Annotated in this window: 56 protein-coding genes and 1 tRNA gene (1 of these 57 cut by a window edge); 32 read left to right on the plus strand and 25 right to left on the minus strand. The window is 64.1% G+C overall.

The window, feature by feature from the left end:
- Positions 1-244 precede the first annotated feature (244 nt).
- The 5 genes from HY019_RS17845 to dut all read left to right on the plus strand — a co-directional run bounded on the left by HY019_RS17845 (position 245) and on the right by dut (position 5,341).
- A complete protein-coding gene (locus HY019_RS17845; protein WP_290694766.1) occupies positions 245-1,129 on the plus strand; it encodes a metal-dependent hydrolase in 885 nt (294 codons plus the stop codon).
- 72 nt (positions 1,130-1,201) lie between these two features.
- Positions 1,202-2,269, plus strand: coding sequence for an AraC family transcriptional regulator (locus HY019_RS17850; protein ID WP_290694768.1), 1,068 nt, complete (start codon positions 1,202-1,204; stop codon positions 2,267-2,269).
- 319 nt (positions 2,270-2,588) lie between these two features.
- A complete protein-coding gene (locus HY019_RS17855; protein ID WP_290694770.1) occupies positions 2,589-3,623 on the plus strand; it encodes an AraC family transcriptional regulator in 1,035 nt (344 codons plus the stop codon).
- Positions 3,624-3,662: 39 nt separating this feature from the next.
- Positions 3,663-4,895 carry a bifunctional phosphopantothenoylcysteine decarboxylase/phosphopantothenate--cysteine ligase CoaBC gene (coaBC, locus tag HY019_RS17860; RefSeq protein ID WP_290694772.1) on the plus strand — a complete coding sequence of 411 codons (1,233 nt, stop codon included), beginning with the start codon at positions 3,663-3,665 and terminating at the stop codon, positions 4,893-4,895.
- A complete protein-coding gene (gene dut, locus HY019_RS17865) occupies positions 4,892-5,341 on the plus strand; it encodes a dUTP diphosphatase (protein WP_290694774.1) in 450 nt (149 codons plus the stop codon). The genes coaBC and dut overlap by 4 nt, the downstream gene beginning before the upstream one ends.
- Before the next feature lie 36 nt (positions 5,342-5,377).
- On the opposite strand, the gene HY019_RS17870 is transcribed toward dut, so the two are convergent.
- Positions 5,378-5,899 carry a peptidylprolyl isomerase gene (locus HY019_RS17870; protein ID WP_290694776.1) on the minus strand — a complete coding sequence of 174 codons (522 nt, stop codon included), beginning with the start codon at positions 5,897-5,899 and terminating at the stop codon, positions 5,378-5,380.
- Between the two features lie 113 nt (positions 5,900-6,012).
- Here HY019_RS17870 and HY019_RS17875 point away from each other — a divergent pair, with 113 nt between their 5' ends.
- The 3 genes from HY019_RS17875 (at position 6,013) to HY019_RS17885 (ending at position 8,084) form a co-directional block, all read left to right on the plus strand.
- Positions 6,013-7,173: a cupin domain-containing protein gene (locus HY019_RS17875; RefSeq protein ID WP_290695069.1), complete on the plus strand. Its 1,161-nt coding sequence runs from the start codon at positions 6,013-6,015 to the stop codon at positions 7,171-7,173.
- A gap of 16 nt (positions 7,174-7,189) precedes the next feature.
- Positions 7,190-7,705, plus strand: coding sequence for a hypothetical protein (locus tag HY019_RS17880; RefSeq protein ID WP_290694778.1), 516 nt, complete (start codon positions 7,190-7,192; stop codon positions 7,703-7,705).
- Positions 7,706-7,862: 157 nt separating this feature from the next.
- A complete protein-coding gene (locus HY019_RS17885) occupies positions 7,863-8,084 on the plus strand; it encodes a hypothetical protein (protein ID WP_290646107.1) in 222 nt (73 codons plus the stop codon).
- A gap of 142 nt (positions 8,085-8,226) precedes the next feature.
- On the opposite strand, the gene bamC is transcribed toward HY019_RS17885, so the two are convergent.
- The 5 genes from bamC to fliE all read right to left on the minus strand — a co-directional run bounded on the left by bamC (position 8,227) and on the right by fliE (position 13,096).
- Entirely contained in the window at positions 8,227-9,375 is a 1,149-nt protein-coding gene (bamC, locus tag HY019_RS17890; protein ID WP_290694780.1) for an outer membrane protein assembly factor BamC, read from the minus strand.
- Between the two features lie 61 nt (positions 9,376-9,436).
- The gene (gene dapA, locus HY019_RS17895) at positions 9,437-10,318 is read right to left on the minus strand and encodes a 4-hydroxy-tetrahydrodipicolinate synthase (RefSeq protein WP_290694782.1); all 882 of its coding nucleotides are present in this window, start codon (positions 10,316-10,318) and stop codon (positions 9,437-9,439) included.
- 83 nt (positions 10,319-10,401) lie between these two features.
- Complete coding sequence (locus tag HY019_RS17900) at positions 10,402-11,214, minus strand: SDR family oxidoreductase (RefSeq protein ID WP_290694784.1); 813 nt, start codon at positions 11,212-11,214, stop codon at positions 10,402-10,404.
- Positions 11,215-11,346: 132 nt separating this feature from the next.
- Positions 11,347-12,606 carry an MFS transporter gene (locus tag HY019_RS17905; protein ID WP_290694786.1) on the minus strand — a complete coding sequence of 420 codons (1,260 nt, stop codon included), beginning with the start codon at positions 12,604-12,606 and terminating at the stop codon, positions 11,347-11,349.
- Positions 12,607-12,745: 139 nt separating this feature from the next.
- A complete protein-coding gene (gene fliE, locus HY019_RS17910; protein WP_290694788.1) occupies positions 12,746-13,096 on the minus strand; it encodes a flagellar hook-basal body complex protein FliE in 351 nt (116 codons plus the stop codon).
- A 303-nt stretch (positions 13,097-13,399) separates the two neighbouring features.
- On the opposite strand from fliE, the gene fliF reads away from it, so the two are divergent.
- The 15 genes from fliF (at position 13,400) to HY019_RS17985 (ending at position 28,542) form a co-directional block, all read left to right on the plus strand.
- The gene (gene fliF / locus HY019_RS17915) at positions 13,400-15,010 is read left to right on the plus strand and encodes a flagellar basal-body MS-ring/collar protein FliF (RefSeq protein ID WP_290694790.1); all 1,611 of its coding nucleotides are present in this window, start codon (positions 13,400-13,402) and stop codon (positions 15,008-15,010) included.
- 16 nt (positions 15,011-15,026) lie between these two features.
- A complete protein-coding gene (fliG, locus tag HY019_RS17920) occupies positions 15,027-16,022 on the plus strand; it encodes a flagellar motor switch protein FliG (protein ID WP_290694792.1) in 996 nt (331 codons plus the stop codon).
- Positions 16,009-17,094 (plus strand): FliH/SctL family protein, encoded by a 1,086-nt coding sequence (locus tag HY019_RS17925; protein ID WP_290694794.1) that lies wholly within the window; start codon positions 16,009-16,011, stop codon positions 17,092-17,094. Before fliG ends, HY019_RS17925 begins: the two co-directional genes overlap by 14 nt.
- A gap of 32 nt (positions 17,095-17,126) precedes the next feature.
- Entirely contained in the window at positions 17,127-18,521 is a 1,395-nt protein-coding gene (gene fliI / locus HY019_RS17930) for a flagellar protein export ATPase FliI (RefSeq protein WP_290695071.1), read from the plus strand.
- A 44-nt stretch (positions 18,522-18,565) separates the two neighbouring features.
- Positions 18,566-19,051, plus strand: a complete 486-nt coding sequence (gene fliJ, locus HY019_RS17935) for a flagellar export protein FliJ (RefSeq protein WP_290694796.1) — start codon at positions 18,566-18,568, stop codon at positions 19,049-19,051.
- A 39-nt stretch (positions 19,052-19,090) separates the two neighbouring features.
- Complete coding sequence (locus tag HY019_RS17940) at positions 19,091-20,497, plus strand: flagellar hook-length control protein FliK (RefSeq protein WP_290694798.1); 1,407 nt, start codon at positions 19,091-19,093, stop codon at positions 20,495-20,497.
- 163 nt (positions 20,498-20,660) lie between these two features.
- Positions 20,661-21,308, plus strand: coding sequence for a flagellar basal body-associated FliL family protein (locus HY019_RS17945; RefSeq protein ID WP_290694800.1), 648 nt, complete (start codon positions 20,661-20,663; stop codon positions 21,306-21,308).
- A 45-nt stretch (positions 21,309-21,353) separates the two neighbouring features.
- Complete coding sequence (gene fliM / locus HY019_RS17950; RefSeq protein ID WP_290694802.1) at positions 21,354-22,355, plus strand: flagellar motor switch protein FliM; 1,002 nt, start codon at positions 21,354-21,356, stop codon at positions 22,353-22,355.
- Positions 22,356-22,398: 43 nt separating this feature from the next.
- Entirely contained in the window at positions 22,399-22,827 is a 429-nt protein-coding gene (gene fliN, locus HY019_RS17955; RefSeq protein WP_290695073.1) for a flagellar motor switch protein FliN, read from the plus strand.
- A 16-nt stretch (positions 22,828-22,843) separates the two neighbouring features.
- Positions 22,844-23,194: a flagellar biosynthetic protein FliO gene (locus tag HY019_RS17960; protein ID WP_290694804.1), complete on the plus strand. Its 351-nt coding sequence runs from the start codon at positions 22,844-22,846 to the stop codon at positions 23,192-23,194.
- A 77-nt stretch (positions 23,195-23,271) separates the two neighbouring features.
- A complete protein-coding gene (gene fliP / locus HY019_RS17965; protein WP_290695075.1) occupies positions 23,272-23,967 on the plus strand; it encodes a flagellar type III secretion system pore protein FliP in 696 nt (231 codons plus the stop codon).
- Positions 23,968-23,994: 27 nt separating this feature from the next.
- Positions 23,995-24,264: a flagellar biosynthesis protein FliQ gene (fliQ, locus tag HY019_RS17970; RefSeq protein WP_290694806.1), complete on the plus strand. Its 270-nt coding sequence runs from the start codon at positions 23,995-23,997 to the stop codon at positions 24,262-24,264.
- A gap of 16 nt (positions 24,265-24,280) precedes the next feature.
- Entirely contained in the window at positions 24,281-25,042 is a 762-nt protein-coding gene (gene fliR / locus HY019_RS17975) for a flagellar biosynthetic protein FliR (protein ID WP_290694808.1), read from the plus strand.
- 59 nt (positions 25,043-25,101) lie between these two features.
- Positions 25,102-26,505, plus strand: coding sequence for an alkaline phosphatase family protein (locus HY019_RS17980; RefSeq protein ID WP_290694810.1), 1,404 nt, complete (start codon positions 25,102-25,104; stop codon positions 26,503-26,505).
- 30 nt (positions 26,506-26,535) lie between these two features.
- Entirely contained in the window at positions 26,536-28,542 is a 2,007-nt protein-coding gene (locus HY019_RS17985) for a DNA topoisomerase IV subunit B (RefSeq protein ID WP_290694812.1), read from the plus strand.
- A 44-nt stretch (positions 28,543-28,586) separates the two neighbouring features.
- On the opposite strand, the gene HY019_RS17990 is transcribed toward HY019_RS17985, so the two are convergent.
- The 4 genes from HY019_RS17990 to HY019_RS18005 all read right to left on the minus strand — a co-directional run bounded on the left by HY019_RS17990 (position 28,587) and on the right by HY019_RS18005 (position 32,863).
- Positions 28,587-29,372 (minus strand): hypothetical protein, encoded by a 786-nt coding sequence (locus HY019_RS17990; RefSeq protein WP_290694814.1) that lies wholly within the window; start codon positions 29,370-29,372, stop codon positions 28,587-28,589.
- A 129-nt stretch (positions 29,373-29,501) separates the two neighbouring features.
- Positions 29,502-31,055, minus strand: coding sequence for a cryptochrome/photolyase family protein (locus HY019_RS17995; protein WP_290694816.1), 1,554 nt, complete (start codon positions 31,053-31,055; stop codon positions 29,502-29,504).
- On the minus strand, positions 31,052-31,216 hold the full coding sequence (locus tag HY019_RS18000) for a DUF2256 domain-containing protein (protein ID WP_290694817.1): 165 nt from the start codon (positions 31,214-31,216) through the stop codon (positions 31,052-31,054). Before HY019_RS18000 ends, HY019_RS17995 begins: the two co-directional genes overlap by 4 nt.
- The gene (locus HY019_RS18005) at positions 31,217-32,863 is read right to left on the minus strand and encodes an FAD-binding domain-containing protein (RefSeq protein WP_290694819.1); all 1,647 of its coding nucleotides are present in this window, start codon (positions 32,861-32,863) and stop codon (positions 31,217-31,219) included.
- 174 nt (positions 32,864-33,037) lie between these two features.
- On the opposite strand from HY019_RS18005, the gene parC reads away from it, so the two are divergent.
- Entirely contained in the window at positions 33,038-35,362 is a 2,325-nt protein-coding gene (parC, locus tag HY019_RS18010) for a DNA topoisomerase IV subunit A (protein ID WP_290694820.1), read from the plus strand.
- A gap of 17 nt (positions 35,363-35,379) precedes the next feature.
- Here parC and HY019_RS18015 read toward each other — a convergent pair whose 3' ends face one another.
- Positions 35,380-36,003 (minus strand): DUF4405 domain-containing protein, encoded by a 624-nt coding sequence (locus HY019_RS18015; RefSeq protein ID WP_363302792.1) that lies wholly within the window; start codon positions 36,001-36,003, stop codon positions 35,380-35,382.
- 146 nt (positions 36,004-36,149) lie between these two features.
- On the opposite strand from HY019_RS18015, the gene HY019_RS18020 reads away from it, so the two are divergent.
- The gene (locus HY019_RS18020; protein WP_290694823.1) at positions 36,150-36,971 is read left to right on the plus strand and encodes an NAD(P)-dependent oxidoreductase; all 822 of its coding nucleotides are present in this window, start codon (positions 36,150-36,152) and stop codon (positions 36,969-36,971) included.
- Positions 36,972-36,996: 25 nt separating this feature from the next.
- Here HY019_RS18020 and HY019_RS18025 read toward each other — a convergent pair whose 3' ends face one another.
- Positions 36,997-38,424, minus strand: a complete 1,428-nt coding sequence (locus HY019_RS18025) for a bifunctional serine/threonine-protein kinase/universal stress protein (RefSeq protein ID WP_290694824.1) — start codon at positions 38,422-38,424, stop codon at positions 36,997-36,999.
- Between the two features lie 60 nt (positions 38,425-38,484).
- Positions 38,485-39,228, minus strand: a complete 744-nt coding sequence (locus HY019_RS18030) for a metallophosphoesterase family protein (RefSeq protein WP_290694825.1) — start codon at positions 39,226-39,228, stop codon at positions 38,485-38,487.
- Positions 39,229-39,423: 195 nt separating this feature from the next.
- Here HY019_RS18030 and HY019_RS18035 point away from each other — a divergent pair, with 195 nt between their 5' ends.
- Positions 39,424-39,699: an H-NS family nucleoid-associated regulatory protein gene (locus HY019_RS18035; protein WP_290694826.1), complete on the plus strand. Its 276-nt coding sequence runs from the start codon at positions 39,424-39,426 to the stop codon at positions 39,697-39,699.
- Here the strand turns inward: HY019_RS18035 and HY019_RS18040 are convergent, their stop codons facing one another.
- The 10 genes from HY019_RS18040 to HY019_RS18085 form a co-directional block, all read right to left on the minus strand.
- On the minus strand, positions 39,700-40,956 hold the full coding sequence (locus tag HY019_RS18040) for a GGDEF domain-containing protein (protein ID WP_290694827.1): 1,257 nt from the start codon (positions 40,954-40,956) through the stop codon (positions 39,700-39,702).
- 52 nt (positions 40,957-41,008) lie between these two features.
- Positions 41,009-41,083: transfer RNA gene (locus tag HY019_RS18045), tRNA-Arg, on the minus strand.
- A 16-nt stretch (positions 41,084-41,099) separates the two neighbouring features.
- Positions 41,100-41,744 (minus strand): urease accessory protein UreG, encoded by a 645-nt coding sequence (ureG, locus tag HY019_RS18050; protein WP_290694828.1) that lies wholly within the window; start codon positions 41,742-41,744, stop codon positions 41,100-41,102.
- Positions 41,741-42,508: an urease accessory UreF family protein gene (locus tag HY019_RS18055; RefSeq protein ID WP_290694829.1), complete on the minus strand. Its 768-nt coding sequence runs from the start codon at positions 42,506-42,508 to the stop codon at positions 41,741-41,743. Before HY019_RS18055 ends, ureG begins: the two co-directional genes overlap by 4 nt.
- Before the next feature lie 8 nt (positions 42,509-42,516).
- On the minus strand, positions 42,517-43,245 hold the full coding sequence (ureE, locus tag HY019_RS18060; protein ID WP_290694830.1) for an urease accessory protein UreE: 729 nt from the start codon (positions 43,243-43,245) through the stop codon (positions 42,517-42,519).
- A gap of 47 nt (positions 43,246-43,292) precedes the next feature.
- Positions 43,293-44,471 carry an acyltransferase gene (locus HY019_RS18065; protein ID WP_290694831.1) on the minus strand — a complete coding sequence of 393 codons (1,179 nt, stop codon included), beginning with the start codon at positions 44,469-44,471 and terminating at the stop codon, positions 43,293-43,295.
- Positions 44,472-44,565: 94 nt separating this feature from the next.
- Positions 44,566-46,293: an urease subunit alpha gene (ureC, locus tag HY019_RS18070; RefSeq protein WP_290694832.1), complete on the minus strand. Its 1,728-nt coding sequence runs from the start codon at positions 46,291-46,293 to the stop codon at positions 44,566-44,568.
- Positions 46,294-46,342: 49 nt separating this feature from the next.
- Positions 46,343-46,648: an urease subunit beta gene (locus HY019_RS18075; RefSeq protein WP_290694833.1), complete on the minus strand. Its 306-nt coding sequence runs from the start codon at positions 46,646-46,648 to the stop codon at positions 46,343-46,345.
- Positions 46,645-46,833 carry a hypothetical protein gene (locus HY019_RS18080; RefSeq protein WP_290694834.1) on the minus strand — a complete coding sequence of 63 codons (189 nt, stop codon included), beginning with the start codon at positions 46,831-46,833 and terminating at the stop codon, positions 46,645-46,647. The genes HY019_RS18075 and HY019_RS18080 overlap by 4 nt, the downstream gene beginning before the upstream one ends.
- A 78-nt stretch (positions 46,834-46,911) precedes the next feature.
- Entirely contained in the window at positions 46,912-47,214 is a 303-nt protein-coding gene (locus HY019_RS18085) for an urease subunit gamma (RefSeq protein WP_035040143.1), read from the minus strand.
- 65 nt (positions 47,215-47,279) lie between these two features.
- Between HY019_RS18085 and HY019_RS18090 the strand changes: the two genes are divergently transcribed.
- From HY019_RS18090 to HY019_RS18100, 3 genes are all read left to right on the plus strand, one after another.
- Complete coding sequence (locus tag HY019_RS18090) at positions 47,280-50,828, plus strand: ATP-binding protein (protein WP_290694838.1); 3,549 nt, start codon at positions 47,280-47,282, stop codon at positions 50,826-50,828.
- A 50-nt stretch (positions 50,829-50,878) separates the two neighbouring features.
- Entirely contained in the window at positions 50,879-51,838 is a 960-nt protein-coding gene (locus tag HY019_RS18095; RefSeq protein ID WP_290694840.1) for a response regulator transcription factor, read from the plus strand.
- Between the two features lie 97 nt (positions 51,839-51,935).
- The gene (locus HY019_RS18100) at positions 51,936-52,754 is read left to right on the plus strand and encodes a PEP-CTERM sorting domain-containing protein (RefSeq protein WP_290694842.1); all 819 of its coding nucleotides are present in this window, start codon (positions 51,936-51,938) and stop codon (positions 52,752-52,754) included.
- 24 nt (positions 52,755-52,778) lie between these two features.
- Here the strand turns inward: HY019_RS18100 and HY019_RS18105 are convergent, their stop codons facing one another.
- Both HY019_RS18105 and HY019_RS18110 read right to left on the minus strand, forming a co-directional pair.
- The gene (locus HY019_RS18105; RefSeq protein ID WP_290694844.1) at positions 52,779-53,300 is read right to left on the minus strand and encodes an NUDIX domain-containing protein; all 522 of its coding nucleotides are present in this window, start codon (positions 53,298-53,300) and stop codon (positions 52,779-52,781) included.
- Between the two features lie 60 nt (positions 53,301-53,360).
- Entirely contained in the window at positions 53,361-54,149 is a 789-nt protein-coding gene (locus HY019_RS18110; protein ID WP_290694846.1) for a fused MFS/spermidine synthase, read from the minus strand.
- A 50-nt stretch (positions 54,150-54,199) separates the two neighbouring features.
- Here HY019_RS18110 and HY019_RS18115 point away from each other — a divergent pair, with 50 nt between their 5' ends.
- The 3 genes from HY019_RS18115 to urtA all read left to right on the plus strand — a co-directional run.
- A complete protein-coding gene (locus HY019_RS18115) occupies positions 54,200-54,922 on the plus strand; it encodes a GntR family transcriptional regulator (RefSeq protein ID WP_290694848.1) in 723 nt (240 codons plus the stop codon).
- A gap of 19 nt (positions 54,923-54,941) precedes the next feature.
- Complete coding sequence (locus HY019_RS18120) at positions 54,942-55,658, plus strand: sterol desaturase family protein (RefSeq protein WP_290694851.1); 717 nt, start codon at positions 54,942-54,944, stop codon at positions 55,656-55,658.
- A 178-nt stretch (positions 55,659-55,836) separates the two neighbouring features.
- Positions 55,837-56,095 carry the 5' portion of an urea ABC transporter substrate-binding protein gene (gene urtA / locus HY019_RS18125; RefSeq protein WP_290694853.1) on the plus strand. Its footprint extends 1,019 nt past the window's final position, so only the first 259 of its 1,278 coding nucleotides appear in the window; the start codon lies at positions 55,837-55,839; its stop codon lies off the right edge, out of view.

Raw genomic sequence — 56,095 nt, forward strand, 5'->3', positions numbered from 1 at the left:
GGCGCATGCGCCAGCGGCCGCCACTCAGTTCCTTATCGACGCTCAAGGTGGGGTGGGAGAGTTCTCACTGCGTCAGTCCGTTCGTGCGGCTGATAGTTAGAAGGTGTCTCTCCACCCCAGCACCCGAAACATACAAGTTAGGGGTGTCGCACAGGAAACCCTGCTGTCACCCCTCATCCTGTTGCCAGCCATAAGCAATTTGTACAGTTGCTCTATCCCGGAGACACGAGGAGAGAGTGACAACATGGCAAAACATCCCGAAGCCCTGCATCCCATCATTCCACGCGAAAAGCTGGATTTTGGTTTTGACAAGAACATCCCCAAGTACTGGTTTGGTGGCGACGCCTTCAAGTCCCGCTTCTTCGACGCGCTGTCGGTGATCTTCCCGCCCGGCGAGAAGTTCTTCATGACCTCGGTGCGTGACTTCCGCGACCGCGTCAACGACCCCAAGCTGCTGCAGGACATCAAGGATTTCAACCGCCAGGAAGGTCAGCACACGCTGGTGCACAACCAGTACAACGAGCACCTCAAGGACCAAGGCATTGACGTTGACTACCTGCTCAACTGGCTGAACAAGCTGCTGTTCGACACCTACCGCAGCCGCTACAGCCGCGAATACACCCTGGGCATCACCTCGGCGCTGGAGCACTTCACCGCCTTGGGCGCGCACGCCTTGTTTGACAAACGCGATGTGCTCAAGGAAGCCGACCCCAAGGTGCGCGCCATGTACGCCTGGCACGCCATCGAGGAAGTCGAGCACAAGGGCGTTGCCTATGACGTGATGGTCGATTACGCCAAGGTGGGCTACGCCCTGCGCATCTGGACGCTGCTGCACACCACCCTGATCTTCCCCCTGGTGATCTTCAAGTTCCTGAACTTCATGCTCAAGCAGGACGGTTTCAGCTGGTGGCAACGCGTGAAGCTCAACGCAGGCGGCATCTGGTGGCTGCTCAAGCCGGGCGGTTTTGTCGGCCCGCTCTACAGCCACTACTTCCTGTACTACAAGCCCGGTTACCACCCCTGGGATGAAACCGAGCAACCCGGCTACGAGGAGTGGCTGCAGGCCTTCGATCTGCACCGCGATCCGGTGGAAGCCAGTGAATTGATGCGAGCTTCCCTGGCTCGGTGATATTTATTGAATTGACTGCCCAGTAGTTGGTTAGACTTCGGCACACTCCATGGGGGTGTGCCGATTTCGTTTATGCGTATTCCACTGCCACCACAAGCCGTCCTAGAGGCGATGGGCATCAAGCCCATTCCCTTGTTCATGTTGTCCGCCTGGATCAAGGCGGCCGCCAAATGCGGTTTCAATGTTCAGCCCCTGTTCAAGGAAGCTGGCATCAAGATCGACCTGATCCGCCTGGAAGACGCCCGCGTCTCGCCCCTGCAGCTGATTTCCCTGCTGGAGCAGTGCGTGGCCATGTCGCCGCCGGACAAGCACTTTCCGCTGGTGCTGGGCGACACCTTCGCCTTCGAGTCCCTGCCCGAGTTCGAAACCCTGCTGACCACCAGCCCGACCCTGCGTGAAGCCTTGCGCGTGGCCGACCTGGCCCGGCGCATGGTCTTGCCCTGGCTGACGCTGGAGGTCAAGGAGGAGGGGGACCTGGCCAAGGTCATCGTCGGTTTCGATGTGCCCATCCCCAATCTGGTCGGCTATGGGCTGCCTTTGAGCCTGGTGTCGCAAGCCATCCTGGCGTGCATCCGCAAGTTCGGCCGCACGCTACAGGGCTCGGAGCAGGGCTTTGTGGGCGTGACCATGCAAGGCCCGCCGCCGCCCAATGCGGCGCAGTTCGCGCCTTTCTTTGGCGTGCCGGTCACCTTCAATGCCACGCAGGACGCCCTGGTGTTCGAGCGCCGCATCCTGGATCAGCCACTGGAAGGCGCTTTCCCGGCCTTGCACGAGCAGGCGCACTTCCTGGCCGAGCAACGCCTGGGCAAGGAGGCGCGTCGCCAGGGCGTGGCGGCCGAGATCGAAGAGTTCATCACCCGCGACCCAAGCCTGCTCGCGCTGGGGGTGGAGGACATGGCCGACCGGCTCAACCTGCACCCACGTACCTTGCAACGCCGCCTGAAGGACGAGGGGGACAGCTACCTGCATGTGCAGGCGCGCATGCGCCACCGCCTGGCCTGCCAGTGGCTGCGTCAAGGCGATGTGTCCATCGACGACATCAGCGCCCGCCTGGGCTTTTCGGATCGCCGCGCGTTCACCGCGGCCTTCAAGCGCTGGGAAGGCGCCACGCCCAGCGCCTGGCGCGAACAGCAAGTCTGAGTACTGTCAGATGTTCTGTTTGACTTTCTAGAAAGTCAAATGGATGAGTCGGCTGACAAGAGGGGCCAAGTATTGACCCCTTTATCCTGCCATTTGCGGGTAAATGCTTGCCACAAAGGGGTTATGCCCTGCATTTTGATCAAGAAAATGTCGTCATTTCGTCCTCCCGGATGACGTGCAATATTGCCTATCCAGACCTCAACACCTAGTCTGAACTGACTCGGATGCATCTCCGAGTTACTGCAACAATCAGGTTCATTTTTTGATCCTGATTGTTGTCAGATATGTTGATGGTGCTGGAAAACAGGCTTGCTTCACTATGCTTCAATCGCTGACCACCTCATCTGTCCCGCTGCCTGCGTTTGGCAGCTGGCGTCAGGCCGCCACCGTGTGCGGCTTCACCATTGAGCCGGTGTTTCGCGACGCCGGGATCATGACGAGTGAGTCCACGGCGCCCATGAAGGTGCCGCCCTTGAACCTGTTCAAGGCCTTTTCCATGTGCGTGGAGCGCGCCAAGGGCCACCACTTCCCGTTTGCCCTGGGCGATTCCTTCGTGTTCGAGCACTTCGCCGAATTCGATGCCTTCATCGCTTCTTGCTCCACCTTGCGCGAGATGCTGGAGCTGGCGAACTGGGCGCGTGAATTGCTGGCGCCCTGGATGATCGTCCACCTGGATGAGTTCGGTTCGGAGGCGCACCTGCGTGTCGAGATGGCTGTGCCAGACCCCGACCCGCGCGCCTTGTGCCATGTGCGTGAGGTGGCCTTGTCGGCCATCAACCAGCTGATCCGCCGAGCGACCAAGGGGTCGCGCTGGCTCCTGTCGGTGCGTGTGGCCAGCACCGCCCCCAGCCACCAGCAGCAGTTCTCCCAGCACTTCGGCGTGCCAGTGTTTTTCGGTGAGACTGCCGACGCGCTGGTCATGGACCGTCGCTGGCTGGACATGCCGCTCAATGCCTTCGTGCCCGAGGTGCACTCCCAGGCGCGCATGATGATCGAGCGCCGCATGACCCGGGAGGTCGGGGAGCGCCGCCTGGTCGAGGAGGTGCGCTGGGCACTGGAGCGTCGCCCCGAATTGCTGCGCGACGGGCTGGAGGCCACCGCGGCTGCGCTGGCGCTGCACCCGCGCACCTTGCAACGTCGCCTGCAGGCCGAAGGCATCAAGTACGTGGACATCCAGTCCCAGGCCAAATGCCAGCGCGCGCAGACCATGCTCAAGCGCCGCGCCATCAGCATGGAGTCCATCAGCATGGAGCTGGGGTTCTCGGATCGGCGCGCCTTCACCTTCGCTTTCAAGCGTTGGACGGGCCTGTCTCCCAGCGCCTACCGCGACCAACTGGGGCAGATCGGCCGCTGAGCCCGTGCATCATGGGCGGAGCCTGATAGAGTCCGGCCCATGTCAGAACGTTCAGATCTTCAAGGCCGGCACATCGTGCTGGGCCTGACGGGCGGGATCGCCTGCTACAAATCGGCCGAACTGGTGCGCCTGCTGACCAAGGCGGGCGCCACCGTGCAGGTGATCATGACCGAGGCGGCCGAGGCCTTCATCACGCCGGTGACCATGCAGGCCTTGTCCGGCCGCGTGGTGGTGACCAGCCAGTGGGATGCCCGCGAACCCAACAACATGGCGCACATCAACCTGGGCCGCGAAGCGGATGCCGTGATGGTGGCGCCCGCCAGCGCCGATTTCATGGCCAAGCTGGCGCAGGGCCGCGCCGACGAGTTGCTCAGCCTGCTGTGCCTGGCGCGCCCCCGCGAGCGCTGCCCCTTGCTGGTGGCGCCGGCCATGAACCGCGAGATGTGGTCGCACCCGGCCACGCAGCGCAATGTGGCCACGCTGGCGCAAGATGGCACGCTGATCCTCGGCCCCGGCTGTGGTGACCAGGCCTGCGGCGAAGTGGGCGACGGCCGCATGCTGGAGCCCACCGAGCTGCTCGACGAGCTGATCGCCTTCTTCCAGCCCAAGCTGCTGGCCGGGCGCCGCCTGCTGATCACGGCCGGGCCCACCTTCGAGCCGATCGACCCGGTGCGGGGCATCACCAACCATTCCAGTGGCAAGATGGGCTTTGCCCTGGCGCGTGCCGCAGCCGAAGCCGGCGCGGAAGTCACCCTGGTGGCCGGCCCGGTGCACCTGCCCACGCCGCGCGGTGTCAAGCGCCAGAATGTGATGACGGCCATCCAGATGTACGACGCCGTGGTGCCGCATGCGGCCGATCACGACGTGTTCATCGCCACGGCGGCCGTGGCCGACTGGCGGCCCGCCAACCTGAGCGAGCACAAGATCAAGAAGGAAGGCAAGAAGGTCGCCCCGACCTTCGAGCTGACCGAGAACCCCGACATCCTGGCTGCGGTGGCCGCCTTGCCCACACCACCTTATTGCGTGGGCTTTGCGGCAGAGAGCGAGAACCTGCTGGCGCATGCCCGCGCCAAGCTGCTGCGCAAGCGCATCCCGCTGATCATCGGCAACCTCGGGCCGGCAACCTTCGGCCGCGATGACAATGCCCTGCTGGTCGTGGATGCCCACTCCGACCACGCCTTGCCGGCCGATGGCCGCCCCACTGACAAACTCACCCTGGCCCGCGCCCTGATACAGGAGCTGGCCAACCGTCTTCAAGCCGTTCAAGCATGACCACCGTTGATATCCGCGTTCTCGACCCCCGTGTGTCCGACAGCCTGCCCGCGTATGCCACGCCGGGCAGCGCCGGGCTGGACCTGCGTGCCTGCCTGGATGAGCCTCTGGTGCTGGAGCCCGGACAGGCTCAGTTGATCCCCACGGGGCTGTCCATGCACCTGGGTGACCCAGGGCTGGCCGCCATGATCCTGCCGCGCTCGGGCCTGGGCCACAAGCACGGCATCGTGCTGGGCAACCTGGTCGGCCTGATCGATTCGGACTACCAGGGGCCCCTGATGGTCAGCTGCTGGAACCGCGGCAACACGGCGTTCACGGTGCAACCCATGGAGCGCATCGCGCAACTGGTGATCGTGCCCGTGGTGCAGGCCAAGTTCCGCCAGGTCGAGAGCTTTGAAGCATCGCACCGGGGCGAGGGCGGTTTCGGGTCGACTGGCCGCGGCTGAACGGGCGTTCACCGAGCCAGTGCCCGCTTCACCGGCTCAGTGCAGCGTCTCGTCCGGTGGCGCAGCCTGCATCAGGCTGAACGGCGAATCCGAGACCGAGCCTTGCTCGACTTCTTCCTCGGTGGCCGGGCGCACGTCGCACACCTTCAAGGCCAGGCGCAGTGCCAGGCCGGCCAGCGGGTGGTTGCCATCCAGCACCACGTGGGTCTCGTACACCTCGGTGACCGTGTAGATCGCGTCCTGGGGCAGATCGGGCGTGGTCGAGCCTTCGGGCGGGCCTTCGAACTGCATGCCCTCCGACACTTCGGCGGGGAAGATGTCGCGGGTCTCGAAAAACACCAGTTCGGCGTCGTAGTCGCCAAAGGCTTGCTCGGGCTCCAGGTAGAGATTGGCTTCAAAGCCTTCGGACTGGCCCAGCAGCGTCTCTTCCACTTTGGGCAAGAGGTCTTCACCGCCCAGCAGGAACTCCATCGGGTCGGTCAGTTCGTCTATCAATTGGCCCTGGGCGTCTTCCAGACGCCACACCAGGCTCACGACGCAAGGTGAGGAAATGATCATGCCGAGATCATCTCATGCCCGCGCCTCGTTGAGCCTGATCAGGGGCAGCCAGCCGGTGTTGGTCGCACAATGGCGGCATGAAAGCCTCCAAGACCTCCGCACCCTCCTTGCCGCTGGACATCGACCAGATCACCCCTTTGCTCGGGGGCATCTCGCCAGCGACCTTCATGCGCAAGTACTGGCAGAAAAAGCCGCTGCTGATCCGCCAGGCCATGCCCGGCGTCAAGCCACCCATCGAGCGCAGCAAGTTGTTTGCACTGGCCGAGAGCGACGAGGTGGAGTCCCGCCTGATCGTGCAGACCGCGATCGAGGGCGCCAAGGCGAAGAAGTCCAAGAAGGCGGATGCCGGCTGGCGCCTGTCGCATGGGCCCTTGAGCCGGCGCAGCCTGCCCCCCATGACCCAGGCAGGCTGGACCTTGCTGGTGCAGGGGCTGGATCTGCATGTGCCGGCCGCCTACGACATGCTGCAGCAGTTCCGTTTTGTGCCGGACGCGCGCCTGGATGACCTGATGATCTCCTACGCGACGGATGGGGGTGGGGTGGGCCCGCATTTCGACTCGTATGACGTCTTCCTGCTGCAGGTGCATGGTCAGCGCCGCTGGCGCATCGGGCAGTTGAGCGACCCCACCTTGCAGGCTGATGTGCCCTTGAAGATCCTCACCAACTTTGTGCCCGAGCACGAGTGGGTGCTGGAGCCCGGCGACATGCTCTACCTGCCGCCAAAGTGGGCGCACGACGGCATCGCGCAAGGCGAGTGCATGACCTGCTCCATTGGCTTTCGCGTGCCGGAAGAGATGGAGCTGGCCCGCGAGGTGCTGGTGCGCCTTGTGGAGGCGCTGGAGTGCCCAGAGCAGCCCAAGCTGTACAAGGACCCCAAACAGCCTGCGACGGCCACGCCTGGCCTGATCCCTGAGGCTTTGCACGCCTTCGCTGCCGACGCCATTGCCCAGGCCCTGAAAGACCCTGAAGCCCTGCGCTCGGCCCTGGGCGAGGTGTTGACCGAGCCCAAGCCCCGCGTGTGGTTCCACGCCGGCGAGCCTTTGCCGCAAGGTGTGGGGGTTCGACTCGATCCGCGCACGCGCATGGTTTACGATGAAAAGCGGGTGTTCGCCAATGGCGAGTCCTGGGTGGCAGCAGGCAAGGACGCGCGCCATCTGCGGCAGTTGGCCGACCGTCGTCAGTTGTCTGCGGCAGACGTGGCCAAAGCCAGCCCCGCCTTGCGCGAGTTGCTGGACCAGTGGGCGGAGGACGGCTGGCTGCACCCGTTGTGCTGAATGAAAGGGTTTCGCCATGGATCAGGTTTCCGTGACACAACAGGACGGAGAGCAGTCCGGTCAGATCAGCAGCTGGCGAGACTTTCAGGACCGGTTCCGCGCGGCGATGGCCATGGCCGCCACCCTCGCCACCGATCTGACCATGGTGGACATTGACTTTGTTCACTGGCCATTGGGTGAGCGCAGCGTCATGGAGGCGCTGCACCAGTGGACTTTGCTGACCAAAGGCACGCATTGCCAGCTTTTGGCCGCACATTACGAGGCGTTCCCACGCCAGCATCCACGCTGGGTGGCCTGGCGGGGCACCTGGGCCCACCGGGTCAAATGCTGGGAAGCACCGGACGAATTGGCTGCCGGGTTGATACCCATGCTCGTCGTGCATGACTGCATTGGGCTGCGCTTGAATGAACCCCTTCACGGCACGGGCATCTGGACCCGGGATAAAGGGGTTTTGCGGACGTGGTTGGGTGAGGTTGACGTAAATTTGCAACGCTCACACGAGGCGTTGCCGCCCACGACCCTGGGGCTATAGGGAATAGCCTTATACGACGTATAATCGCTGGCTGAATGTGGAGCAACGCCAGTTGCGATGCATCCTTTGCCCTTGTCTCGTATTCCTATGGGACTGTGGGCTCTGCACATAGTTCCAAGACCACGGTTTTATTGACACTCCTTTTGAGGACACAAGCATGAAAAAGTCGCTCCTGCTGGCTTCGCTGATCGCTGCTATGGCTCTGACCGCTTGCGGCAAAAAAGAAGAAGCTCCTGCTGCTGCTGAAGCCGCTTCCGCTGCTTCCGAAGTCGCATCTGCCGCTTCTGAAGCTGCTGCTCCCGCTGCTTCGGCCGCTTCTGAAGCCGCTTCGGCTGCTACGGAAGCTGCTTCTGCTGCTGCCAGCGCTGCCTCGAACTAATTCCAGTTCGATGGTACAAAAAGCCGCTCTTCGGAGCGGCTTTTTTTCGTCCGTATTTGGCGCAAATACCTGAGCGTCAAATTGTCCGGGCGAAAAAAATCCCGGCCACATGGGCCGGGATGCTGACGGGCGTAAGGTGCAGTCAGCTCAGTTCGTCAAGCAGTTGCTTGGCAATGCGCTTGGCCGTGCTGGACGTCGTGGGTTGTCCGTTGTCCTTCAGCACGCTGACCAGGCTGTTCTTGCCCTGGCCTTGCACTTGCACGCGGTAGCGGCTCAGGCCGTCCTGGTTTTCAGCCTTGGCGCCAAACAGGCGGGCAAAGAAGCCGGGCTTGCTGGCGTCTGGGTCGTTGTCTGACAAGCGCACTTCGAAAGAGCCTTGCTTGCGATCGCGGTTCTCGACCGTGAAGCCGCTGCGGTCCAGGGCCAGGCCCACGCGGCGCCATGCGGTGTCGTAGTCGGCATCGACCGTCAGGGACAGGCCATCGGCATTCAAGCGTGCCTGGCTGGCGGCGGCAACTGTGGCGGCTGCAGCGGGCTTGTCAGCCTTGGCTGCGGCAGCGGCTTCCTTGGGGGCGCCCAGCTTGAGCATCAGGCGCGACAGCATCTCGGCTTCCAGGCCCGAGTCGCTTGGGCGCACACGCCACGTCGTGCGGTCCTTCTTGGCGTCTTCGTATTCTTCGATCAGGCCCTTGTGGCTGATGTAGACCTCGCTGCCCGTGGCGGTGCGTTCAATGCGGGTGCGGTATTGGTCGCGCTCGCCGGTGTCATACAGCAGGTCGAACACGCGGCCCAGCGCCTTGCGCACGGCGCCGTCCTGCGGGACCTTGGCGCGGTTCTCGGACCAGTTGGTTTCCATCAGGCCCACATCGGGCTGATCGGTGGTGAGCTCGAAACCCATGTCAGCCCAGAACGTGCGGACCTGGCCCCAGATCTGCTCAGGCGGCAGGTTGACGGCCAGCCAGCGCATCTGGCCCTGGCGCTCCAGGGTCACACCCGTGCCCTTGGTAGGCGCCACGCCGCTGACGCTGGCGTCGGGCTTGTCGGTCGTTGTGCGCTGCAGGCTGGAGGCGCTCACGACGGCGGCAGGGGCCTGGCCAAAGCGCGTCTGACCGGGCAGCTGGCTCAGGTCGGGCGGCACATCCAGGCGCACGCTTTGCGTGCCGGTGGTGCGGTAGTCGACCTTGTCGCCCGCCAGCGTGTCACTGATGGAGGAACAACCGGATGTGACGAGCGTGGAAGCCAGCGCTGCACTCAGAACGAGGGTGGTCTGGTGACGTTGTTTGATCGACATGGGTAATGAGGTTCTGCTCCCGGCACGAGCCGGGCGCGGTGTCGTAAGAGCCAAGTGAGTGTCAGAGCACGCCAGCGTCGCGCAGGGCGGTCTCGACCACCGTTTGGGCGGATTCGCTCAACGGCGTCAGCGGCAGGCGCAGCGTACCACCAACCTTGCCCATGCGAGTCAAGGCCCACTTCACGGGGATCGGGTTGGGCTCGACGAACAGTTGCTTGTGCAGGGGCAGCAGCTTCATGTGGATGTCCACGGCTGTCTTGGCGTCTTGGGCCATGGCTGCCTTGCACAGGTCGGCCATGCCGCGTGGCGCCACGTTGGCCGTCACGCTGATGTTGCCGTGCCCGCCCAGCAGCATCAATGCCACGGCGGTGGGGTCGTCACCGGAGTAGATCGAGAAGCCCTTGGGGGCCTGCTTGATCAGCCAGGCGGCGCGTTCCAGGTTGCCGGTGGCTTCCTTGACACCGATCACGCCAGGCAACTGGGCCAGGCGCAGGGTGGTTTCGGGCAGCATGTCGGCCACGGTGCGGCCGGGCACGTTGTAGAGCACCACCGGGATGTCCACCGCTTCGACGATGGCCTTGAAGTGCTGGTAGATGCCTTCTTGTGTGGGCTTGTTGTAGTAGGGCACGACCTGCAGGGTGCAGTCGGCGCCGACTTTCTTGGCGTACTCGCTGAGCTCGATGGCTTCTTGCGTGGAGTTGGCGCCGGCGCCGGCCATGATGGGCACGCGCCCGGCGGCCTGCTCGACCGCCACGCGGATGATCTCTCGGTGCTCTTCCACGTTCACCGTGGGGGACTCGCCCGTGGTGCCCACCACGCCGATGCAGTTGGTGCCTTCGGCGATGTGCCAGTCAATCAGTTTGCGCAGCGAGTCGTAATCGACGCTGCCGTCTGCATGCATGGGCGTGACCAACGCAACGATGCTGCCAAAAATTGGTTTCATGCTGATTCCTTTGATCCCGGGATTCTACCGGCCATGACACATGCCTTGATCCCGTGGCGCTTTCAGTGAAAGCCCCAGGCCACTCAGTGCGGGCGCACTTCGCGTTTGAGGGCGGCCATGGCCAGTTTGTCGACCAGCCTGGGTGCGAGCAGCTTCATCCAGCGGCTCAACTTGCCCTTGGCCGACATCACGATGTCGCGCTCGCGGCGTGCCATGCCCACGCGGATCAAGCGCGAGCACTCTTCGATGCTCATGGCGCCGGATTCGTCCAGGCCGCTTTTGCCCGCCGCCTGGCCGTTGGCGTTGAAGCCGCGGTAACGGATCTCGGTGGCGACCACGCCCGGGTAGGCGATGGTGACCGACACCCCATGCGGCGCCATTTCGACGCGCAGGGCCTCGAAAAAGCCGGTCATGGCGAACTTGGTGGCACTGTAGGCCGTGCGTCCGGGCACACCGACCAGCCCGGCCAGGCTGGAGACGGCGACGATGCGCCCCTGCGTCACCTGGAGATAGGGCAGGGCCGCGTGCGTGCACCAGGCGCTGCCCCACAGGTTGATGCGCATGAGCTGCTCGTACCAGGCCATGTCGGTGACCTCGCTCAACTGGGCGTGGGCGGACATGCCGGCGTTGTTGACCAGGGTGTCGATGCGGCCGAACTGGGCGATGGTCTCGGCGATCAACGCGCGGCAGTCAGCCTCCTGCCCGACGTCCGTTGGGCGCACCAGCACTTTGCTGCCGTGCGTGCGGCATTGCTGCGCGACCTGCTCCAGTTTGTCTTTGCTGCGGGCTGCGAGTACCAGGCAGACCTTGCTGGCGCCCTCCTGGGCCAGTTGGCGGGCCAGTTCGGCGCCGATGCCATCGGAGGCGCCCGTGATGATCACCACTCTTGTCGACATATCAGATGCAACTCCAGATGCGGGTGGCCAGATCGAAGGCCACCTCGGGGCGCCAATATAAGCAGAAGACGGCACCCAGGACTGACAGTGTCGCGACAGTCAGTGCGATTTGTCGCCAGGGGCCACGTGGCTTCATGCCAGGACAACCTTGCGGCTCAGGGGCGTGCGCTGCTCCTGAATGGGCAGGTTGACGGCGGCGGCGAGCAGGCCCAGGCCAATGGCCAGCCACCAGACGGTCTGGTAGCTGCCGGTGAAGTCATACAGCCGCCCGGCCAGCCAGACCCCCAGGAAGGAGCCGATCTGGTGGGAGAAAAACACCACGCCGCCCAGCATGGAAAGGTGCCGCACGCCATGCATCTGCGCCACGATGGCGTTGGTGGGCGGGACGGTCGAGAGCCACAGGGTGCCCATGGCCGCCGCAAACAGGCCGACGCTCCAGGTGGACAGTGGCGCCAGGATGAAGGCCAGCATGGCCACGGCGCGCAGGAAGTAGATGCTCGACAAGATCCAGTTCTTGCGCAGGCGGGAGCCCAGCGCACCGGCTGCATAGCTGCCCAGCACGTTGAACAGCCCGATCAGGGCCAGCGCGGTGGTGGCGGCCTCGGGCGGCAGTTGGTGGTCCTTGAGGTAGCTGGGCAGGTGCACGCCGATGAAGGCCAACTGAAAACCACACACGAAGTAGCCGAGAGTCAGCAGGAGGTAGTCGCGGTGCTGGAATGCTTCAGCCAGGGCTTGCAGGGCGGTGGGCGAGGTCATGTCCGCAGGTGAAGCCGCGCCAGACGTGGCGGTTCCCGGCTTGGTCGAGAAGCGCGCCTCCCGCAATCCGAAAGCCAGCGGCCCGATGGCCAGCGCCGTGGCGGCGAAAACCAGCAGCGCGGAGGACCAGTCCATGTTGTGCAGCAGGAAGCTGGCAACCGGCACCATCAGGAATTGACCAAACGAGCCCGCCGCGGCCGTGATGCCCATGGCGGACGAGCGTTGCACGGCCGTGACATTGCGCCCGACCACCCCAAAGATCACCGTGTAAGTGCTGCAGGCCTGTGCCAACCCGATGAGCACGCCGGTTGTCAGGATGAAGCTGCCATGGTTGCCCGTCGTCGCCATGCCCGCCAGGCCCAGGGCATAGAGCAGGGCGCCGGCCAAGAGCACCTTGAATGCACCGCTGCGATCGGCCCACCAGCCAATGACGGGGCCCGAGGCGCCCCACACCAGGTTCTGGATCGCCATGGCCATCGAATAGTCTTCACGCGTCCATCCGTGGGCCATGGTGATGGGCTGCAGCCACAAGCCGAAGCTGTGCCGGATGCCCATGGACATGGTCACGATCAGCGCGCCGCACAAAAGCAATTGCCCCATCGGGATGGGGCGATCAGAAGACGCCAACTGGGTCATGTCGGTTTCAATGTGGGTGGGTGGCGCACGAATCTTGGCATGCCTCCACACCCCATCCCAGCAACCACCGCGGATCCGGCTTCGCCGGTCCGCTGGTGGCGCCCCCTTGAGGGGGCGCGCGAAGCGCGTAGGGGGTGGGCTAGACCTGCATGTTCATGATATCCGTGTACGCCTGAACAAGCTTGTTGCGTACCTGGACTGCAGATTGGAAGCCCAGTTGGGCCTTCTGCATGGCGACCATGGTTTCTTCCAGGCTGACAGTAGGGTTATCGAACTGCACCTCGCGCTGCATGGTCGCGGCCGTGGCTTGCGACTGGCTGATCGAGTTCAGCGCGCTGCTGAAGCTGGTCTGGAAACTGGGTTTTTCAATGCCGGATGCCTGGCCGGCGGCCTCGGCGCGGGTCTTGGCTTCCACCCGCCGAGCGACGTCGGCCATGCCGGCCCGGGCGGCGGCTTGCGCGAAATCGAAGGGCTTGAGTTTCAGGTCCATGATGCCGATAAGTCCCGACAAGGCGTGATTGAGTTCACCACGATCTGGACTCTACGCACCCTTTGGCGGTGTCATGCCTGAAAGAAGGCGGCATTTGAGGGGCTGTTTCCGGCACTTTTGCCCGGCCAGACTCCGAATAATGGGGCTGTTACGGCGGGTTTGCGGCATCGTATGGTTTCGATGCGCGGCCCAACGCTTCGACCGCCCATGGAAGTCACTGTCGCACAACCCACTCCTGTTGCTGTCGCCTCACCTGGCATGGTGATCGACCAAGCTCAGCCTCCTGGATTCGTCCAGCGGGTGATGGCCCTGCCGATGCAGCGCAAGCTGATGTTGGCCGGTGGTATTGCCGCGATCTTCGCCATCTTCGTGGCGATGATGGTGTGGGGGCGCGAGGGTGATTACCGCGTGCTGTACGCCAATCTGTCCGACAAGGACGGCGGTGCGATCCTGACCCAGCTGCAGCAGATGCAGGTGCCCTACAAGATGGCCGATGGCGGTGGCGCGATCCTGGTGCCGGCTGACAAGGTGCACGATGTGCGCCTGAAGCTGGCGTCCGCTGGCTTACCCAAGGGCTCGGTGGCCGGGTTCGAGTTGATGGAGAACCAGAAGTTCGGCGTCACCCAGTTTCAGGAGCGCCTGAACTTCCAGCGCGGCCTGGAAGGCGAGTTGACGCGCTCCATTCAATCGCTGGCCAGTGTGCAGAGTGCCCGCATTCACCTGGCGCTGCCCAATCAGAACGGTTTCTTCCGCGAACAGCAAAAAGCCTCTGCCTCGGTGGTGCTGACCTTGTACCCGGGCCGTACGCTGGACCGTGGTCAGATCGCCGGCATCGTGCACCTGGTGTCCTCCAGCGTGCCGGAGATGTCGCCCAAGGCCGTGAGCATCGTGGACCAGAGTGGCTCGCTGCTGTCTGGCCCGCAAGAGGGCGCTGATCAAAGTGGCCTGGACGCGCAGCAACTGCAGTACGTCCGCCAGATCGAGTCCAACTACACCCAGCGCATCCGGGACATCCTGGAGCCGGTGGTGGGCAAGGAGAACCTGCGTGCCCAGGTGAATGCCGAGCTGGACTTCTCGCAGGTCGAGTCCACCGCCGAGGAGTACAAGCCCAACCAGGGGCAGCAGGCGTCGGCATCGATCCGCAGTCAGCAGACCACCGAGCAGGTCGGCCAGGGCAGCGCCACGCCTTCGGGTGTGCCCGGTGCAGCCAGCAACCAGCCGCCCGTGCCCGCCACGGCACCGGTCAATGGCGCATCGCAGCCGCTGCAGGCTGCCCAAGGCGGCACCACGGCAGGCAACAGCCGCCGTGAGGCCGTGACCAATTACGAAGTGGACAAGACGGTGCGCGTGACACGCAACGCGTCGGGCACCATCAAGCGACTGAACGCGGCCGTGGTGCTCAACCACCGCACGGTGACCGATGCCAAGGGCAAGACCACCACCCAGCCACTCAAGCAGGAAGAGCTGGACCAGTTGACGGCGCTGGTGCGCGAGACCATCGGCTTCGATGACAAGCGCGGCGATTCGGTCAAGTTGATCAACACCCCCTTCCATGTGACCAAGGAAGAGACCGACACCACCCCGCTCTGGAAACAGCCCGAGACGGTGGACATGATCCGCACCCTGGCCGTGCCGGGCGCCTTGACCCTGGCTGCGCTGATCGTGGTGTTTGGCGCGATCCGCCCGGCCATCAAGGCGGCGAAACCGGTGACCACGCCCGAGGAAGAGGCCCGCCTGCAAAAGCTCAGCGCCGTGGTGGACGATGCCGAGGAGCTGCCGGTGACGAACCAGCCCGGCCACATGCCCCGACTGGAAGGCCCCGCTACAGACGAACGTCTGGAGGCCGCCCGCCAGTTTGCCCGCGACAACCCGATGGCCATGGCCAATGTGGTGCGCGGCTGGATGAACAACTGACCTAGGACAACAAGCCATGGACGACAAAGGTCTCGAAGACGCCGCCATCCTGCTGATGTCGCTGGGTGAGGAAGAGGCGTCCGAGGTGTTCAAGCATCTGGAGCCCAAGGAAGTCCAGTGCCTGGGCGAGACCATCGCCAAGATGAAGACGATCAACAAGGATCGCATTGGCAATGTGCTGGACCGCTTCTCCAAGGAGTCGACCGAGATGGGCATGCTGGTGCCCGACACGGACGAGTACATCAAGGCTGTGCTGCGCAAGGCGCTGGGCGACGAAAAGGCCAACCTGCTGATCGACCGCATCATCCAGGGCAGCGATGTCACCGGCATCGAAAGCCTGAAGTGGATGGACCCGGGCTCGGTGGCCGAATTGCTGCGCAACGAGCACCCGCAGATCGTGGCGGCCATCCTGGTCCACCTGGATCCGGATCAGTCTTCGTCCGTGCTGAAGTGCTTCTCGGACCGCCATCGCAACGAGGTGATGGTGCGCATCGCCACGCTGGACGGCATCCAGCCCTCCGCCTTGAAGGACCTCAACGAGGTGCTCTCGCGCGTGCTGGCCGGTGGCACCCAGTTGCGCAAGGCCTCGCTGGGCGGTGCCAAGCCGGCTGCGGAAATCATCAACTTGATGGGCTCCAGCCACGAGACCTCCATCCTGGACTACATCCGCGAGGCCGATGGCGATCTGGCGCAGAAGATCATGGACAACATGTTCACCTTCGACGACCTGATCAAGCTGGACGACAAGGGCTTCCAGTCCCTGCTCAAGGAAGTGCAGACCGAATCGCTCATCATCGCGCTCAAGGGTGGCTCGCCCGAGATCCGCGAGAAGGTGTTCAAGAACATGTCCACCCGTGCGGCAGAAACGCTGCGTGAAGACCTCGAGTCGCGTGGCCCGGTCAAGCTGTCTGAAGTGGAAGCCGAGCAGAAGGAACTGCTGAAGATCGTCAGACGCCTGGCTGACGAAGGCCAGATCACACTGGCCAGCGGAGGCGACGATGAGTACGTCTAAGCAGGGCAACCCGCCTGGTGGTTCGCCACCGAATTCGGCACCCGGCGCGTCGAACACCACGGCGCCCAACTCGTACACGCGCTTCATTCCCCGTGAGGAGCTGGGCTCGTTTTCGGCCTGGGCCCCTGAGACCTTCGAGCAGCCGGCCAAGACGGCTAATGGCGAAGATGGCGGCGTGCGCAAGCCGACGCTGGCGGAGCGCGCTGCGGCCGAGATGCGCCCGCCTAATATGAAGGCCAATGGCGCCAAGCACGCGCCACAGGCCACGGGTGGTGCGGCCGCCAATGCATCGGCAGCCGCCAAACCCGCCCCTGCCAAGCCAGCCCCTGTCAGGCGCCCGATCGTGGGTGGTGTGCCCGGTGAAATGCAGGCAGAAGCGCCGCCCAAGGCGACTGAAGCCCCGCCTGCGCCACCCGCACCGGACGTGGAAGAGCTGGTGCGCGAGGCCCGCCAGACGGGTTATCAGGATGGCTACCGCAATGGCCTGGCTGCCCTGGAGAGCTACAAACAGACGCAGGCCGCACAGATGGCGGCCTACATGAGCGACCAGGTTGGCGCCCTGGCTTCGGATTTCCACCAGCGGCTGGAGTCGCTGGAGCAGCAACTGGCGGGCCGCATCGCCGGCGTGGCGCTGGAGCTGGCGCGCCAGGTGGTGCGCAGCGAATTGAAGCAGAACCCCGAGGTGGTGGTGGACGTGGCCGAACAAGCCTTGACGACCCTGCTGGCTTCTGCGCGCCAGATCGTGCTGCGCCTGAACCCGGATGACCATGGTATGGCCCAGGCGCAACTGAGCGAGTTGCTGGCCGTGCGTGGCGCCCGCATGGTGCCCGACGCCAGCATCACCCGCGGTGGCTGCGTGGTGGAGTCGGACATCGCCGTGGTGGACGCCTCGGTGGAGGCCCGTTGGGACCGCGCTGCGGCCGCCATGGGCCACAACGCCCCCTGGAACGATGGCAAGGAAGCACTCGGTTCGACCGAAGTCCGCTTGCCAGAAGGGGAGGATGAGTTGGATGATTGGCCTGAGAGCGAAGCCAATGGCTCGGCAGCGCCGCGTGGGGAGGGTGAAGTATGAACATGCCCATTCGCGTCAACCACGATGTGGCAATGGACCGCTGGAACCGGTTCCTGGACGACCTGGACGCTTGCGCCGGCTCGCGGCTGCCCATGGAAAACCAGGGCAAGCTGGTCCGGGTGGCCGGCCTGGTGCTGGAAGCCGCAGGTTTGCGCCTGCCGGTGGGGGCCGTTTGCGAGATCCACTCTGAAACCCGCCTGGAATCGACGCCGGTGCTGGCCGAAGTGGTCGGCTTTGCCGGTGACCGCGCCTACCTCATGCCCACTGCCGAGGTGCACGGCCTGTCAAGCGGCGCCCGCGTGGTGCCGCGCACCATCCCGATCAACCCGCCAATCCTGGGTCGTCCCAACCACCCCTGGCGCCGCAGCGAAGACCGCACGCGCCACCTGCCCGTGGGCAGTGGCCTGCTGGGCCGGGTGGTGAACGCCCAAGGCGAACCGCTGGACCGCAAGGGCCCGTTGCAACACGTGCGCAGCGAGCCGCTGGCGCGCCGCCCGATCAACGCCATGGAGCGCGACCCGGTTCGCCAGCCGCTGGACACCGGCGTGCGCGCGATCAATTCGATGCTCACCGTGGGGCGTGGCCAGCGTATCGGCCTGTTTGCCGGCTCTGGCGTGGGTAAATCGGTTTTGCTGGGCATGATGGCCCGCTACACCCAGGCCGATGTCATCGTGGTGGGTCTGATCGGCGAGCGGGGCCGCGAAGTCAAGGAATTCATCGAGGACATCCTGGGTGAAGAAGGCCTGGCCCGCTCGGTCGTGGTCGCTGCCCCAGCCGATGCGCCCCCGCTGACCCGCATGCAGGGTGCCAGCTACGCCACCGCCGTGGCCGAGCACTTCCGTGATCAAGGCCTGCACGTGCTGCTGCTGATGGATTCGCTCACCCGCTATGCCATGGCCCAGCGCGAAATTGCCCTGGCCATTGGCGAGCCGCCTGCCACCAAGGGCTACCCACCTTCTTGTTTTGCCAAGCTGCCCCAACTGGTGGAGCGCAGCGGCAACGGTCTCAATGGCCACGGCTCGATCACGGCGTTCTATACCGTGCTGTCCGAAGGCGATGACCAGCAGGACCCGATTGCCGACGCGGCCCGTGCCATCCTGGACGGCCACATCGTGCTGTCACGCGAGCTGGCCGAGTCGGGCCACTTCCCGGCCATCGACATCGAGCGTTCCGCTTCCCGCGTGATGCACAACGTGGCGGACAGCCGCCACATCGACGATGCGCGCCGCTTCCGCCAACTGTGGTCGCGCTACAGCAAGGCGCGCGACCTGATCCAGCTGGGCGCCTATACGCCGGGTGGCGACCATGACCTGGATCTGGCCGTCAAGCTGCACCCGCACATGGTCAATATGCTGCAGCAGGACATGAACGCACCCGCCCATCTGCACGACAGCGTGGACGAGTTGCACCAGATCGTTTCCGGTTGATGTTGTCTGAGTAGTCAAGCTCGCAAGGGCAGGGGACAAGTTTCATGAGTGCCAATTCATCGCTGATGGTTGTACTGGAATCTGCGGAGAAGGCCCGGGACGAGGCGGTGGCCGAACTCGAAGGCGGCAAACGGGCTTACGAGGCGGCTCGTCAGCAAGCGCAGTCCCTGACGGACTGGCGCCGTGAATACCAGCAACGCTGGCAATCTCAATTTCGCCAGACGGGAGGAATGGAGATCATGCGGTGTTATCAGGACTTCATGCAGCGATTGGCCGAGGCCGTTTCGGATCAGGATAAGAGGGTGGAGCAGGCACGCCTGTACATGGACCGGTGCCGTGCTCTGCTGATCGAGCGCGAGCGCAAGGTGGCTGCTGTCGCGCAATTGATGGACAGAAGGCTTGCCGAGCTGCAGACCAAGCAGAACCGGCAGGAGCAGAAAGCCACCGATGAAGTTGCTTCGCGTTCGGGCCGAATGAGTCAGGGACTGGGCGCAGGCAGCAACCCGCTGGCGTCCGGCTCGCTCGGATGACGGCCGGGATGGAACGGGTCATCAGATAAGGATCACACCATGGCTACACCGATCAAATCGACGACTACCCCGGGCATGAATCCCGGCGTGAACGGCGTGTCTCCCGCCATCAGTGACCTGCTGGCGCGTTTTGGCACGCAAGGTGGCGGCGACGGCCAGGGCCCGCAAATGGCGTTTGCCCAGTGGATGGACAAGCACGCCGTCACGGCCAGCAGCGACCAGCCCCATAAGCCTGCCAGTGAGCCGGTGAAGACACCCGTTGCCTCGGGTAATGCCAGCGCCAGAGCTGCGGAGCAGGCCCTTGCGCGCTCGCGCCAGCAAGCCATGCTGGCCAACAAGGCGGTCGACAGCAAGCCCGCCGAGCAAGTTGCCAAGCGTGCGGATGATGACAGCGGCAAGGTCGAGAACCGCCCGGCCAGCGCCCCGCGCAAGGATGCCAGCGCCAAGACCAACCGCGCAGCAGACAAGACAGACAAGACCGAAGACGCCGACAAGGACGACCAGGATGTGGTGGCTTTCAGCACCACTGCAGGCGATGGTGCGGCCGTCGTGCGCGAACTGACACCGCCTCCGACCATTCAGGCCGGGGACGCCGCCGGCATGATGGCCTGGCTGGCCAGCCTGACCCATGGTGATCTGGGCCACGGGAAAGGCTTGCCTGCAGACGGGCAGGGCGACGCCTCGGCCACGAGCACCGCGAAACTGCAAGGTGCCGATGGCAGTACGCAGGACGCCGCGCTGCTTGACCCCAAAGGCGCGGGCGCCCAAGGGGCCATTGCGCTGGACAACCCGCTGTGGCAAAGCGCCAGCAGCACCGCCAGCCTGCAGGTCGACGCGTTGCTGGGTCAGTCGGGCAGGGCGCAGGACGGCAAGGTGGACATGGACCCCCTGGCAGGCCTGGTGGCCGGCGGCGGCATCAAGGGCGCCGGTTTAGGCGCCAGCCTGAACGAGGCCGGCAATGTGGCCCGCCACGAGTCCGCCACGCTGAGCACGCCGCTGGATTCGCCTGATTTTGCCCAGGCGCTGGCTGAAAAAGTCAGCATGTGGGTGGGTTCGGCCAAGGACGATGGCTCGATGACGGCCGAGTTGCACCTCAACCCGGCTGAAATGGGCCCGATCAACGTGAAAATTTCACTCGATGGCCAAACGGCGCAGGTGGATTTCGCCGCCGCGGCGTTAGAAACGAGAAAGGCCATCGAAGCCAGCCTCCCGATGCTGTCGAGCGCCCTGAGTGATGTCGGGTTGAACATGACCGGCGGTGATGTCTCCTCGCAGACGTCGCAGCAGCAGTTCGACCAGAGCTTTGCCCAGTCGCAAGGCGGCTCAGGTCGCGCAAACGGTGCGTCCGGCCGCGGTGATGCCGATACGGGTGTGGAGCCCGCCGGCATGCGTGCGGTCGCTGCACCTCGTCCTGGCCGCCTGGGCGGTCTGGATCTGTACGCCTGAGCCTCGTCGTCTGGCCCGTTTGAGGGCCCGCACAGGCCGCCGCCGGGAATCAAGCGACTTTCCCATCGTTTATTGATCCATTGCGACGGCGCTGACTTCGAATAATCCTCTCATGACGCCGGCACTATTTGGCGCCCCGTCATGAACACCAGGAGATACGCGAATGTCAGCTGCCCCCGCCGCCCCGGCTGAAGGCGATGCCCCCAAAAAGGGCCCCAAGAAGCTCATCATCATCATTGCTGCCGTCGTCCTGCTCCTGGTTCTGGGCGGGGGGGGCGCTTTCTTCATCATGAAGAAGAAGGCCGCCGAGGCTGAAGCCGCTGCGGCTGCAGCGGAAGAAGAAGATGGTGGCGAGGGCGCCAAGCCCGCCAAGGAAGCGAAGAAGGGCGAGCACGGCAAGGGCGAGCACGGCACGCCGCCGGCTTTCGTGCCGCTGGAGCCCTTCATCGTCAACCTGGCCGACCGCGACTCCGAGCGCTTTGCCCAGGTTGGCATCACCCTGCAAGTCGAAGATCCCCACATGGCGGACGAGATGAAGGCTTACATGCCTGCCATCCGCAACGCCATCTTGCTGATCCTGTCGCACAAATCATCCGAGGAGCTGCTGAGCGCCGAAGGCAAGCAGAAGCTGGCTCAGGAGATCCGTCGCGAATCGGCACGCGCCATGGGCTATGAGGTTGCCGATCCGGAAGAAGAGGATGCGGCCGCCGCCGATGAGGATGCGCCCAAGAAAAAGAAGAAGAAAAAGAAGAAGGCCGAGCCCTTCAACCCCATCGTTCAAGTGCACTACTCGAACTTCATCATCCAGTGATGTCTTGCTGAACCCTTTGTCAACGGTCCCGGAAGTCCTCAGGCCATGAACCAGCAAATCCTCTCGCAAGACGAAGTTGATGCCCTCTTGCAAGGCATCACCGGCGAAAGCCAGAAGTTGGAGCAGGAAGAAGCGCCCAAGGAAGGCATTCGTGACTACAACCTGGCTCAGCAAGAACGGATTGTGCGTGGGCGCATGCCCACGATGGAAATCATCAACGAGCGTTTTGCGCGCAACATCCGCATCGGCTTGTTCAACCTGATCCGCAAGTCGCCGGAAGTGTCGGTGGGCGGCATCAAGGTGCAGAAGTACAGCGCCTTCCTGCGCGAGATCGTGGTGCCCACCAACTTCAACATCATGGCCGTGCGCCCCCTGCGTGGCTCTGGCCTGATCGTGTGCGACCCAACCTTGGTGTTCGGCGTGATCGACGCGTTGTTTGGCGGTGTCGGCAAGTTCCACACCCGCATTGAAGGCCGTGATTTTTCGGCCACCGAGCAGCGCGTGATCCACCGTCTGGTCGAGGTCATCACGGCCGAGTACAAGAAGTCCTGGCATGGCATCTACCCCGTCGAGCTGGACTACCAGCGCTCGGAGATGCAGCCTCAATTTGCCACCGTGGCCACGCCCAGCGAGATCGTGGTGTGCTGCTCGTTCACGCTGGAAATCGGCGACACCAGCGGCACGATCCATATCTGCATCCCTTATGCGACGCTGGAGCCCATCCGCGACATCCTGTTCTCGTCCATCCAGGGCGACTCGGCCGAGCCTGACCGCCGCTGGGTGAAGCTGCTGACGCAGCAGATCCAGTCCGCCGAGGTGGAGCTGGTGGCCGAACTGGCGCACGCGCCTGCGACCGTCGAACAATTACTGGCCTTCAAGCCTGGCGACTTCATCGAGCTGGACCTTGAAAAGATCATCCAGGCCAAGGTGGACGGCGTGCCCGTTTTTGACTGTTACTACGGTACGTCGAACAACAAGTACTCCTTGCGTATTGACAAGCTTCTGACCGCCGGCAACACGAGTTGGCTTGGAGACCACAATGTCTGAAGAATTTCCTCCCGAGTCTGGTGGCAACGCCGAGCAGGACGCCATGGCGGCCGAGTGGGAGGCTGCGCTGGCGCAACAAGCCTCTACGCCGCAGCCCGATATGGACGAGTTCGCCAACGCGGCCAGCGAAGTGACCAATGCCCAGCCGCAGATGACGCCGGCTGCGTTTGCCAACTTTGCGCCGGCACAGGCGAATTCGGCTGGCAACGACATCAGCATGATCCTGGACATCCCGGTTCAGCTGACGGTGGAGCTGGGCCGCACCCGCATCCCCATCAAAAACATCCTGCAACTGGCGCAGGGTTCGGTGGTGGAGCTGGACGCCATGGCCGGCGAGCCCATGGACGTGCTGGTCAACGGCTTCCTGATCGCGCAGGGCGAAGTGGTGGTGGTCAACGACAAGTTCGGTATCCGCCTGACTGACATCGTGACGCCGTCCGAACGCATGCGCCGCCTGAGCAAGGGCAACTGAGCAGGATCGATCTGACATGCCATCTACCGGTTTGACCGTGATCTGGTTTCTGGGCATCGTGGCCCTGATCCCGCTGACCTTGTGGGCCTTGAAGCGCTCCGGCCTGGCCAATGGCACCGTGGGTGCCACGCAAGCCCTGATCAAGCCCGTGAACCAGTTGAGCCTTGGCCCGGGCCAGCGCCTGGTGACCGTGGAAGTGGGCACCGGCGAGGACCGCAAGTGGCTGGTGCTGGGCGTGACCGCTCAGAACATCCACACCCTGCACACCATGGCGCCCCAGACCATGCCCTCGGCTGACAGCGCCACCCCATCGTTCACCAACCTGCTGCGCCGCTCGCTGGGCCAGCAAGACAAGGGGCAAGCCTGATGCGCGTCGCTTCGGTTTACAAGCCCTGGCTGGGCACCGCACTGGTATCGCTGCTGGTGCTGGGCTCGTCCGCTGCCATGGCGCAAAGCGCCGGTGGCAGCAGCACCTTGCCTTTGCTCGTGGGGCAAGGCGCGGGTGGCAGCAGCTACTCGGTGCCCGTCCAGACCTTGCTGTTCTTCACGGCCCTGAGCTTCCTGCCCGCCGTGCTGCTGATGATGACGGGCTTCACCCGCATCGCCATCGTGCTGAGCCTGATGCGCCAGGCGATCGGCACACAGGCTGCGCCGCCCAACCAGGTCGTGATCGGCCTGTCGCTGTTCCTGACCATGTTCGTCATGGGCCCGACCCTGGACAAGGTCTACAAGGACGCCTACGAGCCTTTCGCCGCCAACCAGATCAGCTTCAACGAAGCGCTGGAGCGTGGCCAGGGCCCGATGCGCACCTTCATGCTCAAGCAGACCCGCCAGTCCGACCTGGGCCTGTTCGTCAAGCTCGCCAAGATCGAGGGCGATGTCAAACCCGAGACCGTGCCGTTTCGCGTGCTGGTGCCTGCCTTTGTCACCAGCGAGCTGAAGTCGGCCTTCCAGATCGGCTTCCTGATCTTCATCCCCTTCCTGGTGATCGACATGATCGTGGCCAGTGTGCTGATGAGCCTGGGGATGATGATGCTCTCGCCCGTGATGGTGGCGCTGCCATTCAAGCTGATGCTGTTCGTGCTGGCCGATGGCTGGAACCTGCTGCTGGGCTCGCTGGCTGCCAGCTTCGTGCAATAAGACGTACAACAAGAAAGAAGCCGGACCATGGATCCCCAACAAGTACTGACCTTTGGCCGTGACGGCTTGCTGACGCTGCTGATGGTCTGCGGCCCCATCGTGATGGTGGTGCTGGTGGTGGGGCTGTTGGTCAGCATCTTCCAGGCCGCCACGCAGATCCACGAACAGACGCTGTCCTTCGTGCCCAAGCTGCTGGCCGCTTTCGCCACCCTGGCCGTGGCAGGCCCCTGGATGATGACCAAGCTGGTGGAGTACATCCAGCAGGTGCTGCAGTCGATCCCGTCCGTGGTGGGCTGAGCGGCCCGCAACCCAGATGGTCAGCTTTTCCGAAGCCCAGGTTCTGGCGTGGATCACGCCCTGGCTGTGGCCCTTCTTTCGGGTCATGGGCCTGTTCACCTCGGCGCCCGTGCTGTCCATGCGCGTGATCCCGCGCCGTGTGCGGCTCAGCCTGGGCATCCTGATCGTGGTGTGCGCGCAGCCCAGCCTGCCCGACATGCCGGCGATTGCACTCAACTCCCCGGCTGCCCTGATGGTGATCGCCCACGAGGTGCTGATCGGCCTGACGATGGGCTTTGCGGCACGGGTGGTGTTCGCCGCCATCGAATTCGCCGGTGAGTTGGTCGGCCTGCAGATGGGCCTGAACTTCGCCAGCTTCTTCGACCCCCTCAGTGGCACACAGGTCACGGCCGTGAGTCGTTTTTATGGCACCACGGCGGCCTGGCTGTTCGTGGTCATGAACGGCCACCTGATGCTGACTGGCGCCGTGCTGGGCAGCTTCCACGCCTTCCCGGTGTCGCCCGAGCCCTTGAACTTCCTCAACGTCGTGCAGCCGCAGGTCTGGGGTGCCGAGGTGTTCAAACTGGGCCTGTGGGTGTCCATGCCGGTGGTGTCCATGCTGATCCTGGTCAACATGGTGATGGGGTTGATGGCCCGTGTGGCGCCCCAGATGAACATCTTCTCGATCGGCTTTCCGATCACGCTGGCCGTGGGCTTCACCGGCCTGTGGCTCACGCTGCCCATGATGCAGACGCCGCTGACCATGGCGCTGGAGCGGATGATGGCTTACTTCCAGTGACGGGCTGGATCGGGCCTTGAGGCGGGCGTGGCGTCAAATTGGCGCTAACCTTGGCGCCCATGACAGTGCCATCTCGCCGATCTGCCCCTTCTTCCGCAACGCCAGCCTCGCCTGACGAGCCGCTTCGTGCCGACAGCCCGGCGCGCCGCCAGGTGCTGGGTGGTTTGCTTGGCGCTGGGGTAGGCGGTGCCGTTGGTGTGCCCGCCCGGGCGGCCAAAGGTGACAAGGCCGACAAGGGCGAAAAGCCCTCCGAGCCCACCTGGAAGCCGGACCACACCGTCATCGTCATCCTGGAGAACCTGTCGGCGTATGACGCCACGGCCGGGCAACGCAAGGAGCGCAAGGCGCCGGTGTACGACGCCGCCTCGGACTGGCGTTTCCTCAACGAGCTGGCCGACAAGGGCGCGCGTTTCAGCAATGCGCACTTCGGGCGCACGCCATACAACTCGCCGCTGCCGACGCGCTCCAGCCAGCCCAACTACCTGTTCCTGTTCTCGGGCCACCACCAGGGCGTGCTGCCAGCCTGGTTTGAAGACGAGCGCTCGCCCTATAAGGGCGTGGCCCTGCGCGACCGGGACGGCAAGCCCCTGGCCAGCCAGAGCGAGACCAATGTGGGCGTGGCCAACAGCAATGTGCCCAACGCCTGGTTGCCCTTCACCTCGCCCAACCTGGGCGCGGCGATTTTGCAGGGCGGTGGCACCTTCCTGAGCTTTTGCGAATCCTTGCCCTACCCCAGCTGGAATTGCGGGACGGACTCCAGCATCGCGCCGTGCAACGCCAACTTCGCGCTCTCGGACAACTACCGCCGCAAGCACAACCCGACGGTCAACTGGACGGACCAGATTCACCCCACCAGCCCGCGTGGCCTGCAAGGCGACCTGGCGCACCACGTGATGCCTTTGAGCGTCAACCTGGCGTTTGACCCCACCCGGGATCCGCTGCTCAAGCAGAGTTTTCGGGGGTTTGCCAAGCACGCCGACGGCACGCCGCTGCCTTTTGACAAGCTGCCCGACGTGGCCATCGTGGTGCCCAACGAGCAGCACGACGCCCACAGCAACACCGCCAAGGCGGCGGACGACTGGCTGCGCCAGCACATCGGCCCCTATGCCGAATGGGCCAGGAAGAACAACAGCCTGCTGATCGTCACCTTCGACGAAGACGGCAGCACCGACGACAGCCGGGGCGACGCCTACATCACGGGCACCCACCGCATCGCGACGCTGTTTTATGGCGCCGGCGTCAAACCCGGCGTGTACGATCAGCGCATCGACCACCTCAACGTGTTGTCGACCGTTTTGTGGCTCAACGGTGCTCTGGCGCGGTTCAAGGCCGATTTCCGCCAGCACCACAAGGTGGTCGATGGTTCGGGCTCCGAGGCCGAGAAAGAGTGGTTGAATCTGCAACCCATCACGGATGTGTTCGACAAAGTGCCGACCAGGGTATCCGACAAACCCGCGAAGTAAGTGCCGCCGAAGTTCGTAGAATCGGCGCCCATGTCATCCAAGTCTTCCCCCAAAGCAGCCAGCGTGTCCACACAACCCAGTGCCAACTACGGCGAAGGCTCGATCCGGGTCCTCAAGGGCCTGGAGCCTGTTAAACAGCGCCCGGGCATGTACACCCGGACGGACAACCCCCTGCACATCATCCAAGAGGTCATCGACAACGCGGCCGACGAAGCCCTGGCCGGCTTTGGCAAGCGCATTGCCGTGACGCTGCACACCGATGGTTCGGTCAGCGTGGAAGACGACGGGCGCGGCATCCCCTTTGGCCTGCACCCCGAAGAGCAGGTGCCGGTGGTCGAGATCGTGTTCACCCGTCTGCACGCTGGTGGCAAGTTCGACAAGGGATCGGGCGGTGCCTACAGCTTCTCTGGTGGCCTGCACGGTGTGGGTGTGAGCGTGACCAATGCACTGTCCACCCGCCTGCAGGTGATGGTGTGCCGCGAAAAGCAGGTGGCGCAGCTGGCCTTCAGCGGCGGCGACGTGATCGAGCCGGTGACGGTTCGGCCTGCCGCCAGCGGGGACCGCAAGAACGGCACCACCGTGCGTGCCTGGCCGGACGCCAAGTATTTCGAAAGCGCCGAGTTGCCCAAGGCCGAGCTGGTGCACATGCTGCGCAGCAAGGCCGTGCTGATGCCGGGCGTGACCATCACGCTGACGCACGAAAAGTCGGGCGATGTGCAGACCTGGCTCTACAAGGGCGGCCTGCGCGATTACCTGACCCAGAGCCTCACCACCGACCCCGTCATCCCGCTGCTTGAAGGCGAGCAATACGCCTCGGGTGGCGAGACCGAGAACTTCGCCGAAGGCGAGGGCGCAGCATGGTGCGTGGCCTTCACCGAAGAAGGCGCGCCCATGCGAGAGAGCTACGTCAACCTGATCCCCACGGTGGCAGGTGGCACGCACGAGGCGGGCTTGAAGGACGGCCTGTTCAACGCCATCAAGGGCTTCATCGAGATGCACTCCCTGATGCCCAAGGGCGTCAAGCTGATGCCGGACGACGTGTTCAGCCGCGCCAGCTTCGTGCTGTCTGCCAAGGTGCTGGACCCGCAGTTCCAGGGGCAGACCAAGGAGCGCCTGAACAGCCGCGATGCCGTGCGCCTGGTCAGCACCTACGTCAAGCCCGGCCTGGAGCTGTGGCTCAACCAGCACGTGGACTACGGCAAGAAGCTGGCCGAGCTGGTCATCAAGCAGGCGCAAGCCCGCCAGCGCGCCGGCCAGAAGATCGAGAAGAAGAAGGGCTCCGGTGTGGCCGTGCTGCCCGGCAAGCTGACCGATTGCGAGAGCCGTGACCTGAGCCTCAACGAAGTCTTCCTGGTCGAGGGTGACTCGGCCGGTGGCAGCGCCAAGATGGGCCGCGACAAGGAAACCCAGGCCATCCTGCCCCTGCGCGGCAAGGTGCTCAATGCCTGGGAGGTCGAGCGCGACCTGCTGTTCAAGAACAACGAAATCCACGACATCTCGGTGGCCATCGGCGTGGACCCGCATGGGCCCAATGACTCGCCGGACTTGTCTGGCCTGCGCTACGGCAAGATCTGCATCCTGTCGGATGCGGACGTGGACGGCTCGCACATCCAGGTGCTGCTGCTGACGCTGTTCTTCCGCCACTTCCCCAAGCTGATCGAGACGGGCCACATCTACATCGCGCGCCCACCGCTCTACCGCGTGGATGCGCCTGCGCGTGGCAAGAAGCCCGCGGCCAAGCTGTATGCGCTCGACGAAGGCGAGCTCACCGCCATCCTGGACAAGCTGCGCAAGGAGGGGTGCCGTGAGGGCGCCTGGTCCATCAGCCGCTTCAAGGGCCTGGGCGAGATGAACGCCGAGCAACTGTGGGACACCACGCTCAACCCCGATACACGCCGCCTGCTGCCCGTGGCTTATGGTGAGCCGGGTTTTGACTCGACCGAGGGCTCGTTCAACAAGCTCATGGGCAAGGGCGAGGCCGCATCACGCCGCGAGCTGATGGAGCTGCACGGCGACGCGGTCGAGATCGACATCTGACATCTCATCAGGCCTGATCGGTCCAGGCCTTGGCGCAAGCGCGTTCAGAGGCTGGACGCCGTCCGCTCGTTGAGCCTGACCCGCTCGCTCTTGACCCAGCCTCGCGTGGTCACATGGGTGATGGGGTGCGTGTAGCTCACGCGCGTCCAACCCGGCACATGGGCCAGGATCTGCACCTTGTCGCCACCCACGATGTGTTTGCCCATGAAGCAGGCCAGATCGGGTGCGAAGTGCAAGAGGCTGCGGCCGGGCAGGCCAACCACGCCTGAACCCGAGGGTTGCGGGCTGGCGCGCTTGGGTTCGGTGTCGCGGCAATGGGCCGCGTTGGCGGGATTGGTCGAACTGGCCGTGTTGGCCAATTTGGGGGCATTGGCCGCATCGGCAGCAGGCTGCGCGCGCACCCCCGCCGTCGGTGGGTTCATGTCCATCTCTTTGAGCGCCGCAGCCAGATGGGTGTCGGGCGAGCGGTGCTCACAGGCGGCCACGATCGACTGGTTCTGCCCCATGACGAGGTGTTCTGCGCGTTCGACCGCCCAGCGCGAGCCCCGTTTCTGGAACAAGACCCGCTTGAGTTGCAACTGGCCATCCTGGATCAACAGGTCGCCGTTCGCACCTCTTGCCGCAGCGCAGACTTTGGCCTGCGCGCCGTCGACCCAGGCCAGGCTGAAGCTGAGCCGCGAGTCGCTGGGCAAGCCGTCCACCTGTGCGTCACGCGCCAGGCTGACAAGCGATGCCCGAACGGGGTCTGCCGCATTCAGTTCGCGTGCGTGGGCGGTGAGGGGGCCAACACACAGCAGGCTGGCCATCACGAGGGTGAGCTGACGTGACATGCTTGCAGGACGGCGCCGTACGCGTCGTCAAAAGAGTATGGGAACTTGCAAGATAGCGCGAAGCCAGCAACGCCATGTCCATAGTCGAGAGGGCTATCCCGCCCTTTTCGTTCGATCGCAAGCTAGTGATCACAAGGTGTCCACGCGCGCTTGAAGGTCCTTTGCCTTGGTTTGAATGGCGGCAATGGCTTCAGGTGTCATCTTGTCAATCTGCTTGTAGACCATGCCAATACGCGGGTTGTGTCTCAGCAAGGGGGCGTGGCGGATGTGAAAGTCCCAGTACAGGGCATTGAAGGGGCAGGCCCTCTCGCCGAGCCGTTCCTTCTTCTGGTAGTGGCAGCCTGCACAATGATCGCCCATGCGATCCAGGTAGGCTGCAGCCGAAACGTAGGGCTTGGTCGCCAGCAGGCCGCCGTCCGCGAACTGGCTCATCCCCAGGGTATTGGGTAGCTCGACCCACTCGAAGGCATCGATGTACACGCCCAGGTACCACCGATGTACGGCTTGTGGGTTCACACCCACCAGCAAGGCGAAGTTGCCGATCACCATCAAGCGCTGAATGTGGTGGGCGTAGGCCTGCTCCAGTGACTGGCCGATGGCTTGCGCCATGCAGGCCATTCTGGTCTCTCCAGTCCAGAACCAGGCGGGCAAAGGACCTTGGTGTGCCAGTTTGTTGTGTTGCGCGTAGCCCGGCATGTGGGCCCAGTAGACGCCACGCACGTACTCGCGCCAGCCAAGAATCTGGCGGATGAATCCCTCGGCGGCAGCCAGGGGCGCATGGCCTTCGCGCCAGGCACCTTCAGCACGGGCGACCACCTCGCGTGGGCTCAGCATCTTCACGTTCAGGGCGAAAGACAGCAGCGAGTGGAAGAGCCGCCAGCTCTGTTGGCTGATGGCATCCTGAAACTGGCCGAAATGGGGCAATGCGTGCTGAATGAAGGCATCCAGATGCTGCAGGGCCTCGGCGCGGTTGAGTGGCCAGGCGAGTTGGCCGGCCCGCGGCTCACCGAAGCTGGCAACGCCACTGGCCACGATGGTTTGCCAAGGCGCCTGGTGATCATGTTGCTGACGCCAGTCCGTCGGTTCGGGCGGCGAGCCACGCCATGGCTGGCGGTTGTCGTGGTCGAAGTTCCATTGGCCCCCGACGGGTTTGATGGGCGTTTCCATGAGCACACCATGCTGCCGCCGCATGTGTCGATAAAAGTGCTCCATGAGCCAGTTGCGGCGGCCCTCGAACAGCCTGGCTGCCTCATCGCGCTCTGTGTAGAAGTGGTGGCTGCCAACCATCTCGACGCACAGGCCCTGGCTGATCAGGCCATCGCGCCAGGCGGCGAGTTGCGCATCAAGCCGCCACTCGTCTGGTGCCTGGTATTGCACGGTGGTCGCGCCGCAATGGGTGATCAGCGCGTCGAGGTTGTCGGTGAGCGACTGGCGGTTGCTGGGCGAGTCGATGTTGATGTAGCGAACGCGGTGGCCGGCTTCGCGCAGTTGCCTGGCAAAGTCCCGCATGGCGGCAAAGATGGCCAGGATCTTCTGCGCATGATGCAGCACGTAGTCTGTTTCCTGGCGCACTTCCATGAGCACGTAGACGACGTCCTCGCTCACGTTTTCGAACCAGGGGTGAAGCGGGTTGAGCTGGTCGCCCAGGATGAGGCGCAGTGTTCGCGCGGGTGTTGGCGTCATGCTGTAGATCGTGCGGGCGAAGGCTTTTTGTTGAGGCGGCATCGCTCTGAGCAATAGCGGACCTCGTCCCATGTCTGGGCCCACTTCTTTCGCCATGCGAAGGGGCGCCCGCAGTGGAGGCAGGGCTTCTGTGGCAAATCGCCTTTCCTGATCATGCGCATTCAGAAATCCAGGTTGAGTTGAGGGCTGCACTGACCTGGCGTGTTCCTGTCTGGCTCTGGTCGGGCAGGGCTGGGTGAAGGGCGGGCTGAAGGGCGGGTTGACGGGCGTGCGCGAGCGCCTTCGCGTTTCATGCGCGAACCGTGCTTCTGAACGATCTCTCCCACGGCTGCCTTGATGTCGGGCCTGGCCCTCAGAGCGTGTACTTTGGCTTTGGCTACCCGTGTGGCGGCCGCCAGGTCGACCAGCGGCACGGGGACGTCCACGCCAACATGCACCCCGCAGCGCGCTTGCACCTCAGCCGGCATCCGCCAGGGCTCGAGCAGCCATTCAGGCGGTACCTGGCGCATGACGGGCAACCAACGCCTGACAAAGTGCCCTTGTGGGTCATGGTCCTGAGCCTGTTTGATGGGGTTGTAGACCCGCGTGGTGTTGATGCCGGTGGTGCCCGCTTGCATTTGCAACTGGCTCCAGTGGATGCCGGGTTCATAGTCCAGGAACTGCCGCGCCAGCCACTCACCTACAGGCCGCCAGTGCAGCCAAAGTGGGTAGGCCGCCACCGATACCAGCATGGCCCGCATGCGGAAATTGAGCCAGCCCGTCTGGCGCAGCATGGCTACGCAGGCATCCACGAGCGGCCAGCCCGTGCGCCCCTGTACCAGCGCCTCGAAATGAAGGGCATTGAAGTCGGGTTCGCGCAATTGGTCGTAGCCGCGGTGCAGGTTGCGCCATTCGAGCTCTGGCTCGCTCTCCAGCTTCTGGATGAAATGGCAGTGCCAGTGCAGGCGGCTCATGAAGGCCGTGAGGCCGGCGCGTTGGCGCGCAACCCATGGCAGCGGGGGCTCGTCTGCCAAAGCGCTCAACCGCGCCTGTGTCGCCTGCACCACCTCCCGGATGCTCAGGCAGCCATGGGCGAGATATGGCGAAAGCCGCGAGCAGGCCGTCGGGGCAGACAGCGGCGAGGAAATGCCGCCTCGGTACTGGCCGCAACGATCGAGCAGGAAATCATCCAGGATCCTCAGGGCGTTCCAGCGTCCTCCATGTTGGCGATCTGGTGGCTTGTGGGGCGCAAGTCCCAAACGTTCCGAACTGGGCCATTGCGCGGCAGGCAAGTGGCCCAGTCGATGGCGCAAGGCGTGCGTGCTGCTGGCGGTGTCAACCGGGAACGGCCGCGTGCCCAGTAGCGGCCTGTTCATGAACGCTTGCCAGTGCGGATGCCACAGGTCGCGGTCTTGAAGGCGGCGCACCACGCCAAATTGCGGCAGCTCCTGCCAGGGTACGCCGCAGGCGCGGCACCAGCGTCCCACGGCCACGTCCCTGGCATACGTGTAGGCGTTGCCCGTCTCCTCATGGGAGAACAGCGCATGGAAGGGCTCCGCCTGCCAGAGCCGCTCGAGCACGGCCGTGACGTCGCCCTGCATCACCCAGAGCTCGCCACCCAGATCCCTCAACGCGGCGTCCAGATCGGCCAGGCATTCGCGCACGAAGCCCCAGTGCTGCGCCGACGCGTCTGCCTGCTGCCAGAGACCGGGCTCGATCACATACAGGCAACGGACGGGGCCGTCAGCCGCGAATTGCTGTGCGGCACGCAGGGCGGCGTGGTCGGGCGTGCGCAGGTCACGCTTGAACCAGACGAGTGCAGTGGGCATGCCGCCATGTTGACGCTGCTTCGGTGGTGACAGGTGATCAAAAATGGCGTCAAAGCCGTGTCAAGGTATCTCTTCTCGCTTGTGGCCATTCGTGCTTGGGCATGGCGGGGGGAGGGGCTGGCACCCACTACACTCGGCACCGCAGATTTTGATTTCTGACCCAGATTTTTTGCGATGACCCAACAGACCATCGATTTCAACCCGCCGCCCACCGATGGCGGCGAATCCCTGACCCTGGCCCACTACGCCGAGCGGGCCTACCTCGAATATGCCCTGAGCGTGGTCAAGGGCCGCGCCTTGCCCGATGTGTGCGACGGCCAGAAACCTGTGCAGCGCCGCATCCTGTACGCGATGGACCGCATGGGCCTGAGCTTCTCTGGCAATGCCGGGCCCAAGCCCGTCAAGAGCGCCCGCGTGGTCGGTGACGTGCTGGGCCGCTATCACCCGCACGGCGACACCGCCGCCTACGACGCCATGGTGCGCATGGCGCAGGACTTCGCGCTGCGCTACCCCTTGATCGACGGCCAGGGCAACTTCGGCTCACGCGATGGCGACGGCGCTGCCGCGATGCGTTACACGGAAGCCCGCCTGGCGCCGATCTCGCGCTTGCTGCTCGATGAAATCGACATGGGCACGGTGGATTTCATCCCCAACTACGACGGCTCGACCGAAGAGCCCAGGCAGTTGCCGGCCCGCCTGCCTTTTGTACTTCTCAACGGCGCCAGCGGCATCGCCGTGGGCCTGGCCACCGAGATCCCCAGCCACAACCTGCGTGAAGTGGCCGCGGCCACCGTGGCCCTGATCAAGAACGATCGCCTGCCTGACGACGAACTGTTCGAGCTGATCCAAGGGCCCGACTTCCCGGGCGGTGGCCAGATCATCTCCAGCGCGCAGGACATCCAGGATGCCTACCGCAGCGGCCGCGGCAGCCTGAAGGTGCGCGCCCGCTGGAAGATCGAAGACCTGGCGCGTGGCCAGTGGCAGCTGGTCGTGACCGAGTTGCCGCACGGCACCAGCACGCAGAAGGTGCTTGAAGAAATCGAAGAGCTGATCAATCCCAAGGTCAAGGCCGGCAAAAAGGCGCTGACCGCTGAACAGCTTCAAGTGAAGACGGCCGTCCTGTCCGTGCTGGACACCGTTCGCGATGAGTCGAACAAAGATGCCCATGTGCGCATCGTGATCGAGCCCAAGACCCGCACGATCGATCAGCAAGACCTGATCACCACCTTGCTGGCCCACACCAGCCTGGAGACCTCGTCGTCCATCAACATGACGATGGTGGGCGCCGATGGCAAGCCCACGCAAAAGAGCCTGCGCCAGATGCTGGGCGAGTGGATCGGTTTCCGCATGGAGACGGTCACCCGCCGCACCAGGTTCCGCCTGGGCAAGGTGCTGGACCGCATCCACATCCTGGAAGGCCGCCAGCTTGTTCTGCTGAACATCGACGAGGTCATCCACATCATCCGCAACAGCGACGAGCCCAAGGCCGCGCTGATCGAGCGTTTCAAGCTCAGCGATCGCCAGGCCGAGGACATCCTGGAAATCCGCCTGCGTCAACTGGCGCGGCTGGAAGCGATCAAGATCGAGCAGGAGCTGGCCGAGCTCAAGGGCGAACAGGCCAAGCTCGAAGACATCCTGAACAACCCCGGCGTGCTCAAGCGCACCGTGATCAAGGAAATCGAAGCGGACGCCAAACAGTTTGGTGACGAGCGCCGCACGCTGATCCAGGCCGAGAAGCGCGCCGTGGCCGAGGTCAAGGTGGTGGACGAGCCGGTGACGGTGGTCATCAGCCTCAAGGGCTGGGTGCGTGCCCGGACCGGCCACGGCCATGACCCGGCGGGCTTTGCCTTCAAGGCAGGCGATGGCCTGTATGGCACCTTCGAGTGCCGCACCGTGGACCCGATGATCGTGGTGGGCAGCAACGGGCGTGTCTACAGCGTACCGGTGAGCGCGCTGCCGGGGGCACGCGGTGACGGTTCACCCATCACCACCATGATCGAGCTGGAGTCGGGCACCCAGCCCGTGCATTACCTGGCTGGCAGCACCGAGCAGACGCTCTTGTTCGCCAACACGGGGGGCTTTGGCTTGCTGGCCAAGTTGGGCGACCTCATCACCCGCCAGAAGGGCGGCAAGGGCTTCCTGACGCTGGACGAAGGTGACCTCGTGTTGCCGCCGGTGCTGGTGCAGCCCGGTCACACGCAGGTGGCCTGCCTGGCACAAGGCGGGCGCATGCTGGTATTCGGCCTGGATGAGCTCAAGCTGCAATCCAATGGTGGACGCGGCTTGACGCTGATGGAAGTCGATGCCAAGAAGGACCCGCTGATCTCCGTGGCCACCGTGCACAACGGCGTCAAGGTGATCGGCTCAGGCCGAGGCGGCAGGGCCAAGGAAGAGGACGTGCGCAACTCGGCGTACACGGCCCACATTGGCAAGCGGGCCCGCAAGGGCAAGGCCGTGGACGCCTTCCAGAAGGTGATGCGCGTGCTGCCGCTGGCCTGATAGGCGCAGTTCAAGCCTCAGCGAAAGACCACGGCCAGGGCCTTGAACTGATTGGCCTGCTCTGGCCCGGTCACGCTGATCAGGCTCTGGTTGGGGGATTCGATCACGAAGCCCGCCTTCTGCAGCTCGGCCAACAGGGCCTGCGGCGTCTGGTGGGCCAGCGGCGCGATGTCGCTGATCGGTGCGTTCAGCACGGCCATGGTGGCGCGCCGCCCGGGGTTGCCACCTTTGCCGCCTTTGTCCTCCTGGATGAAGAAGGAGGCCGCCAGGATCAGCACGAACACGGCCATGATGGCCAGCGCCGCGGGCTTGGCGAAATAGCGTTTGAACGAGCTGACATTGGCAACAGCGTGCGCGCCGACGCCCGCCACCATGGCCCAGCCCAGCCATTCGTGCACTTCCTTGTTGAGGCCCATGTCGGCGTGGAAGAACATCAGGATGCCGGTGGTGGCCATCAGGATGAAGGCGCCGATGGTGAGGGGCGTGGCCCAGTCGCGAGAGATCTGCATGGTGTTCGTTCCAGGCGGAAGCGGAACCGTGTTTGTTGAGGTCCAACCAGTGTGCGACGCGATTGTTGCCCGTTTGTTGAGCCAGGCCTGCCGGGTTTGAGCAAGCTCAAGTTCGTGCGCCTTTTGACGCACAAGCCCGGCATGGTTGGGCGCTTGACGTATCGGTCAAGCAGGGCAGGTGGGTGTGGCGCCAGGCAAGCTGGAAAACGCCAGCATGGTGGCATGGTGGGCCTGGGTTAGGCTCTGTGGCCACAGGCCATTGACGACCAGGAGCCCCCATGACATCCCTTGCAGGCAAGACACTTTTCATCACTGGCGCCAGCCGCGGCATTGGCAAGGCCATTGCCCTGTGTGCCGCGCGCGACGGCGCCAACATCGTGGTGGCGGCCAAGACGGCCGAGCCCGATCCCCGCCTGCCGGGCACGATCTTTTCTGCGGCAGAAGAAATCGTGGCAGCGGGTGGCAAGGCCTTGCCCCTGATGCTGGACGTGCGTGACGAGGACCAGGTGCGCGAGGTGGTGGCCAAGGCCGCTGCGCACTTTGGCGGCATCGACATCCTGGTCAACAACGCCAGTGCCATCAACCTCACCAAGACACCCGAGACCGCGGCCAAGCGCTATGACCTGATGATGGACATCAATGTGCGTGGCACCTTCATGTGTTCGCAGGCCTGCCTGCCGCACCTGGAGAAAGCCGCCAACCCGCACATCCTGGTGCTGTCTCCGCCCATCAGCCTGCAGGCCAAGTGGTTCGAGTCACATGCGGCTTACACGGTGTCCAAGTTCAGCATGAGCATGATCGCTTTCGGGCTGGCCGCCGAGCTGCGCGCCAAGGGCATCGCCGTCAACGCACTGTGGCCGCGCACGCTCATTGCCACGTCGGCCTTGAACGTCGCGGGCTCGCAACTGGGTACGCTGGGGCGCACGCCCGAGATCATGGCGGACGCCGCCTACCTGATCCTCACCCGCGCCAGCCGTGAGGCCACGGGCCAGTTCTATCTGGACGAGCAGGTTTTGCGCGACGCCGGTGTGACGGACTTCGACCGCTATCTGGTGACCCCAGGCAGCACGCCCATGATCGACCTGTACGTCGAGCCCTGAGCGCCCCGAGCCCTGGCCCCGTGCGCTAGACCCGCACCACGGTGACCGAGCACTCGGCCTCGGCCACCACCTGTGCGCTCACGCTGCCCAGATAGCGCCGCAGCGCCGAGTTGCCGCGTGCGCCCATCACGATGTGATCGACCTGGTTCTTGTTGGCGAACTCGACCAACGCATGGGCCGTGTCCGTGGCCTCCAGCACGTGGAAGGTCAGGCGGTGCTCGTCCAGTTGCAACTGCTGTTGCAGCGGCCGGGCCCAGTGCTTGATGGTCACCAGTTGCTGCACATGCAGGCTGTTGCCTTCCTCGTCCATGAGCTTGTCCATGCCCACGCGGTTGATCTTCATGACGCTGACGCAGGCCAGGCGCGCACCCGGCTCGATCTGCATGATGCGCCGCACCGTGGCCAGCAGCTTCTTGTCCAGCTCGGGCGTACTGGCCTTGGTCGCGATGGCCACCATGATGATGGGGCTGTGCTCGACGTGCTGGGTGGCATTGGCCTGGGCCTCGGGTTCGGCGCCCATGGCCTTGAACCAGCGTTTGAGGTTGCTGATGCTGCCTCTGGGGGCGGTGTGCTCGGCCCGTTTGGTCAAGGGGATCTGGTCAGGGTGTTGCAGGTCCAGTGCCAACTGGGCACCCGTCTGGTAGCGCTTGGCCGGGTCCACTTCCAGGCAGCGCATGATCACTTCCTGCAGCCAGGGCGGCGTGTCGGGGCGGTGGGCCCGCGGCGGCACCGCGTCGGTATACAGGCGCTTGCGCAGGCCTGACACGCTGGTCGGGTTGCCAAAGGGCCGCTCGCCCGTGGTGAGGTGGTAGAGCATCACGCCCAGCGCAAACAGGTCGCTGCGCGGGTCGTTGCGAATGAACTGCACCTGCTCGGGCGACATATACGGCCCTGTGCCCATGGGCAGCGAGAACTCTTCTTCCAGCAGATCAGGCAGTTGTGCATGGCTGGACAAGCCAAAGTCCACCAGCACGGCTTCGCCCGTGTCACGGAACATGATGTTGCTGGGTTTGACGTCCAGGTGCACCAGGTGCTGTTTGTGCAGCTCATGCAGCGCGAAGGCCACGCGCTGACCGATGTCGGCCACCTCATCAAAAGGCAAGGGCGCCTTGTCCAACCGGGGGCGCAGTGATTCGCCCTGGATGCGCTCCATCACGATATACGGCTGCTGGATGAAGTCCCCTTTGGTCACGAAGCGCGGCACATGGGGCCCGCTGAGCATGGGCATCACCATCTGCTCGACCTCGAAGCCCACGATGGTGGCCGGGTCCTCGCCGCCCTTGATGCGCGGGATCTTCATGATCAGGGGCGTGTGCGGGGCGCCTGGCTCAGCGGGCGCGCCTTGCAGCGCTTCCACGTCCCACAAGGTCGCCATGCCACCCACGTGCAGCTTGTCTTTCAGCCTGTACTGATCGATCACTTCGCCGGCTTGCAGTTTTCCAGGTGGCGTCATCGGCTGGTCCTTGTTCTGCTGATTTGGTGAAGCGGTGATGCGGTGGCCGTGATGAAGGCGCTAACGCCCGTCGCGCAGGCGCTGCGCCAGGAACATGGGCAGGCCCGCATCGATGATGCGTTGCGCTGCCCGTTCATGGTCATAAGGCACGCGGTGGAAGGTCAGCTGCTTGCTGCCGGTGTCGAACATGGCGTAGCAGGCGGCGGGGTTGCCGTCTCGTGGCTGCCCGACCGAGCCAGGTATGGCCAGCCAGCGCCGCATGGGCGACAGGATGATGGGCGTGCCATCCACCGGTGAGAACTCACCAGACTTGCCCGCCGCCGAGAGGTGGTACAGGCAGGGCTGGTGCATGTGCCCGCAAAACACGAAGGGGTGCGCGCTGACCTGCATGCTGCGCACGGCCTCCATGCGGCCATCCAGATAGCCCCATTGCGAAGGCGCGTGCAGGTTGGCGTGCGCAAACTGGCAGTCATCCAGTTCGGCCACGAGGGGCAAAGATTCAATGAAGGCGACGTGGGCAGAACTCAACTGCTGCCGTGTCCAGACCAGGGACTCCTGCACGTGCTCGCCCATGTTGTGCGAGCCTTCGTGGCGGATGGCGTCGTCGTGGTTGCCCTTCAGCGCAATGGCGCCTTCCTGGACCCTTTGCTGCACGAAGTCGAGCACCCAGACCGGGTCGGCGCCGTAGTCCACGTAGTCACCCAGCAACACGGTGCGTTCGCAGCCCTGTTGGGTGGCGTGCTCCCAGACAGCTTCCGTGGCTTGTCGGTTGGCGTGCAGGTCGGACAGGATCGCGAGTTTCATGGGGACGGACTTCAGCTTGAACTCAGTTTAGGCCCGCAATCGCCCGGTATGCCATGAGGGGTATCGGGGCTTGCGCAATCAGCCATTTTCCGTGGATTTGTTGAAAACGCACGGCTGGGCAAATCGCCTGGCGGTTTGATACCATAGCCCGATACGGTCGCCCATCAGGTCGGGCTTGCCGACTCAAGAGACACGATGAGAACAGCAGAACAAGAAGCCGTGCTGCGGTCGGTGCGCAAGCTCGTCGCTTTCTGGCAAATCACGGCAGATGAACTATCTGGTATTCCTGAACCTGTAAAGGTCCAGGAACCGGTGCGCTTGCCGGTGTTGAAATACCGTCATCCCCGTACCGGTGAAACCTGGGATGGTGAGGGTGCCCAGCCGCCGTGGCTGCGCGAGGCCTTGACCCGCCAGGGTTACACCGTCGAAGAGCTGCGCATGCCCCAGAGCGAAAGCCCGTCCGAGGCCTGATCAGGCCGCCACACTCAATTCACGCGGCTCACCCGGGGCGTCGCTCGCTTCAGGGGTGGCGTGCACATGGGGTATCACCCGCCCGCGGCCAGCCCGCTTGGCCTGGTACAAGGCAGCGTCTGCTTGCTGGACCAGCGCCTGCGCCTGGTCGTCCGAGCCAGGCTGCCAGGTGGCCACCCCGATGCTGCAGCTCAACATCGCGGCGCGCTCGTCCTGGCTGACATAGGTCTGCTTGATCTGATCGAGCATGGCTTGCGCGACCTGCATGGCGCCATCGGGGGCCGTGTTGGGCATCAGCACCACGAACTCTTCGCCCCCATAGCGGGCCACCATGTCGGTGGGGCGCCTGAGCACCGCGCTGAGCCCTTGCGCTGCAGCTTGCAGGCACAGGTCGCCAAAGGGGTGGCCATGGCTGTCGTTGATGTGTTTGAAGTAGTCCAGATCGACCATGGCAATGGACAGCGGTTCGTGACGCCGGCGCGCGTCTCGCCAGGCGACGGTCAGGCTTTCCTGGAATTTGAGCCGGTTGGGCACGCGCGTAAGGGCGTCGGTACGGCTGAGTGTTTCCAGCTCGCGGGCCCGCTGCTCCAGCATGGCTTGCGAGCGCTGCCGGGCCCAGTATTCGCGCCCCACCATTCTGGAAATGCCCAGCGAGTAGGCAAAGAAGATGGCGCTCAGGCCTGCGATGGCCAGGTCAACCGACCCACCACGCGGCAGGAGCGCCAGCACGCTGGGCCCCAGTGTGCAAAGGGGGTAGAGCAAGGGCAGCACCGAGTCAATGGCCACGATGACCGTGCCGCCCGCGGTGATGCCCACGGTGCTCATGAGCATCAGCCAGCGCAGGGTCTCCGCATCAGGGGCGACCAGGATGACGGCGCACAGCGTGCCCCAGTAGGCGTTGTAGAGCAGCGAGAAGGCCCGGAACAGCCTTTGCGCGCGATGGAAGTCGCGCTCCATGGCCCGTTTGAGGCCGCTGTTGTAGATCAGCCTGATCGCGCTGGCCAGGAAGAGGGCCACGCCATGGGCGATGGCAAAGCTGGTGTGAAGGGCGGCGTAGTTGTCGACCTGCATCAGGACCACCCATACAGCGGGGTAGAGCAGCAGGCCGTTGCGCATGCGGTGGACGGCATCCAGCACGCATTGCTTCTGGTAGGACAGCGGCACGTGCGTGCGCGCAACCAGCGCTTCGGCGTCGTCGGATGTGTGGGTGTCGTTGGAAACCATGTTGGCGTAGCCTCGAAAAACGTCAGGCCACATCCGAAGCGCCTTGACGGTCACATGGTTTTCGGACAAATCCGTGCCAACTTGATGGTCCCCCCGACAGGAATCGAACCTGTATTTGCCGCTTAGGAGGCGGCCGTTCTATCCATTGAACTACGGGGAGCGCATGGCAGGCGGCATTATGCCTTGAGCATGCCCTTGGTTTCGATGAAGCCGATGACCTCCTGCAGGCCCTGTTGCGTCTTGAGGTTGGTCATCACGAAGGGGCGCGTTGGCCGCATGCGTTTGGTGTCGGCTTCCATGACATCCAGGTTGGCGCCCACATAAGGGGCCAGGTCCGTCTTGTTGATGACGAACAGGTCGCTCTTGGTGATGCCGGGGCCGCCTTTGCGCGGGATTTTTTCGCCGGCCGCCACGTCGATCACATAGATGGTCAGGTCGCTCAACTCGGGGCTGAAGGTGGCGGCCAGGTTGTCCCCGCCGGATTCGATGAACACGATGTCCGCATTGGGGAACTTGCCCAGCATGCGGTCCACGGCTTCCAGGTTGATGGAGGCGTCTTCACGGATGGCGGTGTGCGGGCAGCCACCGGTCTCCACGCCCATGATGCGTTCGGGGTCGAGCGCGCCGGCCACGGTCAGCAGGCGCTGGTCTTCCTTGGTGTAGATGTCGTTGGTGACGACGATCAGGTCGTAGGTGTTGCGCATGGCCTTGCACAGCATTTCTACCAGGGTGGTCTTGCCGGAGCCGACGGGGCCGCCTACGCCCACGCGCAATGGGGGCAGTTTCTTGGTGCGGCCGGGGATGTTGTGCAGGTTGCTCATGATCGGAACAGGCGTGAGTACTGGGTTTCATGCTGGGCGCTGAGGATGGCCAGCATGGGGGTGAAGGCCTGGCGTTGCGTGTCGGGCAAGGCCAGGGCGTGGTCGATGGCAGCCGGGATCTGGTCGATCAGGGCTTGCAGGATGCGTTGGCCGGCGCTTTGGCCCAGCGGCACGGCCTTGATGGTGGCCTGGACCATGTTCTCGGCCCAGCCGAAGCTGAAGCTCAGCAGGGCTTCGCGGACGGCGTCATGCCCGGTCTGGCGTGAGCCTGTGCCTGCATGGGCTGGCAGGCACTGAGCCACAGCCAGGGCGAAGGCCACCGGCCAGGTGGGGGCGGGGGGCAGGGCCGCACATTGGGCCAGACGCTGGTCGGCGCCTTGTTGCGAAGCATCACCGCTGCGGTTGCGCAACCACTCCACCAGCGAGCGGCCCATCTGTTCGGTTTGCAGGCGCAGTTCAGAGGTCTCGCGGGTCTGGACCACCCAGTCGTTCAACTCGGCCACGCGCGCCAGGTCATGGCGTTGCCAGGCGGGCACGGCTTTGGCCACCACGGCCAGATCGGCGCGCGCCAGGCTCAGGTGCAACTGGTCCTGCAGCCACAAGGCAGCCTGCGCCTCGTTGCTGACATGCCCTGATTCAACGGCGGCTTCCAGGCCCTCTGAATAGCTGAAGCCGCCTACGGGCAGGGCCGGTGAGGCCAGCCACATCAATTGCAGGCGCACTGCCTGGTTCAGCGGTTCAGGGCGAGGGACAACACGCGGCATGGGCGGGGTCAGTGCTTGTGGCCATGGCCATGATCGTCGTGATCATGGTTGCACCCGGGGCCATGCACATGCGGTGTGGCCGCTGCCTTGATGGCGATGCCGATGGGTTTGCCGCGCGCGGCGGCTGGGGCTGGCGTGGATGCCGCCGGGGTGTCGTGCTGGTGGCTGTGCGTATGGTCGTGCGTATGGCCGTGGTCATGCCCGCATCCCGGGCCATGCACGTGGCCCGGTTCACCGTGCGCGGGGTTGGTATGTGCGTGGGCGTGGCCATGATCGTGGCCGCCCGCCGCATAGGCGCCACCTTCCGGCTCGAAGGCCGCTTGCGTTTCCTGGACGGTCAGGTGCATGGCGCGCAGCATGTCGGCCAGCACATGGTCCGGCTCGATCTTCAGGTGGTCGGGTTGCAGCTCGATCTGCACATGGCGGTTGCCCAGGTGGTAGGCCGCTCGCACCAGGTCAAAGGCGCTGCCGTGGTCTGCGCAAGGCGTGATGACCAGCACCTGCTGCGGTGCTGCTTGCACGCGGATCATGGAACCGTCTTCGGCCACCAGCACGTCGCCACCCCTGACCACGGTGCCGCGTGGCAGAAACACGCCCAGCGTGCGCCCATGGCTGTCGGTGGCATCAAAGCGGCTTTTCTGGCGCACGTCCCAGTCCAGCTCGACCGTGGCGGCACGCTTGAGCAGTACGGGGGCCAGGCCCTGGCCTTGAGGGAGCAGTTTGTTGACAGTGAGCATGGGTCCGCGTGTCGAGTTGTTCGTGACAGCGCGGATTGTCGCGCTGATCAGGGGTTGGGGATGCGCCGGCTCCATTCATGGCTGGGTTGTTCGATGAACCGGAAGAACAGATCGGCGATCAACAGTGACAACAGCGAGCCAGCCAGCATCTCGAGCAAAGCCTGTTCCCCTGACGAATGCAGATGCAAGGGGTGTACCAGCATCAACCAGACCACTTGCAGCAGGGGCGCGTGAACGAGGTAGAGCGAGAAACTGCGTTCGCCGACAAACCGCAGCATGCGCCTTGGCCAGATCTTGCTGACCAGCGCAAAAAGGCCGATCTGCCGGCCGTAGAGCAACACGAGCAGGGTGGTCAGGCCGACGAAGAAGCTGGAGATGGGGTCGGCCACGTGCCCGTGATAGCGCATGCATTCGACGCCCCACCAGATGCCCATCAGGATCACGATCAGCCCCATGGCCAACCTGTCTGCCAGGGAGACTTCTCGCGCATCACTGCCTGGTTTGGGTGTGCCCAGGCGGGCGGCGCTGATGCCCATGGAGAACAGGGCCCAGTAGTAGGGCGATGAGCCGAACACGGAGGGGTTGCCCACATCCAGCTTGAAGCTCAGGCGCCAGAGCAGGTAGGCCACGACCGTGATGAAGGCCAGGGACTTCCAGGGCCCCAGGCGGTTCTGGATCCACAGCAGCAGTGGGAAGAGGAAGTAGAGCTGGTATTCAACCCCGATGGACCAATAGGGGTGGTTGAGCGTGATCGCATATTGCGGCCACCAGTTGTGGATCATGAGCAAATGGGTGAAGACGCTGCCGGTCGTCACGGGCAGGCTGTAATCCCAATGGGTGCCTGAGGGCGTGGACAGCCAGAAATGCAGCAGCAACAGGCTCATTGCGCATCCCGCAAAGTAGGGCACGAGCAGGCGAATGGATCTGCGTAATATGAAATTATGGAAATGGGCAATGCGGGTTGCACCGCGCAGGCCGAGCGTCAGGCAATAACCCGAAAGTACAAAGAAAATATCGACGCGAAACTGACCGTGGCCGAAAATGGCATGGGCGATGGCCCATAAGGTGTCTTGCACGCCGCTGGCGTCGATATTCAGCGCAGCATGGTGAAGCAAGACGTACATCGCGAGGAATCCGCGAACGTCGACCACCCAGTTCAGCCTTTGAGATAACGCTTTCGTGTTAACTCGCGGAGCCGATCCTGCAGATACTGCTGGTACTGCCATGCCTGAAAATATATTGAATAGCCGGAACTGGCGTAGCGGCGAGTCTAAGGCGAATGCCTTATTGGCGGTAATCAGGCACGAAGGTTGAAACGATTTAAAACAAAAAGTACCGCTGTGACATGGGCAAGGAGGTGGCGGGCTCACAAGTGAGCAATTGCCCGTCGGCGCGCACCTGGTAGGTTTGCGCGTCGATTTCCATCACGGGCATGTAGGCGTTGTGAACCATGTCGGCCTTCTTGACCGTGCGGCAGCCCTTGACGCCGACCACCTGTTTCTTCAAGCCGTACTGGGCAGGCAGGCCCGCAGCAATGGCCGCCTGGCTCATGAAGGTCAGGGAGCTGCGCGACAAGGCCCCGCCGAATGCGCCAAACATCGGGCGGTAGTGCACGGGCTGGGGGGTGGGGATGGAGGCATTGGGGTCGCCCATGGCGGCGGCCGCGATGAAACCGCCCTTGAGGATGAGGCTGGGCTTGACGCCAAAAAAGCCGGGCTTCCACAAGACCAGATCAGCCCATTTGCCCTCTTCGACGCTGCCAACCTCGTGGGCCACGCCATGGGCCAGTGCGGGGTTGATGGTGTATTTGGCCACGTAGCGTTTGACGCGGGTGTTGTCGTGGCGGTCGGTGTCGCCAGGCAGCTTGCCGTGTTGGGCCTTCATCTTGTGGGCCGTCTGCCAGGTGCGCATGATGACTTCGCCCACGCGGCCCATGGCCTGCGAGTCGGAGCTGAACATGCTGATGGCGCCCAGGTCGTGCAGGATGTCTTCGGCGGCGATGGTCTCGCGGCGGATGCGGCTCTCGGCAAAGGCCAGGTCTTCGGCGATCGAGGCGTCCAGGTGGTGGCACACCATGAGCATGTCGAGGTGCTCGTCAATGGTGTTGACGGTGAAGGGGCGCGTCGGGTTGGTGGAGGAGGGCAGCACATTGGGCTCGCCGACGACCTTCATGATGTCCGGCGCATGGCCGCCGCCCGCACCCTCGGTGTGGAAGCTGTGGATGGTGCGGCCCTTGAAGGCGGCCACGGTGTCTTCCACGAAGCCCGATTCGTTGAGCGTGTCCGAGTGGATGGCCACCTGGATGTCGGCCTCTTCGGCCACGCTCAGGCAGGTGTCGATGGCCGCGGGCGTGGTGCCCCAGTCTTCATGCAGCTTCAGGCCGATCACGCCGGCATGGACCTGCTGGTGCAGCGCCTGGGGCTGGCTGGCGTTGCCCTTGCCGAGGAAGCCCAGGTTCATCGGGAAGGCCTCGGCGGCCTTGAGCATCATGGCGATGTTGTCCGGGCCAGGCGTGCAGGTGGTGGCAAAGGTGCCGGTGGCCGGGCCCGTGCCGCCGCCGATCATGGTGGTCACGCCGCTGTTGAGGGCTTCTTCGATCTGCTGCGGGCAGATGAAGTGGATGTGGGTGTCGATGCCACCGGCTGTGACGATCATGCCCTCGGCGGCGATGATCTCGGTGCCTGGGCCGATGACGATGTCCACGCCCGGTTGCACGTCCGGGTTGCCGGCCTTGCCGATCTTGACGATGCGGCCAGCCTTGATGCCGATGTCGGCCTTGACGATGCCCCAGTGGTCCAGGATCAGGGCGTTGGTCAGCACGCAGTCGAAGGCCTCCATGGCGCCGGGGCCGTTGGGCACCTGGCTTTGGCCCATGCCGTCACGGATGGTCTTGCCGCCACCGAACTTGACTTCTTCACCGTAGCCGCCGGCGCGCAGCGTCAGGTCTTGCTCGACCTCGATGACCAGGTTGGTATCGGCCAGGCGCAAACGGTCGCCAACTGTCGGGCCGAACATCTCGGCATAGGCGCGTCGCTGGATGCTTGCCATCTTGCAGGTCCTTGTTTGATGCTTGCTAATGCTGGTGAAGGGGGCTCGTTCAGAGCTTGCCTTGCGTCAGGCCTCGAAAGCCATAGACCACCCGATCGCCGGCATAGTCCACCAGCTCCACCGTGCGTTGCTGGCCTGGCTCGAAACGCACCGCCGTGCCGGAGGCGATGTTCAGGCGCATGCCGCGCGCTGCGGCGCGGTCAAAGCGCAAGGCGCCGTTGGTTTCGGCAAAGTGGTAATGCGAGCCGACCTGGATGGGGCGGTCGCCGGCGTTTTCAACCACCAGCGTGATGGCGCGCCTGCCCGGGTTGATGGGCAGATCAGGGCCATCGGTGATGAGCTCGCCCGGGATCATTTGCGCCCCCGCATCCAGACCACACCCGCGACCAACAGGCCCACGGCCACGAAGCCAAACAAGTCCGTGCCATGCCAGTGACTGAAGCCCGGCAAGCCATGGCCCTCGTGCGCCAGCGCCGGGGCGTGGTTCAGGGCTGTGCCCAACATCAGTGCCAAGGTTTGAATGAGTTTGGTGCGTGTCATGGTTGGGAGCTGCTTGGGTTGGAAGGTCAGGCGCGGGTCATTCCAAAGTGATTGCTAAATTGGTGCGCCACGCGGTGTTCATGCAATAGGTTGGTGCACGGTCACCAACTTGGTGCCATCTGGGAAGGTGGCCTCAACCTGGATGTCCGGGATCATGTCGGCCACGCCTTCCATGACCTGCTCGCGGGTGAGCACGGTCTTGCCCTCGCTCATCAGGGAGGCCACGCTCTTGCCGTCACGTGCGCCCTCCATGATGAAGGCCGTGATCAGGGCCACGGCCTCGGGGTAATTGAGCTTGAGCCCACGGGCCATGCGGCGCTCGGCCAGCAAGGCGGCGGTGAAGATCAGCAGCTTGTCTTTTTCGCGAGGGGTGAGTTCCATCGGGTGTCTCGGGGTGAAGGCTTCGGCATCGAAATTGCGATGTCAGGCACAGACGAATCCACACTATGCAAGAGCCAGACCAAAACCGTCCAGCCCAACCCGCCAGCGAAGCCTTGCAGCGGGTGGTCAAGGTGCGTCGTGACTACAACACCTGGGTGGCGTCCGAAACCCTGGAGGATTACGCCTTGCGCTTCACGCCGCGCTCGGCCCGGCGCTGGACGGACTGGCGGGTGGCCAATACGGCTTTTGGTGCGGCGGCATTTTTGGTGCTGGAGGCTGTCGGCGCCACGCTGCTGGTCGACCACGGCTTCATCAACGCCTTCTGGGCCATCATGGCCACGGGGCTCATCATCTTGCTGGCAGGCTGGCCCATCAGCGTGTACGCCGCGCGCCATGGCCTGGACATGGACCTGTTGACACGCGGTGCGGGCTTTGGTTACATCGGCTCGACCATCACCTCGCTGATCTACGCCTCGTTCACCTTCATCTTCTTTGCGCTCGAAGCCGCGGTGATGGCCTACGCGCTGGAGCTGGCCTTCGACATCCCGCCAGCAAGGGGTTACCTGATCTGCGCCCTGGTGGTGGTGCCCTTGGTGACCCATGGCGTCACCATCATCAGCCGGCTGCAGTTGATCACCCAGCCCTTGTGGCTGCTGATGCTGATCTTGCCCTTTGTGTATGTGTTCAAGGAGCACCCCCACATCCTGCGTGACCTGGCCAGCTACGCGGGTCAGGATGGTGCGCACCAGGGCTTTGATCTGCTGTCCTTTGGCTCGGCCATGACCGTGGGCATCGCGCTGATCACCCAGATGGGCGAGCAGGCCGATTACCTGCGCTTCATGCCCGAAGCGCGCCCTGGGCACAAGGCGCGCTGGCTGGCCGCCGTGTTTGTGGGCGGGCCTGGCTGGGTCATCCCGGGTGTGCTGAAAATGCTGGGCGGCGCCTTGCTGGCCTACCTGGCCATCAGTTTTTCGGTGCCGGTGGACCGGGCACTGGACCCCAACCAGATGTACCTCGTGGCGTGGGAGACGATCTTCCCCCGCCAGTCCTGGGCGATTGCCGCGGTGGCTGTGTTCGTGGTGGTGTCGCAGCTCAAAATCAATGTGACCAACGCTTATGCGGGCTCGCTGGCCTGGTCGAACTTCTTTGCGCGGGTCACGCACAGCCATCCCGGCCGCGTGGTGTGGGTGGCGTTCAATGCCGTCATCGCCTTGTTGCTGATGGAGCTCAACCTGTTTCAGGCGCTGGGCAAGGTGCTGGGGCTGTACTCGAACATCGCCATTGCCTGGATCATGGCTGTCGTGGCCGACCTGGTCATCAACAAGCCCATGGGGTGGTCGCCCAAGGGCATCGAGTTCAAGCGCGCGCATCTGTATGACATCAACCCCGTGGGGGTGGGGGCCATGGGCCTGGCATCGCTGGTGTCGGTCATGGCCTATGTGGGCTGGCTGGGCGAGCTGGCCCAGGCCTTTTCCGCGGTGATTGCCATGGTGGTGGCTTTTGTCACCTCGCCCTTGATCGCCTGGGCCACTCAGGGGCGCTATTACCTGGCCAGGCCGCCACTGACGCAAACCCATGTGGGCAGACCGCCCTTTGTGCATGAGCCAGACCTGGAGGCCGCGGGGCAGCCGCTGAGCAAGGTCATCCGCCTGCGTGCGTTGCACAAGTGCACCGTGTGCGAGCGTGAATACGAGGCTGATGACGTCGCGCATTGCCCGGCCTACCAGGGCTTCATCTGCTCGCTGTGCTGCTCGCTGGATGCGCGTTGCCAGGATCTGTGCAAGCCTGACGCCCGATGGTCCGTTCAGTGGCGTGGCCTGGGGCGCCGCGTGATGCCTGCATTCATCTGGCGTCGCCTGGACACCGAGCTGGGGCAGTTCCTGTTGATCATGCTGGTGCTGGGGCCCTTGCTGGCGGGCGTGTTCGGCCTGGTTTATCAACAGCAGCTGCGCGATCTGGATGTGCTGGACCTGACCTCAACCGGCGCGGCCGCCGAGATGCTGCGTGCGGCGTTCACCAAGGTGTTCGCGGCGCTCCTGCTGGTGGTGGGGGTGGTGGCCTGGTGGGTGGTGCTCACGCACAAGAGCCGCCAAGTGGCGCAGGAAGAGTCCAACCGCCAGACGCATTTGCTGGTGCGCGAGATCGAGTCGCACCGCGTGACCGATGAAAAGCTGCAGCAGGCCAAGCAGACGGCCGAGCAGGCCAACCAGGCCAAGAGCCGCTACATCACCACCATCAGCCACGAGTTGCGCACGCCGCTGAACGGCATCCTGGGCTATGCGCAGCTGCTGGATGAAGACCAGGCCTTGCCCGAGCACGTCAAGCATGGGGTGGGGGTAATCAAACGTGGTGGAGACCACCTGCTGTCGCTCATCGAAGGCACGCTGGACATCGCCCGCATCGAAAGCGGCAAGCTCACGCTGGACGTCAAGCCGGTGCGCCTGGATGACCTCTTGAAGCAGATCACCGGCCTGATCGAACATGAGGCGAAGGCCAAGCACCTGCGCTTTGTGGCCGACCTCGACCCGGCCTTGCCCGAGGCCGTGCGCGCCGACGAGCGCCGGGTGCGCCAGATCCTGATCAATGTGCTGGGCAATGCCGTGAAGTTCACCTCTACCGGGCAGGTGACCTTCAAGGTGCGTTATGCCCGCGAGATCGCGCAGATCGACATCAGCGACACCGGCCCCGGGATCGCGCAGGACGAGCTGGACAAGGTCTTCGAGCCCTTCGCGCGCGGCTCATCGGCGGCGGGCAACTCGGCCAGCGGCACCGGGCTGGGCCTGACCATCAGCAAGATGCTCACCGACTTGATGGGGGGCGAGATGCAGGTGCAAAGCAGGCTGGGCCTGGGCACCACCTTCCGCATCCGCTTGTTCCTGCCCCAGGTGCGTGTGGCCGAGGCCATGCGCCACGTGCCGCGCGGTCAGCGCACTGGTTATGTGGGCGAGCGCCGTCGCATCTGGGTTGTGGACAACGAAGAGGCAGACCGCGGCCTGCTGGTGCGCATCCTGGAGCCGCTGGGCTTTGAGGTGACGCCGCTGGCCTCCGGTCTGGAATGCCTGACGCATTTGCGCGCCTGCCCGCCGCAGTTGATGCCGCACGCCTTGTTCATGGACCTGGCCATGCCGGGCCTGGATGGCTGGGCCACCTTGCGTGCGATCCGTGTGGCCGAACTCAGCGAGGCGCCGGCAGCCATCGTGTCGGCCAATGCGTTCGACAAGGCGCTGGACAACGACGTGGGCATCACGCCGGACGACTTCATCGTCAAGCCTGTGCGTGTGCCCGATCTGCTGGACTGGCTGGGGCGCAAGCTGGCGCTGCAGTGGATCGAGGTAGAGCGGGCCGTTGCGCCCACGGCTGGCGCCGACACCTCGGCCAATGATGAGGCCGCATCCAGCGCTTTGCCTTCTGTGGGCGCGTTGCGCAGCCTGGAAGACCAGATCCACGCGGGCTACATCCGCGGGGTGCACAAGGCGCTGGACCAGATCGCTGCCGCCGAGCCCCAATGCGAGGCCTTCGTGCAGCGCCTGCGTACCATGGCCAGGCAGTTCCAGCTGGATGCCATGGCGGCTTTGCTGAAGGAATCACTGCTGCAGGCACAATCCGGTGTTTGAAGCGGTGCATGAAGCGTGTCACAAGCCTCTGATTGATTGTTGCCCTCACCATGTTCGAGAGACTTGATCGCAGCCGCACCGATGTCGTGCTCATCGTTGATGATGTGCCGGACAACCTGTCGCTGCTGCACGATGCACTGGACGAAGCCGGCTACACGGTGCTGGTGGCCACGCATGGCGAGGCGGCGCTGCAGCGTGCCAGCCAGGCGGTGCCCGACATCATCCTGCTGGACGCGATCATGCCGGGCATCGACGGCTTCGAGGTGGCCAGGCGCCTGAAGGCCCAGCCCGAAACCAGCCACATTCCCATCATCTTCATGACAGGTTTGAGCGAGACCGAGCATGTGGTGGCCGCGTTCGCCGCCGGCAGCGTGGACTACGTGGTCAAGCCCATCCGGCCGCGTGAAGTGATGGCCCGCATCGAAGCCCACATGCAGGGCGCCCGCCAGGCCAGGCAGGCCCGCAACGCGCTGGACGCCTTTGGCCACGCCTCGCTGACCGTGCGGGTGAGCGATGGCCGCGTGCTGTGGCAGACCCCGCTGGCGCGCAAGCTGTTGCAACACTATTTCGACACGCCCGAGGCTGTGGCGCCGCTGGAGCTGGCGGCGTGGTTGAGCCAGGCGGTGCCCCGCTTGAGCAAGGACCTCGCTGAGGGGCAGGCGCCAGCGAGTGCCCCTGTGTGGGCCGTGAACCAGGCCGGGCGGCGCTTGAGCTTCACGCTGCACCAGCCCACGGGCGAGGACGAATGGCTGCTGGTCATGCAGGAAAGCTCGGACCAGGCCGCCATGGACGCGCTCAGCCAGGAGTTCAAGCTCACCGCCCGGGAGGGCGAGGTGCTGTACTGGGTGGTCAAGGGCAAGACCAACCGCGACATCGGGGACATCCTGGGCAGCAGCCCCGCCACAGTCAAGAAGCAGCTTGAGCACGTCTTTGCCAAGCTGGGCGTGGAGACGCGCACGGCGGCGGCCGGGCTGGCAATGAGCCGCGTGGGGCAGCTCAAGGTGCGTTGACATCGGTCAGTCCATCTGCTCGATAGGGCTCAGCCTGCTTGTCATGATTTGCCCCGTCAAATCAGTTGACCTCGTGTTTGTCCGATTATCTGAATGAATGGCGGCCATTAGCCTTTGCCTTCATCAAGCGACAAACAAGGGAAAAATCATGACTTTTCGTTTCAGGCAGGTCGTGGCCGTGTCCATGTTGGCCATGGGCGGGCTGGCTCAGGCAGCCTATGTGGATGTGCCGGCTGGCACCCCATCACCTTACGATGGCTTCACGTACCAAGGGGCACTCGCGCTGACCTACGGCGCCGATATCCTGGGCGCGTGGGACACGTTTCGTGTCTCGGTGTCGAGCTATGGGGCGGGTATGGTCACGGCGTCTCGGGACACCGACGGCTTCTTCGCTCAGATGTCCCAGACAGCCCCCATGAGCTCTGTGACGGTTGACAGCGGCACGGGTGCGCTGGCGCGCTACGACAGCGCAGGCGGTACGACCATCACTGTCCCGGCGCTCAAGAGTGTGACCAGCGGGGGCTCGTTCACCTTGACGGACCTGAGTGTGGACTTCAAGCAAAAGCAGGTCAACGCCACGATCATTGGCGCCAATGGCGTTGGCACGCTGACCAACTTCCATCTTTTGGATATTCAATCCATCACGCTTGTCGGCGCAGGGCAGGGGTGCCCCGCATTTGGCGACTGCGCCTACCCGAGGTTCACCGCATCCGGGTTGATCTTGACGGCCGAGGGTTACAACAAAATCTCGCAGTCATTGGGGCTGCAGCAGCTGGGGCGTGCCGCGATATGGGATCCGATTGATTTTGGTGTTCTCACAACCGTGGCCATACCGGAGCCCTCGACCTATACCCTGATGGGTGTCGGCCTGCTGGGCGTGTGGGGCGCTGCAAAAAGGCGGCGGGCGAGGCTATAGCGCGCAGGCTCCGGCCTTGCCTGCTCAAGAGAGTTTGGGCAGGTCCATCGCCACCGGTGCGTGGCCCTGCCTGATCAGCCAGTCACGCAGCGCCAGGCCCGTACTGGAGGGCCAGTACCGTGCCTTGGCCGGCTCGATGCGCTTGTAGTCCACCAGCTCCTCGTTGAGCACGATCTCGCCCTCAGCGGGCACGTGGTAGGCGATGATGATCTGGTTCAGGCGCGGGAAGGCGTAGTGGCCAATGAAGTTCACGCCCGTGGCTTGCAGGCCCAATTCTTCCTGCACCTCACGGGCCACGGCCTCTTCGGGGCTCGGGTCGGTCTTTTCCAGAAAGCCGGTGATCAGGGCGTAGAAGGGCACTGGCCAGGCACGGTTGCGCGCCAGGATGATGTGGCCTTCGTGCTCCACGACGGCCGCCACCACAGGGGTCGGGTTGTCCCAATGCACATAGCCGCAGGCGTCATCGGGGCAGGCCTGGCGGGACACGCCCTCATCCACTTTGGCTTGCAAGGGCTTGGCGCATTGGGGGCAATAATTGAATGCCATCTGACGATCTCTCCTTGAATGATCCCTTGCGGTCGTGGCCCCTCGCGCGTGAGCGCGGGATCAGGCCGCAGGTGGTGGCACAAGCCTAACCGACTTGAGCAAGGCGCGCTGAAAGCGGCTTGAACTGGCGGCCAGGATTTCCTGGTGAATGGGCGCCAGCGCGGCCCATCTGGCCTCGAAGTGGGCGAGGCCTTGAGCGAGGCCTTCAGCCGAACCCGCGATGGCGATGTCATTGCCCCCTTCGTCGGACTCGGCCGAGATCACGGCGCCAGAAAACGCCTTGCCCAGGCGGCGCGTGACCTCGCGCGTTTGCTCGGTGTCGGCCTGCACATTGGCCACCAGCCAGCCTTCGGGCGCCAGGGCAGCACGGCAGTGCTGGTAGAAGCTGCGCGTGCACAGGGCCTCGGGCAGGCCTGCACCTGTGAAGCCGTCCACCAGGATCACGTCGTAGTGGCGAGGCGGCTTGTGCACGAAGCGGGCGCCATCTGCGCAAACGATGCGCAGCCGGTCGCTGTCCGGCGGGATCATGAATTCATGGCGCATGTCGATCACGCTCTGGTTGATCTCCACGGCCGTGAGGTCGGTGTCCGGCAGGTGCTTGTGCAGGTACTTGAGCATGGAGCCGCCGCCCAGCCCGATCATCAGCACGGCCTTGGGTGCCGGGTTGAACAGCAGGAAGCCCATCATCGCCCGGGTGTAGTCCAGCACGAGCTCGTCGGGGGCATCCAGGCGCATGCAGCTTTGAATCAGCGAGGACTCGAAGCTCAGCGACACGGTCTGGCTGTTGGCATGAAGGCGCGGTGTTTCGGGCATGGCGAGGGCGGGCAATGGGCAGCGAGTGTAGGTCATGCCGGGTTTGCCCTGCCTTAACTTATCAACTGGTATGATAAGTTTGAGGCATGGACAAATTGCTTGACCCCATCCTCCGCCAGCCGCTGTCCGATGCGCTGTACGTGCAACTCAAAGGCAAGATCATCGATGGCGAGCTGAAAGCCGGTGAGCGCCTGCCTTCCGAGCGCGTGCTCAGCGAAGAGTCCGGCGTGAACCGGGGCGCGGTGCGCGAAGCGGTCAAGCGGCTGCAACAGGCCGGGCTGGTTGCGGTGAGGCAGGGCGGCAAGCACGAGGTGCTGGATTACCGCCAGCAGGGCAGCCTGGAGTTGTTGCCCAGCCTGCTGATCAACAGCAAGGGCGCGGTGGACCCGAAGGTGGTGCGCAGTGTCATGGGCATGCGCTCGGCCCTGGCCCCCGAGATCGCGGCAGAGGCGGCGCAGCTGGGCGGCCCGGCCTTGGCCGACAAGCTGGACCAAGTGCTCAGCGTGATGCAAGGCGGCCTGCACGACCTGAACGCCTTGCAAGTGGGCGCCATGCATTTCTGGCAGACCCTGGCCATTGCCAGCGACAACATCGCTTACCAACTGGCCTTCAACACCATGCGACAAAGCTATCACAAGGCCTGGGACAAGCTCACCTATGTGATGGCCCGCGAGTTCCAGGACATCGACAACCTCAAGGCCATATCCGACGCCGTGCGGCGCGCGGACGCGGACGCCGCGCGCTCGGCAGCCCGGGCCCATGTGGCGCTGGGGCGTCAGGCCCTGGCGTCCTTGTTTGCCGCCATGTGATTCCAAAGAGGAGCAGCTCATGTCCGCGCAACGCGCCACCGACACCGTCATGCCGACGGCCGAAGACACCGTCAGCCACAACCCCATGCGCCCGCCTGCGGATTCACCCCGCACGGCTGGGCAGGCCTTCAAGGTCTTCTTGAGTCACCCCAGTCCCTTGATCATCGTGTTGGCGCTGATCGTGCTGGGCACACTGCGTTGGCAGGCGGGCAGCCTGGGCTGGCGGGACGCGGCCATCGCATTGGGCTTGCTGGCGCTGTTCCCGATCAACGAGTGGATGATCCATGTGTTCATCCTGCACTACCGGCCACGCCAGATTCTGGGTGTCACGGTGGACTTCTACCTGCCCAAGACCCACCGTCGCCATCATGCCGACCCGTGGAACCTGGAATGGGTGTTCGTGCCCCGGCACGTGCATGCCCTGGTGCTGGGCGCGCTGGCGCTGGCCTGCTTCTTTGCAGGCAACTGGCGGCCCGAGGTGTTGACCTTCGGTTTCGTCTACCTGCTGCTGGGCCTGCATTACGAGTGGGTGCATTACCTCACCCACATCACCTGGTGCCCACCGCTGGCCTATTACGAGCGCCGCGTGCTGGAGCACCGCTGGCACCACTTCCGCAACGAGAACTACTGGTGGGGTGTCTCCATGGGGCTAGGCGACCGCCTGTTCCGCACCGCACCCAATGCGAAAGACACCGCTCGCTCGGGCACCAACCGGGATCTGGGCCTCAAGCGTTGAGCGCGTCGCTGCCATCAATACGCCACTGATACGCCACATGGCGTATTTCGCTCCATGAAGCCCCTGGGCACACTGAACGCATCGGATCTGAAAACGGCCTCCAAAGCCGATTCTTCAGAGACGTGACAAGCAAAGAGTCAAGCGTTCAAAACCCCCCGCTTCAAAGGAGCGAAATCCCATGAGCATTTCTCGTCGCAGCGCCGTCCAATCCCTGACCGCCGTCGCCCTGGGCGTCGCTGGCCTGGCTTTCAGCACCATGGCCTCTGCCGCCGACACCATCAAGGTCGGCGTGCTGCACTCGCTGTCGGGCACCATGGCCATCTCCGAGACCGTCCTGAAGGACACCGTCCTGATGGCCATTGACGAGATCAACGCCAAGGGCGGCTTGCTGGGCAAGAAGCTGGAGCCCGTGGTGGTGGACCCCGCCTCCAACTGGC

The organism is Aquabacterium sp., from assembly GCF_016195855.1.
Lineage (GTDB): Bacteria > Pseudomonadota > Gammaproteobacteria > Burkholderiales > Burkholderiaceae_C > Aquabacterium.

Coding starts and splice junctions, on each gene's coding strand:
- HY019_RS17900 (WP_290694784.1), bottom strand. CDS start 11,214: ATGTCGACAAGAGTGGTGATCATCACGGGCGCCTCCGATGGCATCGGC.
- HY019_RS18095 (WP_290694840.1), top strand. CDS start 50,879: ATGTTCGAGAGACTTGATCGCAGCCGCACCGATGTCGTGCTCATCGTT.
- HY019_RS17850 (WP_290694768.1), top strand. CDS start 1,202: ATGCGTATTCCACTGCCACCACAAGCCGTCCTAGAGGCGATGGGCATC.
- HY019_RS17985 (WP_290694812.1), top strand. CDS start 26,536: ATGTCATCCAAGTCTTCCCCCAAAGCAGCCAGCGTGTCCACACAACCC.
- HY019_RS18090 (WP_290694838.1), top strand. CDS start 47,280: ATGCAAGAGCCAGACCAAAACCGTCCAGCCCAACCCGCCAGCGAAGCC.
- fliN (WP_290695073.1), top strand. CDS start 22,399: ATGGCGGCCGAGTGGGAGGCTGCGCTGGCGCAACAAGCCTCTACGCCG.
- HY019_RS18055 (WP_290694829.1), bottom strand. CDS start 42,508: ATGCCGCGTGTTGTCCCTCGCCCTGAACCGCTGAACCAGGCAGTGCGC.
- fliR (WP_290694808.1), top strand. CDS start 24,281: ATGGTCAGCTTTTCCGAAGCCCAGGTTCTGGCGTGGATCACGCCCTGG.
- coaBC (WP_290694772.1), top strand. CDS start 3,663: ATGTCAGAACGTTCAGATCTTCAAGGCCGGCACATCGTGCTGGGCCTG.
- HY019_RS17880 (WP_290694778.1), top strand. CDS start 7,190: ATGGATCAGGTTTCCGTGACACAACAGGACGGAGAGCAGTCCGGTCAG.
- ureE (WP_290694830.1), bottom strand. CDS start 43,245: ATGCTCACTGTCAACAAACTGCTCCCTCAAGGCCAGGGCCTGGCCCCC.
- HY019_RS18025 (WP_290694824.1), bottom strand. CDS start 38,424: ATGACGCCACCTGGAAAACTGCAAGCCGGCGAAGTGATCGATCAGTAC.
- bamC (WP_290694780.1), bottom strand. CDS start 9,375: ATGTCGATCAAACAACGTCACCAGACCACCCTCGTTCTGAGTGCAGCG.
- dut (WP_290694774.1), top strand. CDS start 4,892: ATGACCACCGTTGATATCCGCGTTCTCGACCCCCGTGTGTCCGACAGC.
- HY019_RS17870 (WP_290694776.1), bottom strand. CDS start 5,899: ATGATCATTTCCTCACCTTGCGTCGTGAGCCTGGTGTGGCGTCTGGAA.
- ureG (WP_290694828.1), bottom strand. CDS start 41,744: ATGAGCAACCTGCACAACATCCCCGGCCGCACCAAGAAACTGCCCCCA.
- HY019_RS17945 (WP_290694800.1), top strand. CDS start 20,661: ATGTCAGCTGCCCCCGCCGCCCCGGCTGAAGGCGATGCCCCCAAAAAG.
- ureC (WP_290694832.1), bottom strand. CDS start 46,293: ATGGCAAGCATCCAGCGACGCGCCTATGCCGAGATGTTCGGCCCGACA.
- HY019_RS18120 (WP_290694851.1), top strand. CDS start 54,942: ATGTCCGCGCAACGCGCCACCGACACCGTCATGCCGACGGCCGAAGAC.
- HY019_RS17990 (WP_290694814.1), bottom strand. CDS start 29,372: ATGTCACGTCAGCTCACCCTCGTGATGGCCAGCCTGCTGTGTGTTGGC.
- HY019_RS18080 (WP_290694834.1), bottom strand. CDS start 46,833: ATGACACGCACCAAACTCATTCAAACCTTGGCACTGATGTTGGGCACA.
- HY019_RS17905 (WP_290694786.1), bottom strand. CDS start 12,606: ATGACCCAGTTGGCGTCTTCTGATCGCCCCATCCCGATGGGGCAATTG.
- HY019_RS17925 (WP_290694794.1), top strand. CDS start 16,009: ATGAGTACGTCTAAGCAGGGCAACCCGCCTGGTGGTTCGCCACCGAAT.
- HY019_RS17940 (WP_290694798.1), top strand. CDS start 19,091: ATGGCTACACCGATCAAATCGACGACTACCCCGGGCATGAATCCCGGC.
- fliG (WP_290694792.1), top strand. CDS start 15,027: ATGGACGACAAAGGTCTCGAAGACGCCGCCATCCTGCTGATGTCGCTG.
- fliP (WP_290695075.1), top strand. CDS start 23,272: ATGGCGCAAAGCGCCGGTGGCAGCAGCACCTTGCCTTTGCTCGTGGGG.
- fliE (WP_290694788.1), bottom strand. CDS start 13,096: ATGGACCTGAAACTCAAGCCCTTCGATTTCGCGCAAGCCGCCGCCCGG.
- HY019_RS17845 (WP_290694766.1), top strand. CDS start 245: ATGGCAAAACATCCCGAAGCCCTGCATCCCATCATTCCACGCGAAAAG.
- HY019_RS18115 (WP_290694848.1), top strand. CDS start 54,200: ATGGACAAATTGCTTGACCCCATCCTCCGCCAGCCGCTGTCCGATGCG.
- HY019_RS18000 (WP_290694817.1), bottom strand. CDS start 31,216: ATGCGCATGATCAGGAAAGGCGATTTGCCACAGAAGCCCTGCCTCCAC.
- HY019_RS18100 (WP_290694842.1), top strand. CDS start 51,936: ATGGCGGCCATTAGCCTTTGCCTTCATCAAGCGACAAACAAGGGAAAA.
- HY019_RS18005 (WP_290694819.1), bottom strand. CDS start 32,863: ATGCCCACTGCACTCGTCTGGTTCAAGCGTGACCTGCGCACGCCCGAC.
- fliJ (WP_290694796.1), top strand. CDS start 18,566: ATGAGTGCCAATTCATCGCTGATGGTTGTACTGGAATCTGCGGAGAAG.
- HY019_RS18040 (WP_290694827.1), bottom strand. CDS start 40,956: ATGTGGCCTGACGTTTTTCGAGGCTACGCCAACATGGTTTCCAACGAC.
- HY019_RS17995 (WP_290694816.1), bottom strand. CDS start 31,055: ATGACGCCAACACCCGCGCGAACACTGCGCCTCATCCTGGGCGACCAG.
- HY019_RS18085 (WP_035040143.1), bottom strand. CDS start 47,214: ATGGAACTCACCCCTCGCGAAAAAGACAAGCTGCTGATCTTCACCGCC.
- HY019_RS18030 (WP_290694825.1), bottom strand. CDS start 39,228: ATGAAACTCGCGATCCTGTCCGACCTGCACGCCAACCGACAAGCCACG.
- HY019_RS17980 (WP_290694810.1), top strand. CDS start 25,102: ATGACAGTGCCATCTCGCCGATCTGCCCCTTCTTCCGCAACGCCAGCC.
- HY019_RS18075 (WP_290694833.1), bottom strand. CDS start 46,648: ATGATCCCGGGCGAGCTCATCACCGATGGCCCTGATCTGCCCATCAAC.
- HY019_RS18110 (WP_290694846.1), bottom strand. CDS start 54,149: ATGACCTACACTCGCTGCCCATTGCCCGCCCTCGCCATGCCCGAAACA.
- HY019_RS17855 (WP_290694770.1), top strand. CDS start 2,589: ATGCTTCAATCGCTGACCACCTCATCTGTCCCGCTGCCTGCGTTTGGC.
- HY019_RS17960 (WP_290694804.1), top strand. CDS start 22,844: ATGCCATCTACCGGTTTGACCGTGATCTGGTTTCTGGGCATCGTGGCC.
- HY019_RS17885 (WP_290646107.1), top strand. CDS start 7,863: ATGAAAAAGTCGCTCCTGCTGGCTTCGCTGATCGCTGCTATGGCTCTG.
- fliQ (WP_290694806.1), top strand. CDS start 23,995: ATGGATCCCCAACAAGTACTGACCTTTGGCCGTGACGGCTTGCTGACG.
- fliI (WP_290695071.1), top strand. CDS start 17,127: ATGGACCGCTGGAACCGGTTCCTGGACGACCTGGACGCTTGCGCCGGC.
- HY019_RS18105 (WP_290694844.1), bottom strand. CDS start 53,300: ATGGCATTCAATTATTGCCCCCAATGCGCCAAGCCCTTGCAAGCCAAA.
- dapA (WP_290694782.1), bottom strand. CDS start 10,318: ATGAAACCAATTTTTGGCAGCATCGTTGCGTTGGTCACGCCCATGCAT.
- HY019_RS18020 (WP_290694823.1), top strand. CDS start 36,150: ATGACATCCCTTGCAGGCAAGACACTTTTCATCACTGGCGCCAGCCGC.
- fliM (WP_290694802.1), top strand. CDS start 21,354: ATGAACCAGCAAATCCTCTCGCAAGACGAAGTTGATGCCCTCTTGCAA.
- HY019_RS18065 (WP_290694831.1), bottom strand. CDS start 44,471: ATGGCAGTACCAGCAGTATCTGCAGGATCGGCTCCGCGAGTTAACACG.
- HY019_RS18035 (WP_290694826.1), top strand. CDS start 39,424: ATGAGAACAGCAGAACAAGAAGCCGTGCTGCGGTCGGTGCGCAAGCTC.
- fliF (WP_290694790.1), top strand. CDS start 13,400: ATGGCCCTGCCGATGCAGCGCAAGCTGATGTTGGCCGGTGGTATTGCC.
- parC (WP_290694820.1), top strand. CDS start 33,038: ATGACCCAACAGACCATCGATTTCAACCCGCCGCCCACCGATGGCGGC.